Genomic DNA, 57,309 nt, shown 5'->3' with positions numbered 1-57,309 from the left:
GGAGAAAGCCACCCGTAGGCTTGAATTTCTCAAGCAAGTCAGCCACTTGCGCCACTCTCCACCGCTGGCCACGAAGTCCGTTGCCGGCAGCGGATGCGTACTTTACGGATCCGCCGTCGCGAACGCAAGAGGTTTTTGTACAGATGAAACGTGGCGTTTCGCCCTACCCCAGCGTCACCCGCGCGTAGCGTTTCTTACCCGCCTGGATGACATAGCTCTGGCCGGTGGCGAGCATATGATCGCGTGCCACGACATCGCCATCGACCTTGACGCGACCATTGCCCAGCATGTCCTTCGCCTGGGCACTATTGTTGACCAATCCCGAGCGATTGAGCACCGCAGCGATCGGCGCCTGTTCGCCTTCGAAGGCCACCTCGATCTCCGGGAGGTCCTCCGGCAGCTCGCCTTCCGCCAGTTGATTGCCTGCCGACTTATGCGCATTGGCGGCAGCTTCTTCGCCGTGATAACGCCCGATCAATTCGCGTGCCAGCTCCATCTTGATATCACGCGGATTGGCCCCGGCCTCGATCGACTGACGAATCGCTTCGATGTCCTCGTTGGACTTGAGCGACAGCAGCTCGAAGTAACGCCACATCAAGCTATCGGGCATCGACACCAGCTTGTTGAACATCACACCCGGCGTATCGTCGACCCCCACATAGTTGCCCAGCGACTTGGACATCTTCTGCACGCCATCCAGCCCTTCCAGCAGCGGCATGGTCATAACCACCTGCGGCGCCTGGCCGAAATGCTTCTGGATCTCGCGCCCCATCAAGAGGTTGAACTTCTGATCGGTGCCGCCCAGCTCGATGTCGGCCTCGAGTGCCACCGAGTCGTAGCCCTGCACCAGGGGATACAGGAATTCGTGAATCGAGATCGACTGGTTGGCCGTATAACGCTTCTCGAAATCGTCACGCTCCAGCATGCGTGCCACGGTGGACTGCGCCGCCAGCTCGATCATGTCGGCAGCGGAAAGCTGGCTCATCCACTCGGCATTGAAACGCACCTCGGTCAGCGCCGGATCGAGGATCTTGAATACCTGCTCTTTATAGGTCTCTGCATTGACCTTTACCTCTTCCTCGGTCAGCGGCTTGCGGGTGACATTCTTCCCCGTAGGATCACCGATACGCCCCGTGAAGTCGCCGATCAAGAACACGACCTGATGGCCCAGCTCCTGAAACTGACGCATCTTGGTGAGCAGTACGCTATGCCCCAGATGAAGGTCCGGTGCGGTAGGATCGAATCCCGCCTTGATACGCAGCTTACGCCCGGACTCGAGCTTCTTTACCAACTCGTCTTCCAGCAGAATTTCATGGGTGCCACGCTTGAGCAGCGCCAGCGCATCGGCGACGTCGGTCATCGTATCCTTTCTCCGCAAATAGGGTGACTTGGGCAATAACGGGGGATGTTAGCATGACTCATCGACGGCGGTTGAGCGCCCTGGCACATGGAGATGCACATGCCCCTTTATATCGGTTTGATGTCCGGCACCAGCCTGGACGGCATCGACGCCGCCCTGGTGCGTTGCGGCGAAGGCCGCCCCGAGTGGCTGGGCGCCACCGGCGTGGCCTTTCCCGCCGCGCTACGCGAGGATCTGCTGGCCCTGTGCCTCGCTCGCGAGACTACCTTCGCGGAGCTGGCCCGGCTCGAGACCGCGTTCTGCGAACGTCAGGCCGAGGCAGTCAACCGCCTGCTCACGGAGACCTGCACCTCGCCTAGCGACATCGCCGCCGTCGGCAGCCACGGGCAGACCATCGAACATGCCCCCGAAGGCGTACCCCCGCATACCTACCAGCTCGACAACCCCAGCCTGCTCGCTGAGCTGACCGGCTGCACGGTGGTCGGCGATTTTCGGCGCCGCGACATGGCCGCCGGCGGGCAAGCCGCGCCGCTCGCGCCGGCCTTTCATGCCGCACTGTTCACCGCCCCCGAGCATACGCGCTTGATCCTCAATCTCGGTGGCATCGCCAACCTCACGCGTCTTCCGCCGAGCGGCGACTCCGCGTCCGTGCTCGGCTTCGACACCGGTCCCGCCAACATGCTGATGGATGCCTGGTGTCAGCGACACCTGGGCCACGCCTACGACGCCGATGGCGCCTGGGCCGCTGGTGGCTACGTCGACGCGGTCTTGCTCTCGCGCCTCCTCGATGATCCTTACTTTCAGCGCCCGCCGCCCAAGAGTACCGGGCGCGAGCATTTTCACCTCGACTGGCTGGCGACTCATCTCACGGGTAACGAAGCGCCCCAAGACGTTCAGGCGACACTCGCCGAGCTGACCGCTACCAGTATCGCCATGGCCATCGCCCAAGGCAGCGAACATTCGGACACGTATTGCGATGCGCTCATCCCCTGCGGGGGCGGCGCCCACAACACGGACCTGTTGGCGCGTCTACGTCGGCACGTCCCGGATATTCCGCTGACACCCTGCGAACGTTTCGGCTGGTCAGCGGACTGGCTGGAAGCCGGCGCCTTCGCCTGGCTTGCTCATCAGCGCCTCGCAGGGCGCCCCGGCAATCTTCCCGAGGTCACCGGCGCCCGTGGCCCCCGTGTGCTGGGCGGTCTGTATGCGCCATGAAGGCTCATTCATCGTCGCCTTTCAGGGTGAAACGCTCGGCGGCATCGCTGGCCCGCGCCAATTGCGGGCTATCGGCATCGCCGTAATCGATACGTAACCGCAGGTCGTTGGCCGAGTCGGCATGCACCAAGGCCATCTTCTCGCTGATACGGCCTTGCCGATAAAGCGCGTATAGCGCCTGGTCGAAGGTCTGCATGCCCTGGTCATGGGAGCGCTGCATGACCTCCTTGAGGTCGTGAATCGCCCCCTTGCGGATCAGGTCGCTGACCAGCGGCGAACGTAGCATCACCTCGACCGCCGCACAGCGCCCTTCGCCATCCTCGCGCGGCAATAAACGCTGGGCGACGATGGCCTGCAAATTGAGCGAAAGGTCCATCCACACTTGTTCGTGGCGCTCGCTAGGGAAGAAATGCTGAATCCGTTCCAGCGCCTGGTTGGCGTTGTTGGCATGCAGCGTCGCCAGACACAGATGACCGGTCTCGGCAAACGTCAACGCATGCTCCATGATCTCGCGCGAGCGAACCTCGCCGATCATGATCACATCGGGCGCCTGACGCAGCGCATTCTTGAGCGCCACCTCGAAGGACTCGGTATCGATGCCCACCTCGCGCTGATTGATGATCGCCCGGCCATGCGGATGAATGTACTCGATGGGGTCTTCAATGCTGATCACATGTCCGCCGGTCGTCTGATTGCGGTGCTGAATCATCGACGCCAGCGTGGTCGATTTGCCGCTGCCCGTGCCACCGACGATGAACACCAGACCGCGCTTGCGATTGACCAGCTCGCTCAAGGCGTCCGGCAATGCCAAGCTCGCCAGGTCGGGAATGTCGAAGGCGATGCGGCGCACGACCATCGCCATCTGGCTACGCTGGTAGAAGGCACTCACGCGAAAGCGTCCCTTGCCTTGCAGGCTGAGCGCGAAATTGGCCTCGCGTTCGGCCTCGAAACGCTCACCGACGCCCTGCGGCAGCGCCGCCGAGACCAGCTCGCGCACCTGCGCCACCGACATCGCCTGCTCACCCAGCGTGACCAGCTCGCCGTCGATCTTGAGACTCGGCGGCGCCCCGGTGGAGATCAGCAGGTCGGAGGCCTGCTTGTCGAGCATGATATCCAGCAGTTGCGTCAGCCATTCGTATGGCGTCATCTCGCGTTCTCCTTCGCGACCGTCGATTGGTGCCCGGCTCACACGCCCAGCACGCGTCCATCCTTCGCCTTGGCCTGTGCCTCGGCACGCGAAACGACCCCCTGCGACACCAGACGCGAAAGCGCCGCATCCAGGGTCTGCATGCCCAGGCTGCCGCCGGTCTGGATCGAGGAATACATCTGCGCCAGCTTGTTCTCGCGGATCAGGTTACGCACTGCCGCACTGGCCACCAAGATCTCATGGGCCGCCACACGTCCGCCGCCTTCACGCTTGAGCAGCACCTGCGAGATGACCCCCTGCAGCGACTCGGACAACATCGAACGCACCATGCTTTTCTCATCGCCCGGGAACACATCGATGATGCGGTCCACGGTCTTGGCTGCCGAGGTGGTGTGCAAGGTACCGAACACCAGATGCCCGGTTTCGGCGGCAGTCAACGCCAGGCGGATGGTTTCCAGGTCGCGCAGCTCGCCGACCAGGATCACGTCGGGATCCTCACGCAACGCCGAGCGCAACGCCGTGGCGAAGCTGCGCGTATCGCGATGCAACTCGCGCTGATTGACGAGACTGCGCTTGCTGCGATGCACGAACTCCACCGGGTCCTCGATGGTCAGCACATGCTGATAGTAGTTTTCGTTGACGTAGTCGATCATCGCCGCCAAGGTCGTACTCTTGCCCGACCCGGTCGGCCCCGTCACCAGCACCAGCCCGCGCGGCAGCGAGGCTAGGCGACGAAACGCTTCGCCCAGGTCCAGGTCGTCGAGGGTAAGCACCTCGCTGGGAATGGTGCGAAAGACGGCGCCCGCGCCGCGCCCCTGATGGAAGACGTTGACGCGGAAGCGCGCCACGCCCGGCACCTCGAACGAGAAATCATGCTCGAGCGCCTCTTCGTAGTCGCGGCGCTGCTGATCGTTCATGATCGCATAGATCAATTTGCGAACATCACGGTCCTCGATCGGCTCCACGTTGAGCCGGCGAATGTCGCCGTCGACGCGAATCATCGGCGGCAAACCAGCGGACAGATGCAGATCGGACGCCTTCTGCTTTGCCGAGAACGCCAGCAATTCGATAATATCCATGCACTTCTCTCGCTCGCGGACAGGGTTTCCCAGTATGCCAGATGTCACCATCGCAGAATCCCTCGAACGCGCTCGCCAGCGTTTGGCCCACGCCCTGGCGCACGCGGGGCGTGACGGCGAGAGCGCCTGCCTGCTGGCCGTGAGCAAGACGCAACCCGCAGCGAGTGTGCGTCAGGCCTTCACAGCGGGGCAACGCGCCTTCGGCGAGAACTATCTTCAGGAAGCGCTCGACAAACAGGCCGCGCTGGACGATCTCGAGGGTATCGTCTGGCATTTCATCGGTCCTTTGCAATCCAACAAGACCCGCGCGGTGGCCGAGCACTTCCAGTGGGTGCATACCATCGACCGCGCGCGCATCGCCACACGCCTCGATGCACAGCGCCCGGCGGCGCTGGAACCGCTGGATGTCTGCCTGCAGGTCAACGTCAGCGGCGAAACCAGCAAATCCGGCGTTTCGCCCGAGGCCTTGCCGGCACTGGCCGACGCCGTGGTGGCGCTGCCACGTCTGCGACTACGCGGTTTGATGACGCTGCCCGCGCCGCGCGACGACCTAGCGGCCCAGCGGCGACCCTTCGCCGAGCTGCGCACCTTGCTCGAAATGCTCCGCCAGCGGCATCCCCAGGCGCCTCTGGATACCTTATCGATGGGCATGAGCGGCGATCTCGAGGCCGCCGTCCTCGAAGGTGCCACCCTGGTCCGTCTGGGCACGGCCATTTTCGGGCAGCGCGCGCCGCGCCCCTGATCGCCTTGCCCCTAACCCCATTGTGTCGCCGCGACACTTCAGGAGACCCCATGACAAGCCAAGTCACATTCATCGGCGCCGGGAACATGGCCAGCGCCATTTTCGGCGGCATGATCGAAGGCGGCTACCCCGCCGAGGCCATCACTGCCACCGCACGCGGCGCCCAGACACTCGACGCGCTCGCCTCACGCTATGGTGTCAACACCACATCCGACAACAACGCCGCCGTCGAACACGCGGATGTCGTGGTCCTGGCCGTCAAGCCGCAGGTCATGCGCGAGGTATGCGAGGAATTGCGCGATAGCGTGCAGCGCCAACGCCCCCTGATCGTCTCCGTGGCCGCCGGCCTGAGTGCCGAGACGCTGGATACTTGGCTGGGCGGTGACATGGCCGTGATCCGCTGCATGCCCAACACCCCCAGCCTGGTCGGCCAGGGCGCCGCGGGGCTTTACGCCAACGCCCGCGTCAGCGAGGAACAGAAACAGTTGGCCACCTCGCTGCTGGAAGCCGTGGGACTCGTCGAGTGGGTCGCCGACGAGACGCTTCTCGAGGCGGTTACGGCCGTGTCGGGTAGCGGGCCAGCGTATTTCTTCCTGATCATGGAAGCCCTCGAAGACGCCGGCAAGAAGCTCGGCCTGCCCGCCGACAGTGCCCGCCGCCTGGCGCTGCAAACCGCCTACGGCGCGGCCAGCATGGCCCGCGAAAGCGAATTCGAGCCCGCTGAATTGCGCCGCCGCGTGACCTCGCCCAACGGCACCACCGAACGCGCCATCAATAGCTTCGAGGACGACGGCCTGCGTCGGCTGTTCGAAAACGCCACGCAAGCCTGCGCGACACGCGCCCGTGAACTGGCCGACGAACTGAGCCGCGACTGAATCCCCTACACCCATCCGACACGGAGGAGCCCCATGGGCAGCCAAATGGGAAGCGCCGGCTTGATGCTGGTCAACACGCTAATCAATGTGTATCTGTTCGTCCTGATGCTGCGCTTTCTGCTGCAGTTTTCGCGCGCCGATTATTACAACCCCGTCAGCCAGGCGGTAATCACCGCCACACGGCCGGTAGTCGCGCCCTTGCAGCGTATCTTCCGCCCACGTGGACGCTTCGATCCCGCCTCGCTGGTCGCGGGCCTGCTACTCAAGGGCATCACCATCTTCGTGCTGCTCAAGCTCGCCGGCATCGGTATGCCGCCGATTCAGGGCGTACTGGTGGCGGCACTGGCCGGGGTGTTGAGCGCGATTCTCGACATCTATTTCTTCGCTCTGATCATCATGATCATTCTCAGTTGGGTCGCGCCACAGGCCAGCCATCCCGGCGCCATTCTCGTCCATCAACTAGTCGAGCCGATCATGGCCCCGGTGCGCAAGGTCATCCCTCCGCTGGGCATGATCGACTTGTCGCCCATCGTGGTGTTCATCGCCATCAGCCTGATCGACAGCCTCGTCGTCGGCGCCCTGGCCCGTGCGGCAGGATTACCCGGCATGCTGGTAGGCTTCTGAACATTCATCATCCTGGCGCCGTCACGCGCCTCACGCTGGACACGGAAACCGACACACACGATGCCCGATACGCTACCTCCCGACTCGGTCGGTCTGGTCACGCCGCAAACGGCGCACTTCGATACCCCGCTGGCATTGGCTGGCGGCAAGACGCTGTCCGACTACACGCTGGTCTACGAGACGTATGGCACGCTCAATGCCGAACGCAATAACGCGGTACTGATCTGCCATGCGCTTTCCGGCCATCATCACGCGGCGGGCTTCCACGGCATGGAAGATCGCAAGCCCGGCTGGTGGGATGCCTATATCGGTCCCGGCAAGGCGATCGATACCGAGCGCTACTTCGTCGTCTCGCTCAACAACCTCGGTGGCTGCCACGGCAGTACCGGCCCCGCCTCGACCAACCCCGAGACTCAGCGCGCCTGGGGTCCGGCATTTCCAGTCCTGACGGTGGCCGACTGGGTGCATAGTCAGGCACGTCTGGCCGATCGACTGGGCATCGAACGCTTCGCCGCCGTGGTCGGCGGCAGCCTCGGCGGCATGCAGGTGTTGCAATGGGCGATGGCGTATCCCGAGCGCATCGCCAATGCCGTGGTCATCGCCGCCACGCCACGCCTCTCGGCGCAGAATATCGCCTTCAACGAGGTCGCCCGCCAGGCGATCCGCTCGGATCCCGATTTTCATGACGGCTGGTATGAGGAGCACGGCACGGTGCCCAAGCGCGGGCTCAAGCTGGCCCGCATGATCGGCCATATTACCTATCTGTCCGAGCATTCGATGGGGGCCAAGTTCGGCCGCGATCTGCGTACCGATCAGCTCAACTTCGGCTATGACGTGGAATTCCAGGTCGAATCGTATCTGCGTCACCAGGGCGATACGTTTTCCACCAGCTTCGATGCCAACACTTACCTGCTGATGACCAAGGCGCTGGATTACTTCGACCCGGCCGCCTTGCACGGCGGCGATCTGGCCGCCGCGCTGGCGCCGGCGCAATGTCCGTTCTTGGTGGTCAGCTTTACCACCGACTGGCGTTTCGCGCCGCCGCGTTCGCGCGAGCTGGTCGACGCCCTGATGCGCGCCGACAAGACCGTCAGCTACGCCAGCATCGACTCGCCCCACGGCCACGATGCATTCCTGCTGCCGCATCCACGTTACGAAGCGGTGTTCGGTGGTTTCATGCGTCGCGTTGCCCGCGACCTGCAGCTCGAGGAGACGACCTGATGCGTGCCGATCTCAAATTGATCCACGACTGGGTGCCGCAAGGCGCGCGCGTGCTCGACCTGGGCTGCGGCGACGGCGAGTTGCTTGCCGCCCTGGCGCGTGACAAGCAGGTCGTCGGCTACGGCCTGGAGATCGATCCCGATGGCATCACTGCTTGCATCGAGCGTGGGGTCAGCGTCATCGAACAGGACATCGACGACGGCCTGAGCAACGTCGACGACGATGCCTATGACCTGGTGATCATGACCCAGGCGCTTCAGGCTTTGCAGCGCCCGGACCGCACCCTCGACGAAATGCTGCGCGTGGGCCGCGAATGCATCATCGCCTTTCCCAACTTCGCCTACTGGCGCCACCGCCTCTATCTCGGCTTTCAGGGCCGCATGCCGGTCTCCAAATCATTGCCCCATGCCTGGTACGACACGCCCAACATCCACCTATCGACGTTTCGCGACTTCGGGCAACTGTGCCGCGATAAAGGCCTGACCATCGTCGACCAACGCGTCGGTAACGGCGATCACGAACCGCACTGGAGCTCGCGGCTGTGGCCCAACCTGTGCGGGGAAACGGCGATCTTCCGTGTCACGCGCGCCTCACGCTGACTCAGACGCTCGGCGGCTGCCGCTCGAGATCTACCGGCAGCCGTCGGGTCAGCATCGCCTCGCAGGGCGCGCCGCCCGCATCCCGGGTGACGCTGACGCCATATGCCAGCACCTCGACCCCCTGGGCGGCGACACGACGTAGCGTCTCGGCATAGGCCGGATCGAGATGCGCGGCCGGCGCCACGGCGTCGATCCCGGTATGTGCCACGCAAAACAGGAGCACCGCGCGTTCGCCCAGCGCAACCCGCGCCGCCAGGCTCTCTAGGTGCCGGCGACCGCGCTCGCTGACCGAGTCAGGGAAATAGCCATGGCCGTCGTCTTCACGCAGCGTCACCTGCTTGACTTCGACATGGGTCGTTTGCCGCGCCTCGGTGAGACGGAAATCGAGCCGTGCGCCTTCGACCTTGGCCTCCCGCTTGAGCGTCGTATACCCCGCCAGTTCGGCGATACGTCCCGCCCGCAGCGCCTCCTCGACCCACGCATTGGCGCGCCCGGTGTGCACCGAGGCCAGCGCCGGTGCTGCGCCGGGCATGGGCAGTTCGATCCATTCCCAGGTCCACGCCAGCTTGCGCGCGGGATTACGACTCGGCGAGAGCCAGACGCGACACCCGGGGACGTTGACCGCGCGCATGGAGCCGGTATTGGGACAATGCGCGATCACCTCCTCGCCCGATGCCAATCGCACATCGGCCAGAAAACGCTTGTAGCGACGCATCAGAATACCGGGCGTCAATTGCGTGTATTCCATCTTCCCCTCTTGGATCACGAACACATCACACCGCAGGACAAAAAATCACATTTTCGCAAGAGCGGCGCCATGACCGCGAACGCGCGCGCTCCAGCGCCTTGACCGAGATCGGAAAGCGCTATTTTGTCGCCGAGAATGGTTGCAAAGCCTGCATTTTTCCGCTAAATAAGCAAGGCTTCGGGCGGGCGCCCAAGTCCTACCCTGGCCAGGCATCGGCCCAAGTCACTTGCGTAATGAGGCAGTCCCATGCCAGTAGCGGAAATCAAATCGGAAGCGCCGAAAAAATTCACCCCGTATGACCCGGCGCCGGGTGAAGAATACATGAACGAGCAGCAGCTCGCGCACTTCCGCCAAATCCTGCTCATCTGGAAACAGGAGCTCATGGAAGAGGTGGATCGCACGGTGCGCCACCTGCAGGAAGAAGCCAACAACTTCGCCGACCCGGCCGACCGTGCCACCCAGGAAGAAGGCTTCAACCTGGAATTGCGTACCCGCGACCGCGAGCGCAAGCTTCTCAAGAAGATCAACGAGACCATCGAAAATATCGATGAGGATGACTACGGCTTCTGTGAAGCCTGCGGCGTCGAGATCGGCATTCGCCGCCTCGAGGCTCGCCCTACCGCCACGCTCTGCGTCGACTGCAAGACGCTGTCGGAGCTCAAGGAAAAGCAACTCGGCGGCTGATGCCGTTTATGAATACTCTCTCGACGGGCACCTTCGGGTGCCCGTTTGTCATGGCGCAGGCTACGTAGCTCATGTCGTATATCGGTCGCTTCGCACCGACCCCCTCGGGACCTCTACACCTAGGGTCGCTGATCGCGGCCCTGGCGAGCTTTCTCGACGCACGCCACGCCAAGGGGCGCTGGCTCGTGCGCATCGAGGATATCGACCCGCCACGCTGCCCCGCAGGCACCGCCGATACCATTCTCCGCCAGTTGGACGCCTTCGGCCTTACCTGGGATGGCAGCGTGCGCTACCAGAGCGAGCGTCACGCGGACTACCAGGCAGCGCTCGAGCGCCTCGCCGAGCAAGGACTTGCCTATCCGTGCAGCTGTTCGCGGAAAGAGTGGCGCGAGCATGCGATCTACCCCGGCTGGTGCCGGTACGGGCCGCTGCACCCCGAGCGCCCCCTGGCTTGGCGGCTGCGCAGCGACCTTGGCCGGCGTCCCGTTGAATGGGAGGACCGGCGCCTGGGTCATCAGCGCTTCGATCCCGCCGAACTGGGCGACGTCATCCTCAAGCGCAAGGACGATCTTTGGGCGTATCAGCTCGCGGTGGTCGTCGATGATGCCGATCAAGAGGTCTCCGATGTGGTGCGCGGCGCCGACCTGCTCGACAACACCCCCTGGCAACGTCAGTTGCAAGATGCCCTGGGGTTCCCGGTGCCACGCTATCTACACCTTCCCTTGGTACTCGGTGACAACGGCCAGAAGCTCTCCAAGCAGAATCTTGCTCCGGCGCTACCGACCGACGCGGCCGGCATCCGCCACGCCCTGCACCACGCCTTGCAGCGACTCGGTCAGCAACCGCCACGCGAGATGGCACATGCCTGCGTGACCGATCAACTCGACGCGGCGATCGGCACCTGGTGCCCCGAACGCCTACGCCACCTGGCAACGACCGAGCACTGAAAAGCCACGCCTGCGTGGACATCCAACGCCCTGGCCAGCGACCTTGTCATGCCATGGTCGCACACCCTTTGGCTTGATTCGCCTGGCCGGCAGGCGTCAGGATACAAGCCTGCCGAGCGCCGCCAGCGCCGACGCTCGGCCACTCCCCATGCATTCACGCGACCATGAGGCCCATGAGCCGAATCCTGATCGTCGAAAACCAAGACACGCCGCGTCAGGCCCTGAAGGACCTGCTCGAGCGCCAGGCGTACCACGTGGCGGCCGCCGCATCGCTCAACGCCGCACAGGCGCTGGCGCCACAGACCTTCGACCTGGTGATCTGCGATCTGCGCCTGGCAGGAGAAGACGGCACGCAGATGCTCGCGCTGAGCGCCCCGACACCGGTCTTAGTCATGACCGACCACGCCAGCCTGCGAAAGGCCGTGGTCGCGCTCAAGGAAGGCGCCGTCGACTGTATCGCCAAGCCCGTCGATGACGATGACGTCCTGGCGATCGTGTCACGTGTGCTAGCACGCCCGGCGACCAACGACACCGCCTCTCCTAGTGATGCTCCTCGCGGCATGATCGGCGAGTGCGTCGCCATGCAGCGTGTCTACGAACGCATCCGCAAGACGGCACACGCCGACGTCACCGTGCTCGTGCAGGGTGAATCGGGTACCGGCAAGGAACTGGTTGCGCGCGCCCTGCATCGCCAGAGCCGCCGCGCCAAGGCGCCGCTGATCTGCGTCAACTGTGCTGCGATCCCCGAGACCCTGATCGAATCCGAACTCTTCGGCCACGAAAAGGGCGCCTTCACGGGAGCCAACAGTGCACGCACCGGCTTGGTCGAAGCCGCCGATGGCGGCACGCTCTTCCTCGACGAGATCGGCGAGCTGCCCATGGATGCTCAAGCCCGCCTGCTACGCGTGCTTCAGGAAGGCGAGATCCGGCGCATCGGCTCGGTGGAGACGCGTTACGTCGATGTACGCCTGATCGCGGCGACGCATCGTGACCTGCACTCGCTGTCGCGCAGCGGCGAATTCAGGCTCGACCTCTACTATCGCCTGAATGTCATGCAAATCGAGCTGCCTCCGCTTCGCGAGCGCGACGACGATATCATCACCATTGCCCAGGCCCTGCTCGAGCGGGCTTGCACCCGCCATGCGCGACCAGGATTGCGCTTATCGCGCGCCGCACGTCGCGACATCCTCGGTTACGCCTGGCCAGGCAATGTGCGTGAGCTGGAAAATGCCCTAGAACGCGGCGTCATTCTCGCCGAGGGCCACCTTATCCACCCCGGCGATCTCGGCCTCCCACTGGAACGCAGACAGGAGCCGATCGCTGCGCCTTCCGAATCGTCCGACGCCCCCGAGGAGGACGAGGTTCTCGACGACGACCTGTCTCTGGAAGACTACTTCCAGCATTTCGTCCTCGAGCATCAGGCGCAGATGAGTGAAACCGAGCTGGCCCAGAAGCTGGGCATCAGCCGCAAATGCCTGTGGGAGCGTCGTCAGCGTCTGGGCATTCCGCGCAAGAAAAATGCTCGCCGCCTGGCGTGACTCTCCCCTTAATCATGCCGTCGAGCACCTTTTCGATTCCTGCCGCGACTATGGTCTAAGCGCATCTCCCGGCCTTTTCAGAGACCCTATACGCCTTAGCGACGGGGCTGATGCACCAGTTGTTACCATCCCACACAAGAGATGCCCCGTTATGCGGCAATTGCGGTAACACCACGCTCTCTCGGAACGTAGGGAACTTTCATTAAAAACCATAAAACATTGATCCAAAAGAAAAAAACAAATGGTGGCACGACCACTGCAATGTATAGACTAAGAAAAACAACAGCCGGATACCCGGTGGCGCACGAACAACCACAATAACGTACGCCGCAGGTGCTCAGCCCGACATCGGCAACCACAAATACAAAAACGTCGAGCTGGAACATCGCAAGCGAATCGCCAACAACAACAAACGAGACGCAACGCGAGTCGACCGCCAACAACAACAAGACGGTCGAGATCCGGAACCGAACCAGGACGCGACGCTTCATGCGAGGCCCAACAAGAAAAATGCCCTCGCCCGAAGCATCCCGACGACAACAACAACATGTCGGGAGAAACGATGTCGTCGTGGTTGGATTATTGTTTTGAATACGAGGTGGTCACCACGCGGGAAGAGTCACAACAACAAGAATATTGCTTGCCTGCCGAAGTTCATTGGTGACTGTGGTGCGTATTCAAGGCGATGCGCCATCACGAAGAAGAAACAGCAGCAAGGACGTTGCACAGCATACTTAGGGGAGGCCCACCGGGTCTCCCCTTTTAATGCCAGTGTCAGGCACTCTACTTCCTCCGAGCGCCTGTTCTCGCCCCTCATCACGCCACATCCTTTGCAAGCCAAGGAGTGTCGGCTTACACTAGCCACTTCGCTCTCCGCAAGTCGTTAACGACGCATGTTCAAAGGATTTACCCGCTTTCTCCAACGCCCCGGTGAACGTTTGAAGACCCTGTTTGGCGCCCAAGAGTCCTCCGGCCACTCCACGCCCACGCTGCGTGTCATCCCACGTGACCAGCACGACGTATCACGGCGCCTGTTCAGCGAGAATGCTCTCAAGGTGTTGTATCGCCTGCACAATGCCGGCCATGAAGCCTACCTGGTCGGTGGCTGCGTGCGTGACTCACTGCTCGGAAAGGCCCCCAAAGACTTCGACGTCGCCACCGATGCCACGCCGGAAGAAATACGCACGCTGTTTCGCAACTCACGCATCATCGGGCGCCGCTTCCGTATCGTCCACGTGCGCTTCGGCCGCGAAGTCATTGAGGTCACAACCTTTCGGGGGCGGCCCGGCGACGATCAAGACACCGCGCATTCCCAGCAATCCGACGACGGCTTGCTGCTGCGTGACAACGTCTGGGGCACCATCGAGGAAGACGCGCTACGCCGCGATTTCACGGTCAATGCGCTTTACTACAACATCGCCGACTTCTCGATTCACGATTGGGCCGACGGCGTGAACGATCTCGAAGCCCGCACCCTGCGCTTGATCGGCGACCCCGAGGTGCGTTATCGCGAGGACCCGGTGCGCATGCTGCGTGCCGTACGTTTCGCTGCCAAGCTGGACTTCGATATCGAGCCGCGCACCGAGGCCCCGATTCTCGAATTGGCGCCCTTGCTGTTGCAGATTCCCCCAGCGCGCCTGTTCGAGGAGGTACTCAAGCTCTTTCTCTCCGGGCAAGCGCTACGCACCTTCGAGCTGCTCCGCGAGTATGGCTTGTTCGCCATACTATTCCCCGAGGCCGAAGAGGCCATCGCAGAACGCGCGTGGGCAAGGCCACTGATCGAGCAGGCCCTGATCAACACCGACCGGCGCATCCAGCAAGAACGTCCCGTCACTCCGGCGTTTCTGTACGGTGCCATGCTGTGGCCCGGCATGCGCCTACGCGCCGAGCGCCTCGAGAGCGATGGCATGCCGCCGATCCCCGCGCAGCAAACCGCCTCGCAGCAAAGCATTTCGCGGCAACTGCAACACACCACGATCCCCAAACGCTTCAGCATGCCGATGCGGGAAATCTGGGACCTTCAGCAACGCTTGCCCAAGCGTCGCGGCAAACGTGCCTTCCAGACCCTGGAGCATACTCGCTTCCGCGCTGCCTATGACTTCCTCCTGCTGCGAGAAAACGCCGGTGAAATCGATCCCGGGCTCGGTGCTTGGTGGACGGCCTTTCAGGAAGGCGACGACCACGAGCAAGCACGCCTGATCGCCAAAACCAGCGGCTCCCCGGCCGGCACGTCGGATCGCCCCAAGCGGCGTCGACGGCGGCGGCGCAATCCGTCATCCGAGCATGGCAATGACGGTCGCCAGGAGTGACCGCGTAGCGGCCTATATCGGCCTGGGCAGCAATTTGGATGGGCCGCGCGAGCATGTCTCGCGCGCCTTGAAAGAACTCGATGCCCTGCCACTGACCCACTTGGCGGGGCATTCCTCTCTGTATGCCTCGGCACCGGTAGGCCCCCAGGATCAACCCGACTTCATCAATGCCGTCGCTTGCGTATTCACGCGTCTGTCACCACTGGCGTTGCTCGACCAACTGCAGGCACTCGAACAACGCCACCGTCGGGTGCGCCAACGCCATTGGGGGCCGCGTACGCTAGATCTCGATCTCTTGCTCTATGCCAATCTCGAATGGCGAACACCGCGTTTGACGCTCCCGCATCCGGCCATGCACGAGCGGGCCTTCGTGCTCGTCCCCCTGGCGGAGCTCGCACCCGAGGTAACGCTTGCCGGCAAGAACACCACCACTCTGGCGAAACATTATAATGGTGCAGAGCTGCACCGCCTTCTTCCCTAAAAGTCGTGTTGCAGCCAATGTGTTACCGATCCACACTTTCGGCACCCTGAGGTAACGTTTGCGGTAACACCTCCCCCAGGCCCGCGCGGGCCACCACAGCATGGAATGTTTCATGAAAACCGTCACCTTGAGCCACCTCAATGCCTTCAAGCGTGCCAGCGAACCCTTCAGTTGCCTGACGGCCTACGATGCGTCGTTCGCACAGCACGCGGACGCCGCCGGTATCGATGTGTTGCTGGTGGGCGATTCACTGGGCATGGTACTGCAAGGTCATGCCAGCACGATTCCCGTGACGCTCGACGACATCCTTTACCACACGCGCTGCGTGGCGCGCGGCAAGCAGCGTAGTCTGTTGATGGTCGACCTGCCCTTCATGAGCAACGCCGATACGAGTCAGCTACTGCGCGATGCCGGCGCCCTGATGCGCGCCGGCGCCGAGCTCGTCAAGATCGAAGGCGCGGGCTGGATGCATGACGATGTGCGCGCCCTGGTGCGGCGCGGCGTGCCGGTATGCGCGCACCTGGGCCTGACGCCCCAGAGCGTGCACCAGTTCGGCGGCTACAAGGTGCAAGGACGCGAACAGGACGATGCCCAGCGCATCGTCGCCGATGCGCGCTTGCTGGTCGACGCCGGCGCGTCGGTGATTCTGCTCGAATGCGTGCCCGCCGCGCTGGGTCATGCCGTGCGCAACGCCGTGGAAGTCCCGGTCATCGGAATCGGCGCAGGCCCCGACGTGGATGGCCAGATATTGGTAATGCATGACATCCTCGGTGTGACGCACGGGCGGCCGCCACGTTTCGCCAAGAACTTCCTGACCGGACGCGATAACGTTCAGGCCGCGTTCGCGGCTTACCACGACGCCGTCAAGACACGCCAGTTTCCTGCCGAGGAGCATAGTTTTTGATGTTGACGCTGCACGACATCACCGAATTACGTGCCCACCTGACTCCCCTTCGCCGCGATGGCCAGCGTATCGCCCTGGTGCCGACCATGGGTAATTTGCACGCCGGGCATCTGGCCTTGATCGACGCCGCGCGCCGTGACGCGGATGTGGTAGTCGCCACCATCTTCGTCAACCCTCTACAATTCGGGGCCGGCGAGGATTTCGAGCACTATCCACGCACGCTCGATACCGATACTCAGGCACTGGCGAGCCATGGCTGCGATATCGTCTTCGCCCCCAGTGCCGAGACGCTCTATCCCCAAGGCCGCGATCACCTCACCCAGGTCAGTGTCCCCCAGATCTCGGAAGGCCTGTGCGGTGCCAACCGGCCCGGGCATTTCACCGGGGTGGCCACGGTCGTCAGCTTGCTTTTCCACCTCGTGCAGCCCGATATCGCGTATTTCGGGCGCAAGGATTACCAGCAGTTGACGGTGATTCGTAAGATGGTCGCGGACCTGCATTTCCCCATCGACATCGTCGGCGTGCCCACCCAACGCGCCGAGGACGGCCTAGCGCTGTCGTCGCGCAACGGCTATCTAAGTGCCGCAGAGCGTCAGCGCGCCCCGGCGCTATATCGCATCTTGTGCCAAGTGCGTGACGCACTGCAAGACGGCGATACCCCGGCGTCGGCGTTGCGCGAGGGCTTGGCGAACCTCGTCGCGGAGGGTTTCAAACCCGATTACCTGGAATTGCGTCGCGCCCAGGATCTGGGACCGGTCGCGCTGGATACCCGCGAAACGATCCTGCTCGCCGCTGCGCACCTCGGTACCACCCGCCTGATCGACAATCTCCCGGTCAGCTTGCCGCACTGATCAGCCGCATGATCTCCGTCACATTACGCCGGTATACCCGCTCATACCGGCGATCTACGCCCATTACCCGATTGTCGCGCGGCACTGGACTCGCCTATTCTAAATGTACCGCCCCTCTAGGCTGATAGGAGACTCTCATGGAAGACGTGGTGATCGTAGCGGCACGGCGTACCGCCATCGGCAGTTTCGGCGGCGCCCTCGCCAGCCTTCCCGCGACCCAGCTCGGCGCCACGGTGATCGCGGATTTGCTCGCGCATACCGGCGTGCCCCCCGAACAGGTCGACGAGGTTCTGCTCGGCCAGGTGCTGGCCGCCGGATGCGGTCAGAACCCTGCCCGCCAGGCGGCCATAAACGCGGGGCTGCCTTCCGCCGTACCGGCGATGACCATCAACAAGGTCTGCGGCTCCGGCCTCAAGGCGTTGCATCTGGCGACCCAGGCCATCCGTTGTGGCGACGCCGAGCTGATTATTGCCGGTGGTCAGGAGAACATGTCGCTGGCTCCGCATGTACTGCCGAACTCGCGTACCGGCCAGCGCATGGGTGACTGGACGGCGGTGGATACGATGATCCGCGACGGCTTGTGGGACGCCTTCAACGACATCCACATGGGGATTACCGCCGAGAATCTGGCTGCGAAGTACGACATCACCCGCGAGGAGATGGATGCCTTTGCCGCCGCTTCCCAGCAGAAGGCGGCTGCCGCCATCGAGGAGGGGCGTTTCGCCGGGCAGATCGTGCCGGTCGAGATCCCCCAGCGCAAAGGCGACCCGCTCCATGTCACCACCGACGAAGGGCCTCGCGCGGGCGTGACCGCCGAACAGCTCGCCGGTATGCGCCCGGCCTTCAAGCGCGATGGCACTGTCACCGCCGGCAATGCCTCCTCGCTCAACGACGGCGCCGCTGTGGCCATGCTCTGCTCGGCAAAGAAAGCAAAAGCGCTGGGGCTGGAGCCCCTCGCGGTGATCAAAGCCTACGCCAACGCCGGGGTCGATCCCGCGATCATGGGCATCGGCCCGGCCCCCGCCACGCGGCGGTGTCTGGAACGCGCAGGTTGGTCACTCGACGAACTGGACTTGATCGAAGCCAACGAGGCCTTCGCCGCCCAGGCGCTCGCCGTCAACAAGGAGCTCGGCTGGGACCCAGCCAAGATCAATGTCAACGGCGGCGCCATCGCGCTGGGGCACCCCATCGGCGCCTCGGGTTGCCGCATCCTGGTGACGCTGCTGCATGAAATGATCGCTCGCGACGCCAAGAAAGGGCTGGCGACGCTGTGCATCGGCGGAGGACAAGGCGTGGCGCTGGCCATCGAACGCCCGTGAGACGCTAACAAAAACGCTGTTTTGTAACTTCACGTCAAACCGGTGAACTTTTCGATTATCCTGCCTGCCCAACCGTTTACGACGCCCAAGCGGCGTCGTATTCGTCTTGGTTTCAACAGGAAATGTCATCGGTATGTTGATTTCGGTGCAGGCATTACGTGCGTTTGCGGCATGGGTGGTCGTCTTCCACCACTTCGTGCAGGTTTTTTTCGACTTCGATACCAATAATACCTTCGAGCACCTTCTCGCCACCCGAGGCCAAATGGGTGTGGATATCTTTTTCATCATCAGTGGCTTCGTCATCTATGCTGCCACCGCACGCCGCACCCCTTCCAGTGGCGAGTTTCTCCTGCAACGCGCCGCGCGTATCGTGCCTGCTTACTGGTTGTATACCGCCATCACGGCGGGTGTCGTCTATCTCTCGCAGGATGTTATGCCGGACTACGGACTGGATCTCAAAAGCCTGGTGATGTCGCTGCTCTTCCTGCCGACCGAGAATCCTGCCGGCTATGGGTACTATCCAACATTGCCCGTGGGATGGACGCTCAACTTCGAAATGCTGTTCTATCTGGTGTTTGCGGCCTCCTTACTGGTCAACAAGCACCTACGCCTGTGGCTACTCGCCCTGGTAATGATCGCGATCAGCGCCTGGCTCGCGGATCGTCCGCTACTAAGCGACTTCTACCACGACCCGATCATCTACAACTTCCTGCTCGGGCTGGGGGTCGGCATCGTCTATCGCCGCGGTTGGCTGCCCCAGGGGCGCTGGTTGCCGGCCGGTATCGCCCTGGTGGCATTCACGCTGCTCATGCAGTTCAACGACCCCCAGGGCATGACGCGCTTCTTAGCCTGGGGCTTGCCCAGCACGGTGCTGCTCTGCGCGTTCATCGCCATGGAGCCACTATTCGCCGGAAACCGAGTGATCAAGGCGCTCGGCGATTGGTCCTATTCGACCTACCTGCTGCATGTCATCGTGCTGTGGACGGCACAGTACACCTTGCGCGAACACGTCGGCATGCCGCCCTACGCTACCCTGGCGATTTGCCTGCCGCTCATCGCCGTGTTGTCGTGGGCCAGTTTCGAGTTCATCGAGAAGCGACTTTCACGCCGCTTGCGCCAGTGGATACCCAAGCGGCGCTCGCCTCCTGCCGCAAACACCGGCTCAGCTTGACGCGTCCCTAACGTAAAAAGCCCCGTACACCAACGTGTACGGGGCTTCATTAAGCGCTGGGAGTGGATCGCTTATTCAGTCTCGGCCGGCGTTGCTTCGAAAGCCGCTTTTTCTTCCGCGGTGATTTCCTTGATGGAAAGCTTCACGCGGTTGCGGTTATCGATATCGAGCACCTTGACGATGACTTCCTGGTCCTCGCTGAGATAGTCGCGCACGTCGTTGACGCGCTCGGGGACGATCTGCGAGATATGCACCAGGCCGTCGGTGCCCGGCATGAAGGTGACGAAGGCACCGAAGTCGGTGATACGTGCCACCTTGCCCTGATAGAGCTTGCCGATCTCGGGCTCGGCGGTAATCGCCAGCACGGTATCGATCGCTGCCTTGGCAGCTTTCTTGTCCTCGGCATAGATGCGCACGGTACCGTCATCATCGAGGTCAATGGAAGCGCCGGTATCATCGCAAATCTTGCGAATAGTCGCGCCACCCTTACCGATCACGTCACGAATCTTGTCCGGAGCGATCTTGACCGTGGCCATCGACGGCGCGTTGTCGGACACTTCGTTACGGCTCTGGCCAATGACGGTGCTCATCTGCTCCAGAATATGCAGGCGCGCTTCGTGAGCTTGCTGCAGTGCGGTCTCCATGATCTCTTCGTTGATGCCCTCGATCTTGATATCCATCTGCAGGGCCGTCACGCCGGCGGTGGAACCCGCCACCTTGAAATCCATATCGCCTAGGTGGTCTTCGTCACCGAGGATGTCGGTCAACACCGCGAAGCCGTCGTCGTCCTTGACCAAGCCCATGGCGATACCTGCCACTGGTGTCTTGAGCGGAACGCCGGCATCCATCAACGCCAGGGATGTACCGCACACCGAGGCCATGGAGCTGGAACCGTTGGATTCGGTGATTTCGGACACCACGCGAATGGTGTAGGGGAAATCTTCCTCGCTGGGCAGCACCGCCTGAACGCCGCGCCGTGCAAGACGTCCGTGGCCGATCTCGCGGCGCTTGGGGCCGCCCATGAAGCCAGCTTCACCCACGCAGTAGGGAGGGAAATTGTAGTGCAGCAGGAAGCGGTCCTTACGTTCGCCTTCCAGCGATTCGATCAGCTGCGCATCCCGCAGCGTGCCCAGGGTCGCGACCACAATCGCCTGGGTCTCGCCGCGCGTGAATACCGCCGAGCCATGCGTCTTGGGCAGGTTGCCGACCTCGATCGCCAACGGACGCACGGTCTTGAGATCGCGGCCATCGATGCGCGGCTCGCCCTTGATCACCCGTGAACGGACCACCCGCTTCTCGAGACCGGCAAAGCCACCCTTGACCTCGTCAGCATCGAACTGGCCTTGCTCTTCACCGGCCAGCTGCGCGATCGCCTCATCCTTCAGGGCGGACAAGGCATCCTGACGCTCCATCTTGTCGGTAATGCGATAGGCCTCGCCGATCTTGGTCTCGAAGCCGGCCGCCAGCGCCTCCTTGAGAGCCGTATTCTCGACGGCGGGCTGCCACTCCCAACGCGGCTTGCCGGCCTCGGCGGTAAGCTCATTGATAGCGGCGATCGCGACCTGCATTTCTTGATGGCCGAAAAGCACCGCGCCGAGCATTTCATCCTCGAGCAGTTCGTTGGCCTCGGATTCGACCATCAGCACGGCTTTCTCCGTGCCGGCCACAACCATGTTCAACTCGGAACTGCCGAGCTCCTCCACCGTCGGGTTGAGGAAATAGCCATTGTCTTCGGTGAAGCCAACGCGCGCGGCAGCAATCGGCCCATTGAAGGGGACCCCGGAGATAGCCAACGCTGCAGACGTGCCCAACATCGCCGCGATGTCCGGATCATGGTTGCGATCGGTGGAAAGCACCGTGCACACCACCTGAACCTCATTCATGAACCCTTTGGGGAACAACGGACGGATCGGACGATCAATCAAACGCGAGGTGAGGGTTTCCTTCTCGGTAGGGCGACCCTCACGCTTGAAGAAACCGCCAGGAATCTTGCCGACAGCGTAGGTCTTTTCCTGATAGAAAACGGCCAGCGGGAAGAATGGCTGGGCGGGGTTGACGTCCTTCTTGGCTACCACGGTACACAACACCACGGTGTCGTCCATGGTCACCATCACGGCACCGGTAGCCTGGCGGGCGATACGGCCCGTTTCCAGGGTGACGGTACTGCGACCGTATTGAAACGTTTTCTTGACCGGGTTCACGGCAATGTCCTTAACTTTTCATCTCATGTATTGGTCGTTTCGACTCGGCGACCATTTTAGGAGTTCACGCGCCACGGGGCCACTCATTACGACACCCGGGGCCGACGAAACAAAAAACGGGCAGCCCCGGAGGACTGCCCGTTTCAAACAACCATGCGTCGGCGCTCATGTGAAAGACCTTCGCGACCCTGGCATGCAGGTGCAACACCTTCATGGCACCCACACCTGCTCTGTCGCGAACGGAACTTTCCTTAGCGGCGCAGGCCGAGACGCTGGATCAACGACTGATAGCGCCCGATATCCTTGCGTTTCAGGTAATCCAGCAGCTTGCGACGCTGGTTGACCATGCGAATCAGACCACGACGAGAGTGGTGATCCTGCTTGTTACTCTTGAAGTGATCCTGCAAGCCATCGATGTTGGCGGATAGCAGGGCCACCTGTACTTCAGGCGAACCGGTATCGCTTTCGCCACGACCGTATTCGTCAACGATGGCGGCTTTCTGTTCAGCGGTCAGTGCCATTTCTCTCTCCAGTAAACAATATGCCTGAGCAATGAATGTCGGAGACCACGCATATTTGCAGTCTCCAGGTACTGCCCGCGAAATACGGGCGCCATGTAAAAGGCCTGGCCTTCATGCACACCGAGGGTATCGGTGTGCCCCGACGCACATGGCACGCGCCGGCATCACGCCTCACTCGCGAACGGGCGAGGCGGTATTCCGTAAGCGTCGCGGCGTGACCTCTCCAGGCCTCGTCACGCTCACGAGTCCCAGGAAAGCACCGCTGTGATATAGACGCGCCGTCTCGTCCGCGACCAGCGCCCCGGTGTCGACCCGGGCCCGCTGCCCATGCAGCAGCCGCCGCGACTCGATCGCTGCCACTTCAAGCGATGGCACATGGGGCAACATCGCATCGATGGGCAACAATCGCGCCTGACGCGAGGCCCCGTCCATTTGCTCGAGCGCCTCGAAGCCCTGCATGGCATCGGCGTCGAACGGTCCGCTTCGTAGCCGACGCAGGGACGTAATGTGCGCGCCACATCCTAGCGCCCGACCGATATCCTCAGCCAGGGTACGAATATAGGTACCCTTGCTGCAGCGGACCTCGAGCTCGAAGCCTTCGCTCTCGCACGACAACAGGCGCATATCATAAACCGTTACGCGGCGCGCCGCACGCTCGACTTGCTTGCCTTCGCGCGCCAGCTCGTACAACGGGCGCCCCTGGTGCTTGAGTGCCGAGTACATCGGAGGAACCTGCTCGATATCACCGCGAAACCGTGCTAGCGCAGCCTCGATATCATCCTCGACGAGGGCCGGCACCGAATGACGCTCGACCAACGTACCTTCGGCGTCACCGGTATCGGTAATTTCACCCAGCCTGACACGCGTGCGATACGTCTTGTCGGCATCGAGCAAATAGGCCGAAAATTTGGTCGCCTCACCAAAGCAAATCGGCAGCAAGCCAGTCGCCATTGGGTCCAGCGTACCGGTATGGCCAGCCTTCTGCGCCTCGTACAGACGACGCACCTGCTGCAAGGCATGGTTCGACGAAATGCCCTGTGCCTTATCGAGCAACAGCACGCCGTCCACCGGTATGCCACGACGACGTCGCGCCATCAACGTACCTCGTCTTCGTCATCGTCGTGACGGCGGCGATCATCGGCCACCGCCTCGTCGATCAAGGACGACAGACGCTGACCGCGCACGATGCTTTCATCGTAATGAAAGCGCAGTTCCGGCACGTGCCGGAGCTTGACGCGATTGGCTATCTGACTGCGCAGGAACCCCCGCGCATGCCGCAGCACCTTGAGGTTTTCGTCGATGCGCGTGGCATCGTTTTCACCCAGCAGCGTGATGTGGATGTCGGCATAACCCAGATCGCGACTGACCGTCACCGCACTCACCGTGACCATCCCCAGGCGAGGATCCTTAATCTCACGCTGGATGAGGACGGCCAACTCCTGCTGCAGTTGATCGGCCACACGATCGGTACGTTTGAATTCGCGCATCGTTATCTCCCGCGATTCGCCGCTCGGATGGCGGACGACACGTCGTCCGCCATACCTTACAGGCTACGCTCGACCTTGACCTGATCGAAGACTTCGATCTTGTCGCCGACCTGAACGTCGTTGTAGTTCTTGACGCCGATACCGCACTCCATACCACTGCGGACCTCGCCAAGGTCATCCTTGTAGCGACGCAGGGATTCCAGCTCGCCTTCGTAGATGACGACGTTCTCGCGCAGTACACGAATCCGCTTGTGACGGTGCACGGTGCCTTCGACGACCATGCAGCCTGCCACGGCACCAATCTTGGGCGCACGGAACACCTCGCGCACTTCGGCTACGCCGACGATCTCTTCCTTCCATTCCGGTGCCAGCATGCCACTCATGGCCTGCTTGACCTCGTCGATGAGGTGATAGATCACGCTGTAATAGCGCAGATCCAGGCCTTCCCGGTCGACGATTTCCCGTGCAGAGACATCGGCGCGCACGTTGAAACCGACCAGGATGGCGTCACTGGCCACCGCCAGGTTGGCATCGGTGCCGGTGATTCCGCCGACACCAGAGGACACGACTGCGACCTTGACCTCGTCGGTGGAGAGCTCTTCCAGGGCGCCGCGAATCGCTTCCAGGGAGCCTTGCACATCGACTTTGAGGACGACGTTGAGCTTGGCCACTTCGTCCTGGCCCATCTGGCTGAACATGTTCTCCAGCTTGGCCTTCTGCTGGCGAGCCAGGCGCACTTCGCGGTACTTGCCCTGACGGAAGTTGGCGACTTCGCGCGCCTTCTTCTCGTCGGCCACGACGATGAACTCGTCACCGGCTTCAGGCGTACCATCCAGCCCCTGAATCTCGACCGGCATGGCGGGGCCGACCTCTTCCACGCGTGTGCCGGTTTCGTTGACCAGCGCGCGAACACGACCATAGTGCAAGCCAGCCAGGACGATATCGCCCCGCTTGAGCGTGCCGTTCTGTACCAGCACGGTCGCCACCGGGCCACGGCCCTTGTCCAACTGCGATTCGACGACGACACCCTTGGCCGGCGCGTCCGGCACCGCCTTGAGCTCGAGCACTTCAGAGACCAGCAGTACCGCCTCGAGCAATGCATCGATGCCGTCACCGGTCTTGGCCGAGACGTGCACGAACTGCGTATCACCGCCCCATTCCTCGGAGATCACTCCGTGCTGGGACAACTCATTGCGTATACGGTCGAAATCCGCACCTTCCTTATCGACCTTATTGACCGCAACCACCATCGGGACGCCGGCCGCTTTGGAATGCTCGATCGCCTCGACGGTCTGCGGCATGACCCCATCGTCGGCAGCGACGACCAGTATGACCACGTCGGTCGCCTGGGCACCGCGCGCACGCATGGCGGTGAACGCCGCGTGGCCCGGTGTATCGAGGAAGGTCACACCGCCGTGCTGATCTTCGACGTGATAAGCGCCGATGTGCTGAGTGATGCCACCGGCCTCGCCCGTCGCAACCTTCGTGCGGCGGATGAAGTCGAGTAGTGAGGTTTTGCCGTGATCGACGTGCCCCATCACCGTGACGACCGGCGCACGCGTGATTTCATCGCCTTCGTAGGAGATGGCCTCGAGCACTTCCGTCTCCAGCGCATCGTCCTTGACCAGCTTGGGCTTGTGGCCCATCTCTTCGACGACAATGGCCGCCGTGTCTTGGTCGATGGTCTGGTTGATGGTCACCGCCGCACCCATGGTGAACATCGCCTTGATGACCTCATTGGCCTTGATCGACATCTTGTCGGCCAACTCGGCAACGCTGATCGACTCGGGAATGCCAACTTCGCGGACGATGGGCTGCGTCGGCTTCTGGAAGCCATGCTGATTATCACGACCACCGCCACGACGACCGCCACGGCGCTCGGAGCGCTTGGCTTTCTTGGCATTGCCGCGACGCCGCTCACGGCGATCATCGTCATCGTCACGTCCGCCTTTGCGGCCACGTTCTGACTCTTTCTTATGCGGAGTCTGACCACGACGGTTCGGTGTCCGCGGCTCTTTCGGCGGCGCTTCGACGTAGGGCTCGCTCGCAGGCGCCGGTGTGGCGATATCTTCGGGCACGGGGACGTCCGGTGTGCTCGGCGTCTCGCTTTCAGCCAGTTTGGCGGCTTCGGATGCCTGAGCTTCCTGTGCCGATTCTTGTGCCTTAACCCGCGCGGCCTCTTCCGCAGCAGCCTCTTCCGCCTTGGCGGTTTCGGCAGCTTGGGCGGCCTGAGCCTGCTTGGCATCGGCCATGTCACCGACCAACTGACGCGGACCGGCGTCCTCGGCCGGTGCTTCTTCGGTCGGCTCCGGCTCGCGTTTGACGTACGTACGCTTCTTGCGCACCTGCACGTCGATGGCCTTGCCACGGCCATCGCCACTACGGATCCGGCTCTTGGTATTACGCGTCAGCGTCACGCGGTTCTTCGCCGTGCCGCTGTCTCCACCATGGCTGCGCGTCAGGTGATCGAGAAGGCGCTGTTTGTCCTCCTCGGATACCGCATCGCCTTCGGCCTGATGGGGAAGTCCTGCTTCTTTCATCTGCTCCAGCAGACGGGACACGTCGCGTCCCACCTTGCTGGCAAAATCCTTAACGGTCATGTCTGACATTACGACCCTCCTGAGCCCGTGACCAGATTACTGTTCGCTCTCGAACCAAGGCGCACGAGCGGTCATTATCAGCGCCGCAGCGCGCTCTTCGTCCACATCGTCGATGTCCTTGAGATCATCGATGGACTGCTCGGCCAAATCCTCACGAGTGACGATCCCTAGGCTGGCGAGCGTGAATGCCAAGTGACGCTCCATGCCCTCCATTTCAAGGAGGTCGTCGTCAGGCTGCGCGCCGTCCAGCGCCTCTTCGGAGGCAATGGCCAGCGTCAGCAGCTCGTCCTTGGCTCGAGCGCGCAGCGTTTCGATCAGTGCTTCATCCAATTCCTCGATTTCGAGCAATTCCTCGAGCGGCACGTAGGCCAGCTCTTCGAGCGAGGTAAAGCCTTCCTCGACCAGCAGACGTGCCAGTTCATCGTCGACTTCGAGATGATTGATGAAGTACTCGATCAGGCTGTCGATTTCTTGCTCGCGCTTACCTTCGGCCTCTTCCTCGGTCATCACGTTGAGCGTCCAACCCGTTAGCTCGGAAGCCAGGCGAACGTTCTGGCCGCTGCGGCCGATGGCCTGCGCCAGGTTATCCTCGGCGACGGCGACATCCATGGAGTGGGCATCTTCGTCGACAAGAATGGAACCGACTTCCGCAGGCGCCATGGCGTTGATCACCAATTGCGCCGGGTTGTCGTCCCACGTAATGATGTCCACGCGCTCGTTACCCAGCTCGTTGGACACCGCTTGCACGCGCGAACCGCGCATGCCGACACACGCACCGACCGGGTCGATACGCTTGTCATTGGTCTTCACCGCGATCTTGGCGCGTGCACCCGGATCGCGTGCAGCCCCCTTGATCTCGATCAATTGCTCGGCAATTTCAGGCACTTCGATCTTGAAGAGCTCGACGATCACCTCGGGGCGCGTACGCGTCAGAATCAACTGCGAACCACGCGCCTCGGCATCGACCTTCCACAACAGGGCACGTACCCGCTCGTTCATGCGGTAACGTTCGCCGGGGATCATCTCACTACGCGGGAGGAAAGCCTCAGCATTCTCCCCCAGGTCGACCACCAGCCCTTCACGCGTGGTCTTCTTGACGATACCCGCCACCAGTTCGCCTTCACGCTCGGCGTATTGGCGCACGACCTCGGCTCGTTCGGCTTCGCGCACTTTTTGCACGATAACCTGCTTGGCGGTCTGGGCAGCGATACGTCCGAAAGCCACCGATTCGACCTGCTCTTCGACCACATCGCCGAGGGCCAGCGGCGGATCGCGACGCTCTGCCTCGGAGAGCGGAATCTCGCTGTCCGGATTCTCGAACGCGTCATCGTCGACGACGGTCCAGCGACGGAAGGTGTCATAGTCGCCTGTCACGCGGTCGATCTTGACGCGGGCGCTCACTTCCTGGCCGTCGAAACGCTTACGCGATGCACTCGCCAGCGCCGACTCCACGGCCTCGAAGATCACTTCTCGCGGCACCCCCTTTTCGTTCGAGATCGCATCCACGACTAGCAGAATCTCTTTACTCATGCCTATGCCTCGTAGAAAAGCTGTCCTTAATTATCGAACTGAGGCACCACCCGCGCCTGCTCGATGCTTTCGACCGGAAAGCAATATTCTTGTCCGTCGAGTTGCAGCAGAATCTCGTCGCCCTCGACACCCGCCAGTTGTCCTTGAAACTTACGACGCCCTTCGAAGGGAGCGCTCAACTTCACCTGGACATAGCTGCCCTTGAAACGCGCGAACTGATCGAGCGTAAACAGAGGACGATCCATTCCCGGCGATGAGACCTCCAAGCGATATTCTCCCGCGATGGGGTCTTCTACATCCAGTACGCCACTGACTTGACGGCTGACTGACGCGCAGTCGTCCACGGTCACGCCCTCGGCGCTTTCGATATAGATCACCAAACGGGAATGCTTACCCTGGGAAAGGTAGTCGACCCCCCAGAGATCGAAGCCCATGGCCGTCACGACCGGCTCGATGAGCGTATTCAGTGCAGCGTGCTTATTTGCCACAGGCGGAGGCTCCCACTAGCAGTTGCATCAGGCACCTGACCAGGAGTAAAGAGGAAAGCTAGGTGGCTGATTGGCGTTATCGTCGCAAGTGATAACAAAAAGCCCCTTCATAGGAAGGGGCTTTTCGTAAAAAACTTGGTAGCGGGGGCCGGATTTGAACCGACGACCTTCGGGTTATGAGCCCGACGAGCTACCAGACTGCTCCACCCCGCATCAATGGCTGACGATTATACTGACCACCTCTTGAAAGGTCAAGGTGTCGAACCATCGTCATATCGTGCCAATCTTCAATTGGGTCAACAGCTTACATTGACTCAATGTGGTGCCGAAGGCGGGACTTGAACCCGCACGACCATGAGGTCACTACCCCCTCAAGATAGCGTGTCTACCAATTCCACCACTTCGGCAACAGGGGCCAGGCTATCTCGACGCAAAACACTTAATACTTTTGGTCTGCATCGCTTCGCCTGCTACACCACTCATCATGAAGTCGGCCAATTTGGCTTTTCTACATTACTTGATGAGCTAACCCAATGACGGCATTGCATTTATTCGCCGCCGTCCTCGAGTACTGGCGCTGCATTCTGCTCGTTATCTTCCTCTTCGTCAATAGATGGCGAAGATTTTTGTTGCTCGACGACTTGTGCATCGGGCACACCTTCCTGTGGCGCATCCCCGGCCTGCGAGACCATGTACGCCAGGCCCAGCGAGGTCGCGAAAAAAACTGCCGCCAGCACGCCCGTCAACTTGGCCAGGAAATTACCGCTGCCTTGCGACCCGAAAACCGTTTGCGAAGCACCGCCCCCGAAGGACGCGCCAGCGTCGGCGCCCTTGCCTTGCTGTAGCAACACCAACACCACCAGGGCAATGGCGATCGCCACGTGAACCAACAACACCCCAATATACATCGCGCTACCTTGCTGAATGACAAATGGCTAGAAAATCGTCGACCTTGAGCGAAGCACCACCCACCAGGCCGCCGTCGATATCCGGCTGAGCCAGCAACTCGGCCGCGTTGGCCGCGCTCATACTGCCGCCGTAAAGCAACCGCATTGACTGCGCCAGGCCGGAATCGATACCGGCCAGGTACTCACGAATTGCGGCCATGACGTCCTGCGCTTGCTCGGGCGTCGCCGTACGTCCCGTGCCGATGGCCCAGACCGGCTCATAAGCGATCGTCACCCGAGCACGTTGCTCGGGCTCGAGGGAGGCCAGCGCATGACCGACCTGGCGCAGCACGACATCAAAGGTATGCCCTGCATCGCGCGCCTCGAGCGTCTCGCCAACGCATAAAATCGGCTGAATGCCGACATTCAATGCTGCCAGCAGGCGATCATAGACGTCGTCATCGGTTTCTCGATAAAGCTCGCGCCGCTCCGAGTGGCCGACCAACACATAGTCGACACCCACCTCTTTGAGCATGCGGCCACTGACCTCGCCAGTATGGGCACCGGCATGCGCGGGATTGAGCGTCTGCGCGCCGAGCTGCACGGAGACGTCAGCCAACGCACGGCGCGCCGCATCGAGATAAGTGAATGGCGGCAATACGACGACGTCCAGCGAATCGGGAAGCGCGACATCGGCGAAGGCACGACCGAACTCATCCACCAGGGCGTTCGAGCCGTTCATCTTCCAATTGCCCGCAATCAGCGGCGTGCGCATAGAATAGTCCTCCGAATGGAGCGCCATGGTATAGGAGGCGTATTGACAACACAATATGCGCGCCTTAGCGCGCCATTTGCCCCTCGATATCGTCCGCAATACGCTTGGCCAGCGCGTCGACATCGAAATGGGGGCGCCCTTCGACCATGACTCGGATCAAGGGCTCAGTGCCCGAAGGTCGTAACAATACTCTCCCTTCGTCGCCCAACTCCGCCTCGACTGAGACAACAGCATGACGCACCCGCTCATTGGCCAACAACGCTTCGTTGTCCACATCAGAGGTCAGGCGCACGTTGACCAACGCTTGCGGCGCCTTCTCGAACCCCTTGAGCAGACCCGATAGCGATGACGACTCGCGCACCATGATCGCCAGCACCTGAAGCGCCGACACGATGCCATCCCCGGTCGACTGCACATGGCCGCAGACAATATGACCGGAGGATTCGCCACCCAACTGCCAACCGTTGGCCGCCAGGCGCTCCATCACATAACGGTCGCCGACCTTGGCTCGCTCAAAGGGAATATCCAAGGCCTCCAGCGCGGCCGCAAGACCGAAGTTGGACATCAGCGTGCCGACCACGCCACCGCCCAGCATATCGCGCATCTTCCGGTCGCGGGCAATCAGATAAAGAATATCGTCGCCGTCGACCTCATGCCCCTCAGCATCGACGAGGATCACCCGGTCGCCATCACCATCCAATGCCATGCCGAGATCAGCGCCATGCTCGATCACCGTCGCGCGCAAGGCGTCGGGATGCGTGGACCCCACACCCTGGTTGATATTGAGCCCATCCGGATCGACGCCGATCAAGCTGACCTCGGCGCCCAGTTCGCGCAACACGCTGGGGGCGATGTGATAGGTCGCGCCATGCGCGCAGTCCAGCACCACCTTCAGGCCTTCCAGCGTCAGCCGGTCAGGCACCGTGGACTTGCAGAATTCGATGTAACGTCCTGCAGCATCGGAGATACGCAGCGCCTTACCCAAGGCCGCCGGCGCCACCGTGGTGAGCGGCTGCTCGAGCTCCGCCTCGATCTCTTCCTCGACGGCATCGGCAAGTTTTACGCCCTCGGCGGAGAAGAACTTGATGCCATTATCCTGGAACGGATTGTGTGACGCGGAGATGACGATCCCCGCATCGGCACGAAACGTCCGCGTCAGATATGCGATACCCGGCGTGGGCATCGGCCCCAGCAAGGATACGTCGACCCCTGCCGCTGACAGCCCCGCCTCCAGGGCAGACTCGAACATGTAGCCCGAAATCCGCGTGTCCTTGCCGATCAATACTTTGGCGCGCGACTTGCGACCCGTGTGGCGCGACAGCACACGGCCCATCGCCCAGCCCAGTTTCAATACGAAATCGGCAGTAATGGGAGGCTCTCCCACCGTGCCGCGAATACCATCGGTTCCAAAATAGCGTCGTGTCATGCGTCGGTGCCTTCCTGTAGCACTGCCCAAGTCATATTGACCGCATCCACCGTCGGTCCCACATCGTGAACGCGCACGATACGCGCCCCTCGCTCCACCGCCATCGTGGCAAGCGCCAGGCCGCCCGGCAGGCGCTCCTCGACGGGACGCGCCAGCACTTTACCAATCATACTCTTACGTGACATGCCAGCTAGTATGGGGAGCCCAAAATCAGTCAATGGTTGCATGCGATTCAGCAGCCGCAGGTTATGTTCGACACGCTTGCCAAAACCAAAGCCTGGGTCGAGCACCAACCTGTCGCGCCTGATGCCTGCCGCCTCGCATTCGGCGATACGCGTCTCGAGAAACCCGGCCACCGCTTCCTCGATCGGCACCTCATAATGCGGTGCCCGCTGCATATCGGTCGGCTCGCCAAGCATGTGCATCACACATACCGGCAAGCCGCTCATCGCTGCAGCCTCCAACGCGCCGGGCCAGCGCAGACTACGCACGTCATTGATCATTCCCGCGCCACGTGCCGACGCCTCACGCATCACTTCGCCGCGACTCGTATCCAACGACACCAATGCATCCAGCTCGTTGACCAAACGCTCTACCACCGGCAGCACGCGGTCCAGCTCTTGCTGAAGCGGCACTGGCGAGGCACCGGGACGGGTCGACTCGCCGCCGATATCGATGATCGCCGCCCCCTCGGCCAACATGGACTCGGCGTGACGTACCGCCTCGTCCAGGGCGTTATGACGGCCACCATCGGAAAACGAATCGGGGGTGACATTGAGGATCCCCATCACGCGGGGATACGAGAGATCGAGCTGATGGCGCCCACAGCGTAACTGCGCAGGCATGGTATATCGGTCTTGCATGATCATGGCCGTGGCAACGTCAAACATTCACTTTATCATGCAGGGCCTTGGGTGTAAGCACTCCCCCAAACGCCAACGGGCGCCGCATAGCGGCGCCCGTTGTAGCATGACACAGGGTGGGTAGCGCTTAGTGGCCGGCCGGCCCACCCAGCGGATCAGAAGGGCGACGCCGCGCATCGTCATCTTTGTCACTGCTGGTGTCGGACTCTTCGTCCGCCGACGTGCCCTCAGCGTGCCCCGACCCGGTGGTCGGGCCCTTGTCATCCCAATCTTCGGGAGGACGCGGCTTACGGCCTTCCATAATATCGCGAAGCTGATTGGCATCGATGGTTTCGTATTGCATCAACGACTCGGCCATCAGATCCAGCTTGTCACGATTATCCTCGAGAAGCTGGCGCGCCTTGGCATAGCACTCGTCGATGATCCGACGCACTTCTTTATCGAGCCGTGTCGTCGTCTCGCCAGACTTGAGCTTGCCGCCTTGACCAGGACCGCCCAAGAACTGGTGCGATTCGTCCTCGTCGTACATCAGCGGCCCCATCTCCTCAGAGAGACCCCACTTGGCGACCATGTTATGGGCCAGTTCGGTGGCGCGCTTGATGTCGTTGGAAGCACCGGTGGTGACACCATTCGGCCCCAGCGTCATCTCCTCGGCAAGACGACCGCCAAACAACGAGCAAATCTGACTGATGATCTGCTGCCGAGAGAGGCTATACCGGTCTTCTTCCGGCAGGAACATAGTCACACCCAGCGCCCGACCGCGCGGGATGATCGTCACCTTGTAGACAGGATCATGCTCAGGCATCAAGAGCCCAATGATGGCGTGGCCCGACTCATGATACGCGGTGTTGCTCTTTTCTTTCTCGGACATGACCATCGAGCGTTTCTCGGCGCCCATCAGGATCTTGTCCTTAGCCATTTCGAGCTCGTCCATGCCCACCAGACGCTTGTTGCGACGCGCCGCGAACAGTGCCGCCTCATTGACCAGGTTGGCCAGGTCGGCACCGGAGAAACCCGGCGTCCCGCGTGCGATGAGGCTCGAGTGAACATCATCCGCCAGTGGCACCTTGCGCAGGTGCACGCCGAGAATGTGCTCGCGACCGCGAATATCGGGAAGCGACACCACGACCTGACGGTCGAAACGGCCGGGACGCGTCAGCGCTGGATCGAGCACATCGGGGCGGTTGGTCGCGGCGATGACGATGATGCCTTCGTTGGCCTCGAAACCGTCCATCTCGACCAGCAACTGGTTGAGCGTCTGCTCGCGTTCGTCGTTACCGCCACCCATGCCGGCGCCACGTGAACGCCCGACCGCGTCGATCTCGTCGATAAAGATGATGCACGGGGCCTGCTTCTTGGCTTGCTCGAACATGTCACGAACACGCGATGCCCCGACGCCGACGAACATTTCCACGAAGTCGGAGCCCGAGATCGAGAAGAACGGCACATTGGCTTCGCCAGAGATCGATTTCGCCAGCAACGTCTTACCCGTGCCCGGCGGGCCTACCATCAAGACACCGCGAGGGATCTGTCCCCCCAAACGCTGGAACTTGCTGGGGTCCTTGAGGAAGTCGACGAGCTCCTCGACCTCTTCCTTGGCCTCGTCACAACCGGCCACATCGGCGAAGGTTGTCTTGATCTGGTCTTGGGTCAGCAGCTTGGCTTTGGATTTGCCAAAGCTCATGGGACCGCCCTTGCCGCCAGCACCCCCCTGCATTTGACGCATGAAGAAGATGAAGATCGCCAGGATGATCAGAATCGGGAAGCTGGCCACGAGCAGCCGCGTCCACAGGCTTTGCTCTTCCGGCTGCTTACCCACCACGCTGACATCGTGGGCCAGCAGATCATCCATCAGCTTGGGATCCTGCGCCGCAGGACGGATCGTCTGGAATTGCGTGCCATCATCACGCTCACCTGTGATCGTGTAACCCTCGATGGTTACATTGCTCACACGATCATTTTGCACCTGCTCGACGAATTGAGAGTAGCTCATCGCCTGAGGTGAGCTGTCGGAACTGAAGTTGTTGAACACCGTCAGCAACACTGCCGCGATGACCAACCAGAGAATCAGGTTCTTCGCCATATCGTTCAAGGGAATACCCTCATTGCATGCAACTGTCTGCCAAGCAGGACCATAGTTTGGACATTACACCACAAGAAGCGTTCCGCCTACCAAGTCATCATGACTATCGAGCCGATACGCCTGAGGGTAAGTCCTATGGACACAAGCTCAGCCGTGGAATCCTTCTGCAAACAGATAAACTTCGCGCGAACGGGCACGCGAGGCTTCCGGCTTGCGAGTCGTCACCTTGCGAAAGCTGCTGCGCAGCTCCTTCAAATATGCATCGAACCCTTCTCCCTGGAAGACCTTGGCCAGAAAACGCCCACCAGGCGACAAGGTTTGACGCGCCAGATCCAGCGCCAGCTCGACGAGATACATCGCCTGGGGCTGATCAATGGCCGCCATACCACTCATATTGGGGGCCATGTCGGACATCACAAGGTCCACACGGCGCCCTTCCAAGGCGGCGAGAATTCGCTCCAGCACCTCCATTTCGGTGAAGTCGCCCTGCACGAACGTCACCCCGGCCAGTGCATCTACCTCCAGGATATCCGACGCCACCACACAGCCCTTGGCCCCGACCCTATCGGCGGCAATCTGGCTCCATCCGCCTGGCGCGGCGCCAAGGTCGATGACGGTCATGCCCGGCTTGAGCAGCGCATCCTTGGTATCGAGTTCGAGCAGCTTGTAACTCGCCCGCGAGCGATAGCCATCTTGCCACGAACGCTGCACGTAGCGATCATCGAAGTGCTCCTTGAGCCAAGAGGCCGAGCTCTTGCTAGTATGCGAGGAACGTGCCACGGGTCACCTAAATCGATAGCGGTCAAAACTCATCCGGAAGGCAGGGCGGGCTAGCTGAGCGGGCGGCACGGCCTTTCCAAGACGCCGCTTTCCCCGTAACATGGCGCGTTCTATCTTTTTTCGGCGCTACATCGTGCTGACTACAAGGCCAGAACGGCCGACAGCAGTCGCGCCAGCTGCGGCTTGACCGCATTCAGATAACGCTCTCGGCAACACGCCGAGCATCCGCCAACCCGGAACAGTCACGATACCATGAGCTTGTCACAGGCACAAAAGAAAGCATTTCGCAGCATCGGCCACCACTTGAACCCCGTGGTGACGGTCTCGGAAAACGGGCTGAGCGAAGGCGTTTTGGCCGAGCTCGCTCGCGCCCTGGAAGATCACGAACTCATTAAGGTCAAGCTCGCCATCGGCGATCGCGACGCCCGTCAAGCCGTGATCGACGAGTTGACCGAGGCCAGCCACAGCGAACTCATCCAGACGATCGGCAAGGTTGCACTGCTTTATCGCCGCAACCCTCGGGTCAACCCCAAGCTATCCAACATCCAGCGCTTCGAGAACCATCACGGGCGGCGTTGAGCGGCCGGGCGGTGCCCGGAGCTTGAAGTTATAAGAACGGCGCTTCGCGCCTGGAAGTCGGAAGAAACAGCAAAACCCGCTTTGAGCTTCCAGAATCCGTATGCACCCCTTGGACGAAAAGATGCCAGCGACGAAATATCGTCGCTGGCATCTTTCATTAGGAGCTAGAAGCCAAGATCAAACCACCACAGTACTGTTTTGGGTTTGGCTTCCGCTTTTGATCTTTCTTCCAAGCACGTAGCGCCGCTCTTTCAGCTAATAACTTCCAACTTCCGGCGCAGCCGGGTTACAGGTGCTCGACACCGGCAATCTCGTATTCGACATCGCCGCCCGGCGTGCGCACCAGCACCGTATCGCCTTCTTGCTTGCCGATCAGCGCGCGCGCGATCGGCGAGGTCACGGAAATCCGCCCTTCCTTGATGTCCGCCTCGTCCTCGCCGACGATACGGTAGCGTACCTCCTCGTCGTTCTGAAGGTTGATCAACTCGACCGTCACGCCGAAGATCACCTTGCCGGTCTTGGGCAACTTGGTGACGTCGATCACCTGCGACGCGGATAGCTTGCCTTCGATTTCCTGGATACGCCCTTCGATGAACCCTTGCTGCTCGCGCGCAGCGTGGTATTCGGCGTTTTCCTTGAGATCGCCATGCTCGCGTGCTTCGGCAATGGCTTGGATCACCTGCGGGCGATCCACGCTCTTGAGGTGCTCGAGCTCCTCTCGCAGGCTTTTCTCACCTGCGACGGTCATCGGGACCTTGTTCATGTGCTTGCTCCTGCATGCAGTTCCTGCAGCCGCCGTACGGTAATTGCGTTTCCATACTCAAGCGCCATACACACCGCACGCGCCCCAGCCAGTGTCGTGGCATAAGGGACCTTGCGCGCGAGTGCGGTACGGCGGATCACGGAAGAATCACTGATCGCCTGGCGGCCTTCGGTCGTATTGACGATATAGGCCACCTCGTCGTTTTTGAGCATATCGACGATATGGGGGCGACCTTCATAGACCTTGTTGACGACCTTGACCGGGAGGCCAGCCGCTTCGAGAGCGATGGCGGTGCCACGGGTCGCGATCAGGCTGAAGCCCAATGCTAGCAGAGATTGCGCCACCTCGGTAATCTCGCTCTTGTCCGGATCACGCACCGAGAGGAACGCCTGACGCTCACCACTCAAGCGCGGAATCGCCTCACCGGCGCCAAGCTGCGCCTTGTAGAAGGCTTCGGCAAAGGTCGCACCGCTGCCCATCACCTCGCCGGTGGACTTCATTTCCGGCGACAGGATCGGATCGACGCCCGGGAACTTGTTGAACGGGAAGACGGCTTCCTTGACGCTGTAATAGCCTGGCACGCGTTCGCGGGTAAAACCCTGCTCGGCAAGGGTCTGGCCCGCCATGCAGCGCGCCGCGACCTGGGCCAGCGAGATGCCGATGCACTTGGACACGAACGGCACTGTGCGCGACGCACGCGGATTGACCTCGATGACGTAGATCTCACCATCCTGCCAGGCGAGCTGCACATTCATCAGCCCGACCACATTGAGCTCCAGCGCCATGCGCTTGACCTGGTCGCGCATCTCGTCCTGGACCTCTGGCGGCAGCGAGTACGGCGGCAGCGAGCACGCCGAGTCGCCGGAGTGCACACCGGCCTGCTCGATATGCTGCATGATGCCGCCGATCACCACCAGCTCACCGTCGCTGACCGCGTCGATATCGATCTCCACGGCCGCATTGAGGAAGTGATCCAGCAGCACCGGCGAATCGTTGGAGACCTTGACCGCGTGGGTCATGTAGCTTTCCAGCTCGGAGGCGTCATAGACGATCTCCATGGCGCGACCGCCCAGCACGTAACTGGGACGTACCACCAGCGGATAGCCGATTTTCTCGGCCTTGGAGAAAGCCTCCTCGAAGCTGCGTGCGGTGGCGTTGGGCGGCTGCTTGAGCCCCAGCTTGTCGATCATCGTCTGGAAGCGCTCGCGATCCTCGGCGCGATCGATGGCATCCGGCGTAGTGCCGATGATCGGCACACCGGCCGCCTCTAGCGCGCGCGCCAGCTTGAGCGGGGTCTGCCCACCGAACTGTACGATCACCCCGGCCGGCTTTTCCTTGTCGGCAATCTCCAGCACGTCCTCGAGCGTCACCGGCTCGAAGTAGAGACGATCACTGGTGTCGTAGTCGGTGGACACGGTCTCGGGATTGCAGTTGACCATGATGGTTTCAAAGCCGTCGGCGCGCATGGCGAGCGCTGCGTGCACGCAGCAGTAGTCGAATTCGATACCCTGGCCAATACGATTGGGGCCACCGCCCAGCACCATGATCTTCTGCCGATCGCTAACCTCGGACTCGCACTCTTCCTCATAAGTGGAGTACATGTAGGCGGTATCGGAGGCGAACTCGGCAGCACAGGTATCGACACGCTTGTAGACAGGACGAATGCCGTGTTTCTGGCGCGTCTTGCGGAACTCTTCCTCGGAAACCCCGAGCAGCGTGGCCAGGCGCGCATCGGCAAAGCCCTTGCGCTTGAGGTGGAACAGCGTCGCCGCCGACAGCTCGTTCAGCGAACGGCTGGCGACTTGCTGCTCGAGACGCACCAGCTCCTCTAGCTGGACCAGATACCAGCGATCGATGTTGGTCAGATCAAAGACCTCGTCGATACTCATGCCCGCGCGCATCGCATCGGCCACGTAGAAGATCCGATCGGCGCCGGCGGCCTGCAACTCGCCCTTGATAAGGGCCATGCCCGCGCCGTTGAAATCGGTGACCTTGGGATCCAGGCCATCGACGCCGATTTCCATGCCACGCAGCGCCTTCTGCAGCGACTCCTGGAAGGTCCGCCCGATGGCCATGGTTTCGCCCACCGACTTCATCTGCGTGGTCAGGCGGTCGTTCGCCTGGGGGAACTTCTCGAAGGTGAAGCGTGGGATCTTGGTGACCACGTAATCGATCGACGGCTCGAACGAAGCCGGTGTCTTGCCGCCGGTAATGTCGTTCTGCAGTTCATCGAGCGTGTAGCCCACCGCCAGCTTGGCGGCGATCTTGGCGATCGGAAAGCCGGTCGCCTTGGAGGCCAGCGCCGAGGAGCGACTGACGCGCGGATTCATCTCGATGACCACCACACGACCGGTGTCCGGATCGACCCCGAACTGCACGTTAGAGCCGCCGGTCTCGACACCGATCTCACGCAGCACCGCCAAGGAGGCGTCGCGCATGATCTGATATTCCTTGTCGGTCAGCGTCTGCGTCGGCGCCACGGTGATGGAATCCCCGGTATGCACACCCATCGGGTCGAAGTTCTCGATAGCGCAGACGATGATGCAGTTGTCGTGCTTGTCGCGCACGACCTCCATCTCGTATTCCTTCCAACCCAACAGCGACTCGTCGATCAGCAGCTCGTGGTTGTTGGAAAGCTCGAACCCTCGGGTGCAGATTTCCTCGAACTCTTCCTTGTTATAGGCCACCCCACCGCCGGAACCACCCATGGTATAGGACGGCCGGATGATCACCGGGAAGCCCAGCTCACCCTGGATCTCCCACGCCTCGCTCATGCGGTGGGCGACCTTGGCCTTGGGGCACTGCAGACCGATGTTCTTCATGGCCTTGTCGAACAGATCGCGGTCCTCGGCCTTGTTGATGGCATCGGCATTGGCGCCGATCATCTCCACGCCGTATTGCGTCAACACGCCTTGCTTGTCGAGCTCCAGCGCACAGTTGAGCGCCGTCTGACCGCCCATCGTCGGCAGGATGGCGTCGGGGCGTTCTTTGTCGATGATCTGGGCCACTGCCTGCCAGGTAATTGGCTCGATGTAGGTGGCATCCGCCATCACCGGGTCGGTCATGATAGTCGCCGGATTGGAGTTGACCAGGATGACCCGATACCCCTCCTCGCGCAGCGCCTTGCAGGCCTGGGCGCCGGAGTAATCGAATTCGCACGCTTGGCCAATGACGATGGGCCCGGCGCCGATGATCAGGATGCTTTGGATGTCGGTACGTTTCGGCATGACGATTCCCGCTAACTTGGTGACTGACGACGGCTCAACGTGAAAGCGCCTCCGCCGCGCGGAGGCGGGGCCTTAGCGACGCGCTTGCATCAAGGCGATGAAACGGTCGAATAGCGGCGCGACATCGCGCGGGCCGGGGCTGGCCTCGGGATGCCCCTGAAAGCTGAACGCCGAGCAATCGGTACGCTCGATGCCTTGCAGCGTGCCATCGAACAGCGAACGATGCGTAGCCCGCACGTTGGCCGGGAGACTCGCCTCGTCGACCGCGAAGCCGTGATTCTGGCTGGTGATCATTACCCGGCCGGTATCGATATCTTCGACCGGATGGTTGGCGCCATGATGGCCGTTGTTCATCTTCACCGTGCGCGCCCCGGAGGCCAAGCCTAGGAGTTGATGCCCCAGGCAGATGCCGAACAGCGGCAAATCGGCCTCGAGGATCTCGCGAATCGCCGCGATGGCGTAATCGCAAGGTTCCGGATCGCCCGGCCCATTGGCCAGGAAGACGCCATCGGGATTCATCGCCAGCACCTCGGCGGCCGGGGTCTGCGCCGGCACCACCGTCAGGCGGCATCCACGCGACGCCAGCATGCGCAGGATGTTGAACTTCGCCCCATAGTCATAGGCCACCACATGGAAGGGACGCTCAGCCTTTCCATCAGGGCCGGCCGCATCGGCGTAGCCGCTGCCCAGCGCCCATTCGCCTTCGCTCCATTCGTAAGTGTCGCGACAGCTCACTTCCTTGGCGAGATCCATGCCCTTGAGGCCGGGAAAGGCACGCGCTGCGGCCAAGGCCCGCTCGACGGCGTCCTCGCCCTCGGCCTCGCTACCCGCCAGGATCGCGCCGTTCTGCGCGCCCTTGTCGCGCAACAGCCGCGTCAGACGCCGCGTATCGATATCGGCAATGCCCAGCACGTTACCACGCTTGAGGTACGCGTCGAGGCTCGCCTCACTGCGGAAGTTGCTGGCCATGAGCGGCAAGTCACGGATCACCAGACCGGCCGCAGCAATGGCGGCGGACTCGATGTCTTCGGCATTGACGCCGGTGTTACCGATGTGAGGATAGGTGAGGGTAACGATTTGTCGCGTGTAGGAGGGGTCGGTAAGGATTTCCTGATAGCCAGTCATGGCCGTATTGAAAACCACTTCACCACTGGTTTGCCCATCGGCTCCGATGGCACTGCCATGAAATACACTGCCGTCTTCCAAGGCCAATATCGCGGGTCTGATCAACGCAACGTCCTCCCCTTGTCATGCGCGAGTCTGAGCCAGGGCCGACGTGTCGCCGACCCCTCGTATTCAAGGAGCACTGAGAGTATCGACAGCCGCTGCTCGCGGGTCGTAAAAAAGCGGGACGAAACCTGAAAGAAGTCCGGTTTCATCCCGCTTTATTGTCATTCGCTCGGATCCCTGTAGCCGTCTCTGGTATCGATAATCTTGCCCGGCCAAATTGATTCGATGATACGCGATTCAAAACTTGCAGACTACCCTTTGAGGCCCAGCACGTCCTGCATATCGTAGCGACCACTGTCCCGCGAGGCGACCCAGCGCGCCGCGCGCACCGCGCCCTTGGCGAAGGTCATGCGACTGGAGGCCTTGTGCGTGATCTCGATGCGTTCGCCCTCGGTGGCGAACATCACGGTATGCTCACCGACGATGTCGCCGGCACGCACGGTGGCGAAACCGATTTCCTTGTCGCCACGCGGGCCACACTGGCCGACCCGTTCGAAGACACCATCTTCCTTGAGGTCGCGATCCAGCGCCTTGGCCACGACCTCCCCCATCTTCAGCGCCGTGCCGGAAGGTGCATCGACCTTATGGCGATGGTGCGCCTCGCTCACTTCGATATCGTAGCCCTCGTCACCCAGCGCCCGAGCAGCAGTTTCCAACAGCTTGAGGGTAAGGTTGACGCCGACACTCATGTTGGGCGCAAACACCATGGGGACGCGGTCACGATACCCGTCGAGCTCGGCGAGCTCATCGTCAGAGAGCCCCGTGGTGCCGATCACGATGGCCTTGCCGTGCTCGGCGCAAAACGCCAGATTGGCTAGCGTGACCCGAGGCGTGGTGAAGTCGATCAGCACATCGAAGGCGTCGACGATGGCGGCCGGATCATCCGTGGCGTTCACCCCCAAGCGCCCGGCACCGGCGAGCTCGCCAAGATCGGCACCGACCAATGAGCTGCCGGGCTCGACGATGCCGCCCGCCAGGTGAGCGTCGAGATCCTGCTGTACGGCGTTGACCAGGGTGCGGCCCATGCGCCCGGCGACGCCGACGATGGCGATACGCGTCATGTGGACTCCTTACGATTACGTGTCGATGAATACCGGAGAGTATACCAAACCGCCCCGCATTCCCGTCACGCACATCGCCGATCAGGGATATGGCGTGATCATGGATGAAGCCACGTCGGCATCAAGACACAGCGGGCGTCCAGACAATATCGAGCGCTTCACGGCTGGCCATCCGCTCGAGATGCACCGCCACGACCTCTTCGAGGCGCTCGCGGGTCGCCGCATCTTCGGCCGTCAGTTGAAGATGCAAGGCATCTGCTTCGGCGCGCATGTGGCACACCCCGCCATCGAATGTGACGCGCCCTTGGTGCTCATCGTGGGCAACGCTCAGCTTGTGCTGCCAGTGCTTGCACAGGCGGTTGATATAACGCGAACCGGATGTCGTCGACACGACGGCGTGGGACTCGGGCATAAGGCCTCCACAGTCTGTTAGCATTCTAATGACATCCGCATTATGGCATGCGTCGCGACACCTTCCACGCAACGAAGCGTTCGAGGGCGCTGATGCTACGACCGCCCCCTCCTTAACGACAAAACCCCGCCATGTCTGCCATGACGGGGGCTGAGGAGAAAACGCCGAGGTTCGCTTACGGCTTCATATCCTCGAAGAACTTCTTCACACCGTCGAAGAAGCTCGATTTTTTCGGCGAGTGGTGGCTGTTGCTGCCGTCCAGGCTTTCCTGGAAGCGGCGCAGCAGGTCCTTCTGTTCCTCGCTCAAGTCGACCGGCGTTTCTACCACGACCTTGCACAGCAGGTCGCCGGGCGGGCCGCCGCGTACCGGTTTGACGCCCTTGCCCTTGAGTCGGAACATCTTGCCGGTCTGTGTCTCCGGCGGAATCTTCAGCTTGACCCGGCCATCCAGGGTCGGCACTTCCAGCTCTCCACCCAGCGTCGCGTCGATGAAGTTGATCGGCACGTCGCACTGCAGGTGGCGACCGTCACGCTCGAAGATCGGGTGCGGTTTGATCGCCGCCTGCACGTACAGATCGCCCGGCGGCCCGCCGTTGAGCCCCGATTCACCCTCGTTGTTGAGACGAATCCGGTCACCGGTATCGACCCCAGCGGGGATCTTCACCGACAAGGTCCGCGTTTCGCGCACGCGCCCTTCGCCATGGCACTTGCGGCATGGCACCTTGATGCTCTGACCGGCACCATGACAGGTCGGGCAGGTCTGCTGCACGGCGAAGAAGCCCTGCTGCATGCGTACCTGACCCTGACCGTGACAGGTCGGACAAGTCTCCTTGCTGGAGCCCGGCTCGGCGCCATCGCCATCGCAATGCTCACACGCGATGTGACGCGGCACGCGGATATCGACCGTGGTACCGGCCACGGCGTCCTCGAGATCGATCTCGAGGTTGTAGCGCAGGTCGGCGCCACGCTGAGGCGCGTTTGGATTGCGGCGACCACCGCCCCCGAAGATATCGCCGAACACATCGCCGAAGATATCGCTGAAACCGCCTGCACCGGCGCCACCGCCACCGAAGCCGCCGCCCCCCTGGCCGTCGACGCCGGCATGGCCAAATTGGTCATAGGCACCGCGTTTTTCTTCATCGGCGAGAACTTCATAAGCCTCGGACACCTCGCGGAACTTCTCCGCCGAGGTGTCATCATCCGGATTGCGATCCGGATGGTACTTCTGGGCGAGTCGACGGTAAGCCTTCTTGATCTCTTTCTGATCGGCTCCCCGGTCGATGCCCAATACTTCGTAATAGTCACGCTTGGACATGGATGGTCCGCCTCCGTGTCGGCGCTGCGCAAACAGCAGCGCGGGAGAACATCCCCCGCGCTGCCGTCATGCGAGCATCAGACGTCGTGGTTACTGCTTTTTCTGGTCGTCGTTGACTTCCTCGTACTCGGCGTCAACCACGTCGTCTTCTTTCTTCTGAGCACCATCGTCGGCTTGCTGCTCGCCACCCTCGGCGCTCGCATCGCCTTGTTCGGCGTACATCTTCTGCGCCAGATTGCCGGAGGCTTCGGTCAGCGCGTCGAGCTTGGCCTGGATATGCTCCTGGTCGTCGCCCTTGGTCGCTTCCTCGAGCTCGCTGATCGCGGTCTCGATCTGCTCTTTCTCGCTGGCCTCGACCTTGTCGCCGGCTTCTTCGAGGGTCTTGCGCGCGGCGTGGACCATACCGTCGGCCTGGTTACGCAGCTGCACCAGCTCTTCGAACTTCTTGTCCTCGGCCTCATGCGCCTCGGCATCTTCAACCATCTGGTCGATCTCTTCGTCGGAGAGACCGCCGGAGGCCTTGATGACGATGGACTGTTCTTTGCCGGTGGCCTTGTCCTTGGCGGAGACGTTGAGGATACCGTTGGCATCCAAGTCAAACGCCACTTCGATCTGCGGCACACCACGCGGCGCCGGCGGAATGTCGGCCAGGTCGAAACGACCCAGCGACTTGTTGCCGCCCGACTGCTTACGTTCACCCTGCAGCACGTGGATGGTCACGGCCGTCTGGTTGTCATCCGCGGTCGAGAAGGTTTGAGTCTTCTTCGTCGGGATGGTGGTGTTCTTCTCGATCAGCGGCGTCATGACGCCCCCCAGGGTTTCGATACCCAGGGTCAGCGGCGTGACGTCGAGCAGCAGCACGTCCTTGACGTCGCCGCCCAGCACGCCGCCCTGGATTGCCGCGCCAACGGCCACGGCTTCGTCCGGGTTGACGTCCTTGCGAGCGTCCTTGCCGAAGAATTCAGCCACCTTGGACTGCACCAGCGGCATGCGCGTCTGGCCACCGACCAGAATCACATCGTCGATCTCGGACGCGGACAGGCCGGCGTCGCTCAGCGCGGTCTTGCACGGACCCAGCGACTGCTTGACCAGCTCCTCGACCAGCGACTCGAGCTTGGCCCGGGTAATCTTGACGTTAAGGTGCTTGGGCCCGGTGTTGTCGGCGGTGATATACGGCAGATTGACTTCGGTCTGCTGAGCCGCGGACAGCTCGATCTTGGCCTTCTCGGCGGCTTCCTTGAGACGCTGCATGGCGAGGCTGTCGCCGGACAGGTCGATACCGGAATCGCTCTTGAACTGCTGCACGAGGTAGTCGATCAGCTTGAGATCGAAGTCTTCGCCACCCAGGAAGGTGTCACCGTTGGTGGCCAGCACTTCGAACTGGGTCTCGCCATCGACATCGGCCACTTCGATGATGGAGATATCGAAGGTACCGCCGCCCAGGTCATAGACCGCGATGGTCTTGTCGCCACGCGCCTTGTCCATGCCGTAGGCCAGCGCCGCCGCAGTCGGCTCATTGATGATGCGCTTGACTTCGAGACCGGCGATGCGACCGGCATCCTTGGTGGCCTGACGCTGACTGTCGTTGAAGTACGCCGGCACGGTGATCACCGCGTCGGTGACTTCTTCACCGAGATAGTCCTCGGCGGTCTTCTTCATCTTCTTCAGAACTTCCGCACTAACCTGCGGCGGAGCCAACTTGCTGCCCTTGACCTCGACCCAAGCGTCGCCGTTATCGGCCTCGGTGATGGTGTAGGGCACCATCTTGATGTCTTTCTGGACGACATCGTCCTTGAACTTGCGGCCGATCAGGCGCTTGATCGCGTACAGCGTGTTGCTGGGGTTGGTCACGGCCTGACGCTTGGCAGCCTGGCCGACCAGCGTCTCACCATCGTCGGTGTAGGCGATGATGGAGGGCGTGGTACGTGTGCCTTCCGCGTTTTCGATCACCTTCGCGTCGCCGCCGTCTAGGATGGCAACACAGGAGTTGGTGGTCCCCAAATCAATACCGATGATGCGTCCCATTGGAATACCTCAAAATCGTTGCTTGACTGTTTCGTGTTCGTCGGCGGCATCGCCGCCTCGTTGTTCGTCTATTTGGGGGGTGGGATCACGCCTTTCAAGGGCTCGGCGTCACATCCCTCCCCTGCCACATCAATTGGCGGCTTGGCTGACGACTACCATCGCCGGACGTACCAGGCGTCCATTCAACAGATACCCCTTCTGCATGACCTCGATCACGGTGTTGGGCTCAACCTCGGGGTTGGGCACCATGGTCATGGCTTCATGCACTTGCGGGTCGAACGGCTCGCCTTGCGGATCGACGGCTTCCACACCGAACTTGTTAAGCACATCGAGCTGCAGCTTCAGGGTCATCGAAACCCCTTCGCGATGCACCTCGCTAGCGCCTTCCTGCATCGACTCCAGTGCTTTTTCCAGGCTGTCGACCACCGGCAGCAGCTCTTTGACGAATTTCTCCAGGGCGAACTTGCGTGCCTTCTCGCTATCCTGCTCAGCGCGACGACGCACGTTCTGCGCCTCGGCGGCAGCGCGCGCTGCCTGGTCCTTGGACTCCGTCAAGGCTTGCTCCAATTCTTCGACACGCAAAGCAAGCGCGTCGGCTTCCGGGTTTTCGAGCGCCTCGGCATCAGCCTCGTTAGCCTCGATATCTTCGACGACACCTTCGAGCTCAGCATCGTCTCCGGTGGTGTCGTCCGGCTGGGGTTCGGCATCGCGCTCAGCGCGAGCCAACTCTTCCTCGGTCGGGGTCTGCGAGTCTTTGGCCATGAGTTTCTCCTGACAGCTGGCGCGGCCCGAAGCCGCATCTAATAAGCGATTGCCTCCTATATGGGGATGCGATGAACGATCTCAAGTCATCCCATATCGCCTACAGTGACTGGCAATTGAAGCCCTCACCCAACTACTGTATAAACACACAGAGATCAGCTTCGTTTCCGACGCCCGGAGGTTTTCATGCTGATACAGCTTGCCATTCGCGACTACGCCATCGTCGAGCGCCTCGATCTGGACCTTCACGACGGTATGACCGCCATCACCGGTGAGACCGGTGCCGGCAAATCGATCATGCTCGGTGCCCTGGGGCTATGCCTGGGAGAACGCGCCGATGTGGGCAGTGTGCGCCACGGCTGCGAACGCGCAGACATCAGTGCGCGCTTCGATATCGCCCGACTCACCGACGCCCGCGCCTGGCTCGCCGAGCGTGAACTACCGCAAGAAGAGGAGTGCTTGCTGCGGCGCGTCGTCACCGCCTCGGGGCGCTCCAAGGCCTGGATCAACGGCCAACCGGTTACGGTGAGCGACCTGAGAGCGCTCGGCGAACACCTCATCGAAGTTCACAGCCAACACGCCCATCAAGCGCTCTTGCGCGAAGAAACTCATCTACGCTTGCTCGACACCTATGCCGGCCAGACCGAGGCCGTGGTGACCCTCGGCGAACAGTTTCACCACTGGCGAGCATGCCGACGGCGACTGCGCGATCTGCAAGAAAGCGGCGATGAAGTCCAGGCACGGCGTCAGCTACTGCGCTACCAGGTCGAGGAGCTGGATCAACTGGCACTCGCTGAAGGTGAGCTGGAAACGCTGGAAGACGAACAGACTCAGTTGGCCAATCTCGAGGAAGTCCTGGGTGACGCCCAATTCGCCGCCGACTGTTGCGATCAGGACGAGCACGGCGCGCTGTCATTGCTGCATCACGCCAACACCCGCCTGGGAAACGCCCCCGAAAAGGCCCAACGCCAACTGGCAGATGCCCTGGCCATGCTGGGCGAAGCGCAGATCCAGATCGAAGAGGCGGCGCGCGAGCTGCATCGCTTCGTCGACACCACCGAGCTCGACCCTCAACGCTTGGCGGAAGTCGAGAACCGCCTCGGTGAAGTGCATCGCATCGCGCGCAAGCACCATGTCATGCCCGAGGAACTGCGCGGCCTGCATCAACGCCTGAGCAACGAACTGGCGAGCCTCGAAGGTGGCGAGCATGATCTGGAAGCGCTCAGCGAAGAAGTGGAGCAGGCCCGCGATGCCTATAGAGAGCAGGCACGGGCGATCAGCGAGGCACGCCTCGAAGCGGCGCGCGACTTCGGCGAGGCCGTGCAGGCGCAACTGGCTTTCCTGGGACTGGGCAAAGCGACCTTCGAGGTTGCCATTTCGCCGCGCGAGACACCTCAGGCCGAAGGGCTCGACCAGGTCCGTTTCATGATCAGCGCCAATCCCGGCCAGCCATCACGCCCGCTGAGCAAGGTGGCGTCGGGCGGCGAGCTGTCGCGCATCAGCCTGGCGATCCAGGTCGTCGCCGCGCAGCATAGCAGCGCTCCCAGCATGGTCTTCGATGAAGTCGATGTCGGCGTATCCGGCGCCATCGCGGAAATCGTCGGCCAGCTACTGCGGCGACTCGGCGCCCAGGGACAGATCCTGACCGTGACGCATCTGCCGCAAGTCGCGGCCCAGGCGCATCATCATCTGCATATCGAAAAGCGCGCCGAACACGATACGACCCTGACGCACATGGCACTGCTCGACGATGCCGGACGCGTACGCGAATTGGCCCGCATGCTCGGTGGCGTCAAACTATCTGATCGTACATTGGCGCACGCCCGCGAAATGCTCGATGCAAGCCAGCACGCCCAGCACTGAGCCAACCTGGCTCCAACTCTATAGCCGTGCTCGACGACGAGGGGCACGAAACGACGAAACCGGCCATGAAGGCCGGTTTCGTCATCGGTGCACGCTAGCTACTCAGGCTACTTCTTGCCGGGCCCCGAGCCTTCCTGGCGTGTCACGCTGGACCCCTTGGGGCGTACGTAGAGCACCAGAGCATGGTCGACGAGCTCGAAACCGTGCTCCTCGGCGATCTCACGTTGACGCCGCTCGATGGTGTCGTCGAAGAACTCGATAATTTCGCCGCTTTCCAGACACACCATATGATCATGGTGCTCTTCCTGCGACAATTCGAACACGGCATGCCCGCCATCGAAATTGTGACGAATCACCAGCCCCGCCGTCTCGAACTGAGTCAAGACACGATACACAGTTGCCAGACCGACATCGTCACCTGCGTCGAGCAGAGCCTTGTAGACATCCTCGGCGCTTAGATGGTGTTGGTCCTGCGTACTTTCGAGAATTTGCAGGATCTTGACACGCGGCAAGGTGACTTTTAGCCCCGCCTTGCGCAGTTCATGGTTCTGATCGGCCATGGTTGCGGTTGCTCTTCGCAGTATCGTGGTAGGTCAGGTATGATCAACCCAGGCAACGATAGTGAATGATAGGCGCAAATGCAAAACATGATTAAAACAGTCACCTTTTCCGTCGCCCTGGCGCTCGTCAGCGGGTGCAGCTACGTCGGCGTTTACAAACGCGACCTGGCGCAGGGCAATCTCATCACCCAGGACATGGTCTCGCAACTCGAGACAGGCATGACCAAGGAGCAGGTACGCTATGTAATGGGCAGCCCCTTACTGCAAGGCCCGTTCGACGAGAATCGCTGGGACTACGTCTTCTACCTCGACGAAGCCTATGGCGATGTGGAAGAAAAGCGCGTGACGCTGACCTTCCAGAACGACAAGCTGGCCGACATCGAGCGTGAAGGCGACATTGAGAATAATGTCGACCTCTCGACTCAGAGTGGCCCCGGCCCGGCGGTGGAAGGCTCCGGTCCAGGCGACAACGCCCCCGTTGCAGGCCCCAGCTACGCACCGGAAGAGTAACCGCGTCGCCTCTTGCTCAGTCGTCTCCCCGAGCCCGCGCCAAACGCGCTTGCTTGGGGTCGACCACCAAGGGACGATAGACCTCGACGCGATCTCCTTCCACTAGCGTATGCCGGTCCGGCTCACGCAGTGCCTGCCCATAGATTCCCAGTGGCGCATGACTGAAGAAGTCTGTCCCGCGCTCGGGAAACAGGGCCGGCAGGTCGGCCATTGCGACCACGTCGCGCGCCGACGTCCCCGATGGCACCGTGAGCGCAATGACATGCTGCCGATGAGGCTCCGCAAAGGCGACCTCGACGTTGACGCGCGTATGCGCATCGGTGTCACTGGCGACCATAAAGCGCATCCGCGCGACGCGTAAACGCGTCGACTAATTGGCCGGCCACTTGCTGAAAAAGCTTGCCAAACGCCATTCCCAACAGGCGGTTGGAAAATTCGAATTCCATTTCCAAGCTCACCCGGCAGGCCGACTCGCCCATCGGTGTGAACAGCCAGCGACCGTTGAGGCGCTTGAAAGGCCCCTCGGCCAAGGATAGCTCAATGCGCTCGTAGGGATAGAGATCGTTACGCGTGGCCAGCGTCTGTTCAACGCTTCCCTTGGCCAGAGTCATCTCACCTATCAGATAGCGCCCCTCTTCGTGCTCGATGACCCGTGCACGACGGCATCCCGGCAAGAATTCAGGGTAACTTTCGAAATCGTTGACCAGATCGAACATCGCCTTGCATGAATGTCTTACCAAGGCAGACCGGTTGACCGTAGGCATTCACCACTCCGCTGACTTTGTTGCGCCGTGCGCGTATGATGGAAGGTTAACGTCAAGGCCTTGAATGATATCACGCCTTACCCCATTTCATGGGGCAGCGGATTCGGCGCATCGTAATGTAGAGGTTCCATGGCCAAGAAAAAGGGCAATATAGGCTCGAGCACCATCGCGCAGAACAAGAAGGCTCGCTTCGAATACCATATCGACGAGACCTTCGAGGCTGGGTTGTCGCTGTCTGGATGGGAGGTCAAGAGCCTGCGTGCCGGCAAGGCACAGCTCACCGATACCTACATCCTGATCAAGAATGGCGAAGCTTGGCTGTTGGGCAGTCATATCACGCCGCTCACTACCGTGAGCACGCATGTGGTGGCGGACCCTTCGCGTACACGCAAATTACTGCTGCATCGCAAGGAGATCGCCAGGATCTTCTCGCGCACCCAGGACAAGGGGCATACGTGCGTGCCGCTGAAACTGTACTGGAAGAAGAACCTGGTCAAATGCGAGCTCGCTCTGGTGCGCGGCAAGAAGATGCACGACAAGCGCGCCACGGAAAAGGCCCGCGACTGGAATCGTGAAAAGGCCCGCATCATGCGCGCCCACTGAACGCGGCAAGGGCGCATTGAGAAAGGCGCATCGAGAAACAGACGCCTAGGCACGAAAAGCCGTGGCGATGGGGTTGAACTAGCCTCAAGGCATCCCAACCTGTTAGACTGTAAGCTGAACGGGGGCGACATGGCTTCGACGCCGGTGACAATCCCTGAGGTGCATGCCGAGAGCGTAACGTATCTCGTAAATCAAACGTTACGACTAAATAGTCGCAAACGACGACAACTATGCTCAGGGCGCGCTGGCAGCGTAACAACTGCTAGCTTCTAGTCCGGCCCGGAGGTGATGTGCCCATTCATCACCGATGGGATACGAGCTCAGACTGATGGGATCGCGGCTGGCTTTGTCCTCGCGTCAGCCGCTAAAACTTAGAGGAATCGCGTCGCTGGATCCTGCCCGTCGGAGCCAGAGGCGCTAAACTAAAAGACGGACCTAAGCATGTAGAGCCGATGGGTGAGTACCGGCGGACGGGGGTTCAATTCCCCCCGCCTCCACCAAACAAGGGTTTCAGGGCATATCAGAAAGTGTCACGAGACCAGCAAACAAGGGCCTTCGGGCCCTTTTTTGTTGTCAGGACATATCATCCCATACCTTGTAATATCACTATCTTTGGGGACATATCGTCATAGCGCCCCATCAGATCGGCAGGAAAACCGCCACACGGGCAATGGCAGAGAGTGAGGGACGCAAGCAGAGGAGATATTGCCGCAGAGTTTGGGGCACATGGCTACTATCACGCCACGAGGTGCCGCTGCGGAAAGCTGGCAGGCAGGCCGTGTGTGAATGTACAGCTGCCTTTCCTGCATCACCACACGCGACGTGAGGTACTGAATGACTTCTGCGTGGAACGATTCATCGATGGAGCGTCCCATCCCCACGCCGCACCCGTATTCGCCAGCCAGGCTGACATGCCGAATGCGCCCATTCCCTTTTGTAGCTTTTAGGCTACAATAATGGCAATGATTGAGCTGACGCATTACCTCACCGCTGACGGCCATGATCCCTTCCAAACCTGGCTGGATGCTACCAAGAGCAAGGATCGTCAGGCTGCCATGCGCGTACTGACACGCCTCAACCGCTTGGTTGCTGGCAATGCTGGCGATACCAAAGCCGTGGGTGATGGCGTGCTGGAGCTGCGAGTCGACTACGGCCCTGGCTACCGCGTGTATTACGCCAAGGTGGGCAGACGCCTGGTGATGCTGTTAATCGGTGGGACCAAGAAGCGCCAGCAGGCCGACATCGAACAGGCCAAGGCGTTTCTGGCCGACCACCGGAGGAGAGTGCGAAGATGAAAAGCCACGACGATGCCGTGATCGAGATGCTGCGAGAAGACCCGGCCATGGCCACAGAGTACCTGCGGACCGCCTTCGATGAGCTGGACGAGGACGGCGGGGAGACCGCTTTTCTGATTGCCCTGCGCCATGTGGTCGAATCCCAAGGCGGCATGGCTGCGGTCGCGGAGAAAGCCAAGGTATCGCGGGAAAGCCTGTACCGGGCGCTGTCTCCCAAGGGAAATCCGACCCTGAGAACCATGACCGCCGTTATCAAAGCGACAGGGGTGCATTTCCATGACCTGACCTCTTCGCGTCAAGCCGGGTAGCATGCTTTGTATGGGGGCGTATCTGGGGGCATATTTTCGCAAGCCCACAGAATAACCCTTCCATATCGGCGATATATACACACTTTCAATTGGACCCCGCCTCCACCAAACACCGAAAAAGCCAACCCTGAGGGGTTGGCTTTTTTCGTTTCAGGACCAAGTGGCCTTGGGCTTAGCCGAGGTGGCTTACGCGTCTGGCAGCCACTCCTGGACCATGTCCTGATTGTCCTCGACCCACTGCTTGGCGTTTTCGTAGGGATCGGAGTCTTCTTCCTGGTTCATCAACATGACTTCGCCCATGTCTTCGGCGGTCCACTCGAAGGCATCCAGAATGGCATAAGCCTCCGGCATGTCCTCCTTGAGATCCTGGCGCACGATGGTATGGATCTGCTCGGCGCCGCCATAGACATTCTTGGGGTCATCCAGGTACTTGAGATCCCAGCGCGCGAACATCCAGTGCGGCGTCCAACCGGTCACCGCGATCTCTTCATCGTTAGCGATGGCGCTTTTCAGCGCTGCCGTCATGGTGGCACCGCTTCCGCTTTGCAGACTCAGGTCAAGGTCGTATTCATCGATGACCTTGTCGGTAAGACGCATGATCCCAGCGCCCGGGTCGATACCAGTGAGCTTGTTGTCGAAGTCCTCGGCGTGCTCATTGAGATCCGCAATCGAATCGACCTCACTATAGGCCGGAACCACCAGCCCCAACTTGGTGCCATCCAGGTTGACACCCGTATCGACCAGTTGGTCCTGAAGTTTAGCGTAGTAATCCTCATGCGTGGTGGGAAGCCACCCGGCCAAAAAAGCGTCGGTATCACCCGTCGCCACGGACTGCCACATGGCGGCGGCGGACAGCGAGGACATTTCAACCTCGTAACCGGCTTGTTCGAGCACGGCCCGCATCACGTTGGTAGAGGCAACCGTAGAAGACCACTCGACATACGATAGATTAACGGTGCCCTTGTCCTGAGCCTGCGCAGTGGAGGCCGCCAGACCAGCACCGGCAATCAAGGCCAGTCCGGCGAGACGCATCGATGGCTGAATCATGAGAGTTCCCTTTATTGGAAGTGTATCTTCAAGCATGCCGAGAAGCGGGAGTCGATGCAAATCGAGGCGCTGCCGTGCATGAGGCAACGCCATCAAGCCGATTCCTTCCATGTATGACTAAAGTTCACGACAATACTGACTCGTACAATTATGGTACAAAAAAGCATGCAACCGTTATCATCATGCTAACGGTGGCCCATGACTCATGCGCGACACTTGGCCGGCGAAACGCTGCATGCATCGCTCGACGCTCGGCAACGAGCCACCTAGTGTTAGTATTGATAGCAAATTCATCATGAACGATGTGGCTGCGTGCCACTCATTTCTTACAAGGAGGTTCCCGCGTGCCGACTCTACGTCTCGATACGTGGCTCAGCCGTTGGTTGTTGCTGTGTCTGCTATTCGTGATGGCGCCGGCCCTGGCTCAACAGGACGCGACGCCCACGGACGGCGACTCCCCCGCCTATTCGACACTGGCCGACATGCTCGAGAACGAGCAGACCCGACAGACGATCATCGATCAACTACGTGCCCAGGCAGCTCAGGAAAACGCCCTGGATGTCGAAGGCGCATCTTCTCCCGAGGAAATCGCCGACGCGGCACCCAGCAGCCAGACGGCTGAGGAGGTCTCCTTCCCTCGCCGCCTGGCCGACTCCACCAGTCATATCGCGGGTAATCTGGGCGGTCAGTTCAAGAGCCTAGGCGCAGCCCTGGTCGGCTTGTTCACCAGTAGCGATGCCAGCGCCAGCGGGCCCGGCTTCGATACAGGCGCGTTCCTGATCGCCGCGCTCAACTTCGCACTGGTAGTCATCGGCGCCTTCGTAGCGTTGTTCGTCCTGCGACGTCTTGCATCGCCGCTGTTTGGCAAGCTCAGCCAATGGTCATCGCAGCGCACCGAAAAAAGCGCCTTGCTGCGTACCATCGTCGCAGTGGTGTTGGCCGCCATCGTGGATGTCGTCGTCGTCATATTGGCTTATCTCGTTGGCAATTTGGTGGCGACTTTCGCTATTGGCGAGGCGGGCAGCATGGAAACGCGCTTCTCGCTGTTCCTGAATGCCTTCTTGATGATCGAGCTGTTCAAGGCCGCGCTGCGCATGCTGTTCTCGTCGCATTACGATGGCCTGCGCCTGATGCCCATCGCCTCGCCACAAGCCTCGTATTGCAACGCTTTTCTCGCACGCCTGGCGGGCTTCATCGGTTATGGCATGTTGGTGGCCGTTCCCATCATCAACTACAACCTCTCGCCGGCGCTCGGTCAGGGACTCGGCACGCTGATCATGCTACTCGCGCTGATCTACGCTGCCACGGTGATCCTCAAACACCGCATACCGCTACGCGATGCCCTAATGCAACGCGCCGACAACGCGGATATGAGCGCCACACGCTTCGCGCTACGCCTACTGGGACGCATCTGGCACCTCCTGGCCCTGGCCTATGCATTGGTGGTCTTCGCCGTCACCGTACTGCACCCGGAGACCGCCCTACCCTTCGTACTGCTGGCCACGCTCAAGACCGTCATCATCGTCGGCATCGGCATGCTGGTCTCGGGGGTACTCACCCAGTTGATCGGTCGCCGCATTAGCCTTTCCGGAGACATCCAGCGTCGCCTGCCGCTGCTGGAAAAGCGTCTCAACGCCTATGTGCCGACCACCCTCAAGGTGATTCGCGCGGTCATTCTGATCATCGTGGCAATGTGCGTTCTCAGCGCCTGGCAGGTCTTCGACCTCGCCGCCTGGTACGCCTCCGAGGCCGGCGCTCATACCGTGGGCACTACGCTGAACGTGATCATCATCCTGCTGGTGGCCATCGCCGCCTGGATCGGACTTGCCAGCCTGATCGAGCATCGCTTGAACGCCGATGCCGGCGCCGGAGAACCTTCGGCCCGCGCCAAGACACTGCTGTCCCTGTTCCGCAACGCCCTGGCGATCGCCCTGATCACCATGACGGCGATGATCATATTGGCCGAAATTGGTATCAACATCGGCCCGTTGATCGCCGGTGCCGGGGTCCTCGGCCTGGCCATCGGTTTCGGCTCACAGAAGCTGGTACAGGATGTCATCACCGGGGTATTCATCCAGCTTGAGAACGCCATGAATACCGGCGATGTCGTCACCGTAGGCGGCACCACCGGGACGGCGGAACGCATCAGCATCCGTTCGGTGGGTATTCGCGATCTCTCGGGCACCTACCACATCGTGCCGTTCTCTTCGGTGGATACCGTCTCCAACTACATGCGCGAATTCGGTAACCACGTCGGCGAATACGGTATCGCCTATCGCGAGAACATCGACGATGCCATCGAGCAGTTGCAGGCCGCCTTCGACGCGCTCAAGGAAAGCGAGCACGGCTACAAACTGCTTGAGCCGCTCAGCGTGGCAGGTGTGATCGCGCTGGCCGATAGCTCGGTCAACATTCGTGTGATCATCAAGACCACGCCGGGCGATCAGTGGGGCGTGGGGCGTGCCTACAACCGCTTGGTCAAGATGTACTTCGACGCTGCCGGCATCGAGATTCCGTTCCCGCACACCACGCTCTATTTCGGGCAGGAAAAGGACGGCAACGCACCGCCCGCCAACCTGCGCCTCATGCAGCAGGCCTTCAATATCGACGGCAGCCCTGCCGGTCAACCCAAGACCCAGGACATTACGCCCGACGCTGCGAAGGCGTCCGAAGCGACCACCCAGAAATATTCTCAGCCGGACCGTGACAACGATCCCGACCCGGATGAGGGTCGCTGATCTTCTTCTCAACCTCGACGCAAAAGGGCCGCCCCGAATGGGGCGGCCCTTTTTTTCGACGGCCGGTTTGTCGACGGCCGGAAGCCACCAGGCTACATCACTGCATCGTCACCAGCATGATCGCGCAGAGTACCGCCGTCACCCACATGGCAGGCTTGATCTCGGCCAGACGCCCCGTGCACAGCTTGATCGCCACGAAGCTCAAGAACGCGAAGGCGATGCCCAGCGTGATCGAGTACGTCAGCGGCATGACGATGATCGCCAGAAACGCGGGGAAGGCCTGATCCATCTTCTGCCACTCGATACGCCCCACCGGTGCCAGCATGAAGACCCCTACCATGACCAATGCCGGCGCGGTGGCAATCGCCGGCACCAGCGACAACAGCGGCGACAGGAACAGGAACGGCAGAAACAGCAGACCACAGACGACGCCGACGATCCCCGTGCGTCCGCCTTGGGCAACGCCCACCCCGGACTCGATGAAAGTCTGCGCAGCACTGGTGCCCAACGGGGCGGCGATCATCGAAGCGAAGGCATCCACGGTCATTGAGCGCTTGAGATTGCGCGGCTGGCCGTTGTCATCCTTGAGATCGGCGGCTTCCGAGAGCGCCAAGAAGCATGACAGCGCATCGAAGAAGTTAGTGAATAGCATCACGAAGATGAACGGCCAATAGGCGACCTTGAGTGCGCCCCATAGATCCACCTGCCACATGACGCTGAAATCCGGCCATGCCGCCAAACCACTCCACGCCACGATCACATCCGTGCCCCACAGGCGTCCCATGGGTATCG

At 61.3% G+C, this 57,309-nt stretch carries 53 protein-coding genes, 2 tRNA genes and 1 other RNA gene (1 of these 56 running past the window's edge); 23 read left to right on the top strand and 33 right to left on the bottom strand.

Going from position 1 to position 57,309, the window contains the following annotated elements; all coding sequences use genetic code 11:
• Positions 1–163: 163 nt before the first annotated feature.
• Complete coding sequence (gene tyrS, locus L1071_RS09105) at positions 164–1,360, bottom strand: tyrosine--tRNA ligase (RefSeq protein WP_246973081.1); 1,197 nt, start codon at positions 1,358–1,360, stop codon at positions 164–166.
• 99 nt (positions 1,361–1,459) lie between these two features.
• Here tyrS and L1071_RS09100 point away from each other — a divergent pair, with 99 nt between their 5' ends.
• Positions 1,460–2,575 (top strand): anhydro-N-acetylmuramic acid kinase, encoded by a 1,116-nt coding sequence (locus tag L1071_RS09100; protein WP_246973074.1) that lies wholly within the window; start codon positions 1,460–1,462, stop codon positions 2,573–2,575.
• 4 nt (positions 2,576–2,579) lie between these two features.
• Here L1071_RS09100 and L1071_RS09095 read toward each other — a convergent pair whose 3' ends face one another.
• Both L1071_RS09095 and L1071_RS09090 read right to left on the bottom strand, forming a co-directional pair.
• Positions 2,580–3,722: a PilT/PilU family type 4a pilus ATPase gene (locus L1071_RS09095; RefSeq protein WP_246973069.1), complete on the bottom strand. Its 1,143-nt coding sequence runs from the start codon at positions 3,720–3,722 to the stop codon at positions 2,580–2,582.
• Positions 3,723–3,760: 38 nt separating this feature from the next.
• Positions 3,761–4,801 carry a type IV pilus twitching motility protein PilT gene (locus L1071_RS09090; RefSeq protein WP_246973067.1) on the bottom strand — a complete coding sequence of 347 codons (1,041 nt, stop codon included), beginning with the start codon at positions 4,799–4,801 and terminating at the stop codon, positions 3,761–3,763.
• A 34-nt stretch (positions 4,802–4,835) separates the two neighbouring features.
• Here L1071_RS09090 and L1071_RS09085 point away from each other — a divergent pair, with 34 nt between their 5' ends.
• The 5 genes from L1071_RS09085 to metW are packed head-to-tail and all read left to right on the top strand — an operon-like array spanning position 4,836 to position 8,862.
• Positions 4,836–5,543, top strand: a complete 708-nt coding sequence (locus L1071_RS09085; protein WP_246973065.1) for a YggS family pyridoxal phosphate-dependent enzyme — start codon at positions 4,836–4,838, stop codon at positions 5,541–5,543.
• A gap of 50 nt (positions 5,544–5,593) precedes the next feature.
• Complete coding sequence (gene proC, locus L1071_RS09080; RefSeq protein WP_246973059.1) at positions 5,594–6,418, top strand: pyrroline-5-carboxylate reductase; 825 nt, start codon at positions 5,594–5,596, stop codon at positions 6,416–6,418.
• A 33-nt stretch (positions 6,419–6,451) separates the two neighbouring features.
• On the top strand, positions 6,452–7,042 hold the full coding sequence (locus L1071_RS09075) for a YggT family protein (RefSeq protein ID WP_246973047.1): 591 nt from the start codon (positions 6,452–6,454) through the stop codon (positions 7,040–7,042).
• 60 nt (positions 7,043–7,102) lie between these two features.
• Positions 7,103–8,263 (top strand): homoserine O-succinyltransferase MetX, encoded by a 1,161-nt coding sequence (gene metX / locus L1071_RS09070; RefSeq protein WP_246973044.1) that lies wholly within the window; start codon positions 7,103–7,105, stop codon positions 8,261–8,263.
• Entirely contained in the window at positions 8,263–8,862 is a 600-nt protein-coding gene (gene metW / locus L1071_RS09065; protein WP_246973038.1) for a methionine biosynthesis protein MetW, read from the top strand. Before metX ends, metW begins: the two co-directional genes overlap by 1 nt.
• Before the next feature lies 1 nt (position 8,863).
• Here the strand turns inward: metW and sfsA are convergent, their stop codons facing one another.
• A complete protein-coding gene (gene sfsA / locus L1071_RS09060; protein ID WP_246973035.1) occupies positions 8,864–9,610 on the bottom strand; it encodes a DNA/RNA nuclease SfsA in 747 nt (248 codons plus the stop codon).
• 246 nt (positions 9,611–9,856) lie between these two features.
• On the opposite strand from sfsA, the gene dksA reads away from it, so the two are divergent.
• From dksA to L1071_RS09045, 3 genes are all read left to right on the top strand, one after another.
• Positions 9,857–10,294: an RNA polymerase-binding protein DksA gene (gene dksA, locus L1071_RS09055; protein ID WP_246897392.1), complete on the top strand. Its 438-nt coding sequence runs from the start codon at positions 9,857–9,859 to the stop codon at positions 10,292–10,294.
• A 71-nt stretch (positions 10,295–10,365) separates the two neighbouring features.
• A complete protein-coding gene (gene gluQRS / locus L1071_RS09050) occupies positions 10,366–11,241 on the top strand; it encodes a tRNA glutamyl-Q(34) synthetase GluQRS (protein ID WP_246973032.1) in 876 nt (291 codons plus the stop codon).
• Between the two features lie 173 nt (positions 11,242–11,414).
• Positions 11,415–12,779 (top strand): sigma-54-dependent transcriptional regulator, encoded by a 1,365-nt coding sequence (locus tag L1071_RS09045; protein WP_246973021.1) that lies wholly within the window; start codon positions 11,415–11,417, stop codon positions 12,777–12,779.
• Positions 12,780–12,928: 149 nt separating this feature from the next.
• Here the strand turns inward: L1071_RS09045 and L1071_RS09040 are convergent, their stop codons facing one another.
• Positions 12,929–13,270, bottom strand: a complete 342-nt coding sequence (locus tag L1071_RS09040; RefSeq protein ID WP_246973019.1) for a hypothetical protein — start codon at positions 13,268–13,270, stop codon at positions 12,929–12,931.
• A gap of 402 nt (positions 13,271–13,672) precedes the next feature.
• Between L1071_RS09040 and pcnB the strand changes: the two genes are divergently transcribed.
• The 6 genes from pcnB to L1071_RS09010 all read left to right on the top strand — a co-directional run bounded on the left by pcnB (position 13,673) and on the right by L1071_RS09010 (position 19,814).
• The gene (gene pcnB, locus L1071_RS09035; RefSeq protein ID WP_246973017.1) at positions 13,673–15,088 is read left to right on the top strand and encodes a polynucleotide adenylyltransferase PcnB; all 1,416 of its coding nucleotides are present in this window, start codon (positions 13,673–13,675) and stop codon (positions 15,086–15,088) included.
• Positions 15,069–15,569 (top strand): 2-amino-4-hydroxy-6-hydroxymethyldihydropteridine diphosphokinase, encoded by a 501-nt coding sequence (folK, locus tag L1071_RS09030; RefSeq protein ID WP_246973001.1) that lies wholly within the window; start codon positions 15,069–15,071, stop codon positions 15,567–15,569. Before pcnB ends, folK begins: the two co-directional genes overlap by 20 nt.
• 112 nt (positions 15,570–15,681) lie before the next feature.
• A complete protein-coding gene (panB, locus tag L1071_RS09025) occupies positions 15,682–16,473 on the top strand; it encodes a 3-methyl-2-oxobutanoate hydroxymethyltransferase (protein WP_246972995.1) in 792 nt (263 codons plus the stop codon).
• Positions 16,473–17,324 (top strand): pantoate--beta-alanine ligase, encoded by an 852-nt coding sequence (gene panC, locus L1071_RS09020; RefSeq protein ID WP_246972980.1) that lies wholly within the window; start codon positions 16,473–16,475, stop codon positions 17,322–17,324. Before panB ends, panC begins: the two co-directional genes overlap by 1 nt.
• A gap of 137 nt (positions 17,325–17,461) precedes the next feature.
• Positions 17,462–18,643: an acetyl-CoA C-acetyltransferase gene (locus tag L1071_RS09015; protein ID WP_246972976.1), complete on the top strand. Its 1,182-nt coding sequence runs from the start codon at positions 17,462–17,464 to the stop codon at positions 18,641–18,643.
• Positions 18,644–18,776: 133 nt separating this feature from the next.
• Positions 18,777–19,814, top strand: coding sequence for an acyltransferase family protein (locus L1071_RS09010; RefSeq protein WP_246972973.1), 1,038 nt, complete (start codon positions 18,777–18,779; stop codon positions 19,812–19,814).
• A 71-nt stretch (positions 19,815–19,885) separates the two neighbouring features.
• Here the strand turns inward: L1071_RS09010 and pnp are convergent, their stop codons facing one another.
• The 15 genes from pnp to rlmE form a co-directional block, all read right to left on the bottom strand.
• The gene (gene pnp, locus L1071_RS09005) at positions 19,886–22,015 is read right to left on the bottom strand and encodes a polyribonucleotide nucleotidyltransferase (RefSeq protein WP_246972970.1); all 2,130 of its coding nucleotides are present in this window, start codon (positions 22,013–22,015) and stop codon (positions 19,886–19,888) included.
• A gap of 251 nt (positions 22,016–22,266) precedes the next feature.
• Entirely contained in the window at positions 22,267–22,536 is a 270-nt protein-coding gene (gene rpsO / locus L1071_RS09000; protein ID WP_246972952.1) for a 30S ribosomal protein S15, read from the bottom strand.
• 171 nt (positions 22,537–22,707) lie between these two features.
• Positions 22,708–23,631 carry a tRNA pseudouridine(55) synthase TruB gene (gene truB, locus L1071_RS08995; RefSeq protein ID WP_246972940.1) on the bottom strand — a complete coding sequence of 308 codons (924 nt, stop codon included), beginning with the start codon at positions 23,629–23,631 and terminating at the stop codon, positions 22,708–22,710.
• Positions 23,631–24,023, bottom strand: a complete 393-nt coding sequence (rbfA, locus tag L1071_RS08990) for a 30S ribosome-binding factor RbfA (protein WP_246972932.1) — start codon at positions 24,021–24,023, stop codon at positions 23,631–23,633. Before rbfA ends, truB begins: the two co-directional genes overlap by 1 nt.
• 56 nt (positions 24,024–24,079) lie before the next feature.
• Positions 24,080–26,632: a translation initiation factor IF-2 gene (infB, locus tag L1071_RS08985; protein ID WP_246972927.1), complete on the bottom strand. Its 2,553-nt coding sequence runs from the start codon at positions 26,630–26,632 to the stop codon at positions 24,080–24,082.
• Between the two features lie 27 nt (positions 26,633–26,659).
• Complete coding sequence (gene nusA, locus L1071_RS08980; protein ID WP_246972920.1) at positions 26,660–28,153, bottom strand: transcription termination factor NusA; 1,494 nt, start codon at positions 28,151–28,153, stop codon at positions 26,660–26,662.
• A 26-nt stretch (positions 28,154–28,179) separates the two neighbouring features.
• Positions 28,180–28,641, bottom strand: coding sequence for a ribosome maturation factor RimP (gene rimP, locus L1071_RS08975; RefSeq protein WP_246972918.1), 462 nt, complete (start codon positions 28,639–28,641; stop codon positions 28,180–28,182).
• Positions 28,642–28,777: 136 nt separating this feature from the next.
• Positions 28,778–28,854: transfer RNA gene (locus L1071_RS08970), tRNA-Met, on the bottom strand.
• A gap of 107 nt (positions 28,855–28,961) precedes the next feature.
• Positions 28,962–29,048 (bottom strand) — tRNA-Leu (locus tag L1071_RS08965).
• 141 nt (positions 29,049–29,189) lie between these two features.
• A complete protein-coding gene (secG, locus tag L1071_RS08960) occupies positions 29,190–29,549 on the bottom strand; it encodes a preprotein translocase subunit SecG (protein WP_246972914.1) in 360 nt (119 codons plus the stop codon).
• 4 nt (positions 29,550–29,553) lie between these two features.
• Complete coding sequence (tpiA, locus tag L1071_RS08955; RefSeq protein WP_246972908.1) at positions 29,554–30,303, bottom strand: triose-phosphate isomerase; 750 nt, start codon at positions 30,301–30,303, stop codon at positions 29,554–29,556.
• A 64-nt stretch (positions 30,304–30,367) separates the two neighbouring features.
• Complete coding sequence (glmM, locus tag L1071_RS08950) at positions 30,368–31,729, bottom strand: phosphoglucosamine mutase (protein WP_246972907.1); 1,362 nt, start codon at positions 31,727–31,729, stop codon at positions 30,368–30,370.
• Positions 31,726–32,598 (bottom strand): dihydropteroate synthase, encoded by an 873-nt coding sequence (gene folP, locus L1071_RS08945; protein ID WP_378109806.1) that lies wholly within the window; start codon positions 32,596–32,598, stop codon positions 31,726–31,728. Before folP ends, glmM begins: the two co-directional genes overlap by 4 nt.
• Before the next feature lie 121 nt (positions 32,599–32,719).
• Positions 32,720–34,684 (bottom strand): ATP-dependent zinc metalloprotease FtsH, encoded by a 1,965-nt coding sequence (gene ftsH / locus L1071_RS08940; protein WP_246972900.1) that lies wholly within the window; start codon positions 34,682–34,684, stop codon positions 32,720–32,722.
• Between the two features lie 138 nt (positions 34,685–34,822).
• A complete protein-coding gene (gene rlmE, locus L1071_RS08935; RefSeq protein ID WP_246972895.1) occupies positions 34,823–35,455 on the bottom strand; it encodes a 23S rRNA (uridine(2552)-2'-O)-methyltransferase RlmE in 633 nt (210 codons plus the stop codon).
• Positions 35,456–35,707: 252 nt separating this feature from the next.
• On the opposite strand from rlmE, the gene yhbY reads away from it, so the two are divergent.
• Positions 35,708–36,034 carry a ribosome assembly RNA-binding protein YhbY gene (gene yhbY / locus L1071_RS08930; protein WP_246972892.1) on the top strand — a complete coding sequence of 109 codons (327 nt, stop codon included), beginning with the start codon at positions 35,708–35,710 and terminating at the stop codon, positions 36,032–36,034.
• A 286-nt stretch (positions 36,035–36,320) separates the two neighbouring features.
• Here yhbY and greA read toward each other — a convergent pair whose 3' ends face one another.
• From greA to grpE, 8 genes are all read right to left on the bottom strand, one after another.
• Complete coding sequence (gene greA, locus L1071_RS08925; protein WP_246972888.1) at positions 36,321–36,797, bottom strand: transcription elongation factor GreA; 477 nt, start codon at positions 36,795–36,797, stop codon at positions 36,321–36,323.
• On the bottom strand, positions 36,794–40,024 hold the full coding sequence (gene carB, locus L1071_RS08920) for a carbamoyl-phosphate synthase large subunit (RefSeq protein ID WP_246972886.1): 3,231 nt from the start codon (positions 40,022–40,024) through the stop codon (positions 36,794–36,796). Before carB ends, greA begins: the two co-directional genes overlap by 4 nt.
• A gap of 72 nt (positions 40,025–40,096) precedes the next feature.
• Entirely contained in the window at positions 40,097–41,254 is a 1,158-nt protein-coding gene (carA, locus tag L1071_RS08915; protein ID WP_246972879.1) for a glutamine-hydrolyzing carbamoyl-phosphate synthase small subunit, read from the bottom strand.
• Positions 41,255–41,505: 251 nt separating this feature from the next.
• Positions 41,506–42,315 carry a 4-hydroxy-tetrahydrodipicolinate reductase gene (gene dapB / locus L1071_RS08910; RefSeq protein ID WP_246972873.1) on the bottom strand — a complete coding sequence of 270 codons (810 nt, stop codon included), beginning with the start codon at positions 42,313–42,315 and terminating at the stop codon, positions 41,506–41,508.
• 121 nt (positions 42,316–42,436) lie between these two features.
• Entirely contained in the window at positions 42,437–42,727 is a 291-nt protein-coding gene (locus L1071_RS08905) for a DUF2218 domain-containing protein (protein ID WP_246972868.1), read from the bottom strand.
• 175 nt (positions 42,728–42,902) lie between these two features.
• A complete protein-coding gene (dnaJ, locus tag L1071_RS08900) occupies positions 42,903–44,042 on the bottom strand; it encodes a molecular chaperone DnaJ (protein WP_246972865.1) in 1,140 nt (379 codons plus the stop codon).
• 90 nt (positions 44,043–44,132) lie between these two features.
• Positions 44,133–46,067, bottom strand: a complete 1,935-nt coding sequence (gene dnaK, locus L1071_RS08895; protein ID WP_246972859.1) for a molecular chaperone DnaK — start codon at positions 46,065–46,067, stop codon at positions 44,133–44,135.
• A gap of 129 nt (positions 46,068–46,196) precedes the next feature.
• Positions 46,197–46,829: a nucleotide exchange factor GrpE gene (gene grpE / locus L1071_RS08890; RefSeq protein ID WP_246972853.1), complete on the bottom strand. Its 633-nt coding sequence runs from the start codon at positions 46,827–46,829 to the stop codon at positions 46,197–46,199.
• Between the two features lie 186 nt (positions 46,830–47,015).
• Between grpE and recN the strand changes: the two genes are divergently transcribed.
• Complete coding sequence (gene recN / locus L1071_RS08885) at positions 47,016–48,692, top strand: DNA repair protein RecN (protein WP_246972846.1); 1,677 nt, start codon at positions 47,016–47,018, stop codon at positions 48,690–48,692.
• A 107-nt stretch (positions 48,693–48,799) separates the two neighbouring features.
• Here the strand turns inward: recN and fur are convergent, their stop codons facing one another.
• The gene (gene fur, locus L1071_RS08880) at positions 48,800–49,252 is read right to left on the bottom strand and encodes a ferric iron uptake transcriptional regulator (RefSeq protein ID WP_040239960.1); all 453 of its coding nucleotides are present in this window, start codon (positions 49,250–49,252) and stop codon (positions 48,800–48,802) included.
• An 87-nt stretch (positions 49,253–49,339) separates the two neighbouring features.
• On the opposite strand from fur, the gene L1071_RS08875 reads away from it, so the two are divergent.
• Complete coding sequence (locus L1071_RS08875; RefSeq protein WP_425531235.1) at positions 49,340–49,762, top strand: outer membrane protein assembly factor BamE; 423 nt, start codon at positions 49,340–49,342, stop codon at positions 49,760–49,762.
• A gap of 16 nt (positions 49,763–49,778) precedes the next feature.
• Here L1071_RS08875 and L1071_RS08870 read toward each other — a convergent pair whose 3' ends face one another.
• The gene (locus L1071_RS08870; protein ID WP_246972822.1) at positions 49,779–50,099 is read right to left on the bottom strand and encodes an RnfH family protein; all 321 of its coding nucleotides are present in this window, start codon (positions 50,097–50,099) and stop codon (positions 49,779–49,781) included.
• Positions 50,086–50,526 (bottom strand): type II toxin-antitoxin system RatA family toxin, encoded by a 441-nt coding sequence (locus L1071_RS08865; protein ID WP_246972819.1) that lies wholly within the window; start codon positions 50,524–50,526, stop codon positions 50,086–50,088. Before L1071_RS08865 ends, L1071_RS08870 begins: the two co-directional genes overlap by 14 nt.
• Before the next feature lie 129 nt (positions 50,527–50,655).
• On the opposite strand from L1071_RS08865, the gene smpB reads away from it, so the two are divergent.
• The 4 genes from smpB to L1071_RS08845 all read left to right on the top strand — a co-directional run bounded on the left by smpB (position 50,656) and on the right by L1071_RS08845 (position 52,732).
• Positions 50,656–51,129, top strand: a complete 474-nt coding sequence (gene smpB, locus L1071_RS08860) for an SsrA-binding protein SmpB (RefSeq protein ID WP_246972817.1) — start codon at positions 50,656–50,658, stop codon at positions 51,127–51,129.
• A 120-nt stretch (positions 51,130–51,249) separates the two neighbouring features.
• Positions 51,250–51,629: a transfer-messenger RNA gene (gene ssrA, locus L1071_RS08855) on the top strand.
• A 456-nt stretch (positions 51,630–52,085) separates the two neighbouring features.
• Positions 52,086–52,424, top strand: coding sequence for a type II toxin-antitoxin system RelE/ParE family toxin (locus L1071_RS08850; protein ID WP_246972814.1), 339 nt, complete (start codon positions 52,086–52,088; stop codon positions 52,422–52,424).
• Complete coding sequence (locus L1071_RS08845; RefSeq protein ID WP_246972804.1) at positions 52,421–52,732, top strand: addiction module antidote protein; 312 nt, start codon at positions 52,421–52,423, stop codon at positions 52,730–52,732. The genes L1071_RS08850 and L1071_RS08845 overlap by 4 nt, the downstream gene beginning before the upstream one ends.
• A 186-nt stretch (positions 52,733–52,918) precedes the next feature.
• On the opposite strand, the gene L1071_RS08840 is transcribed toward L1071_RS08845, so the two are convergent.
• Positions 52,919–53,779: a glycine betaine ABC transporter substrate-binding protein gene (locus L1071_RS08840; RefSeq protein ID WP_246972801.1), complete on the bottom strand. Its 861-nt coding sequence runs from the start codon at positions 53,777–53,779 to the stop codon at positions 52,919–52,921.
• Between the two features lie 344 nt (positions 53,780–54,123).
• On the opposite strand from L1071_RS08840, the gene ybiO reads away from it, so the two are divergent.
• Positions 54,124–56,517 (top strand): mechanosensitive channel protein, encoded by a 2,394-nt coding sequence (ybiO, locus tag L1071_RS08835; protein WP_246972799.1) that lies wholly within the window; start codon positions 54,124–54,126, stop codon positions 56,515–56,517.
• A gap of 97 nt (positions 56,518–56,614) precedes the next feature.
• Here ybiO and L1071_RS08830 read toward each other — a convergent pair whose 3' ends face one another.
• Positions 56,615–57,309, bottom strand: the 3' portion of a protein-coding gene (locus tag L1071_RS08830) for an NCS2 family permease (protein WP_246972794.1). Its footprint extends 667 nt past the window's final position; 695 of the gene's 1,362 nt are visible here — the last part of the coding sequence; its start codon lies off the right edge, out of view; the stop codon is at positions 56,615–56,617.

It is taken from the genome of Chromohalobacter sarecensis (assembly GCF_023061135.1).
GTDB classification, from domain to species: domain Bacteria; phylum Pseudomonadota; class Gammaproteobacteria; order Pseudomonadales; family Halomonadaceae; genus Chromohalobacter; species Chromohalobacter sarecensis.
This window is presented reverse-complemented; position numbering and strand designations above follow the sequence as displayed.

Excerpts from the sequence above, each read along its gene's own strand:
- dnaJ (WP_246972865.1), bottom strand. The coding sequence starts at position 44,042 with ATGTCCAAGCGTGACTATTACGAAGTATTGGGCATCGACCGGGGAGCC.
- truB (WP_246972940.1), bottom strand. The coding sequence starts at position 23,631 with ATGGCGCGACGTCGTCGTGGCATACCGGTGGACGGCGTGCTGTTGCTC.
- L1071_RS09090 (WP_246973067.1), bottom strand. The coding sequence starts at position 4,801 with ATGGATATTATCGAATTGCTGGCGTTCTCGGCAAAGCAGAAGGCGTCC.
- yhbY (WP_246972892.1), top strand. The coding sequence starts at position 35,708 with ATGAGCTTGTCACAGGCACAAAAGAAAGCATTTCGCAGCATCGGCCAC.
- L1071_RS08905 (WP_246972868.1), bottom strand. The coding sequence starts at position 42,727 with ATGCCCGAGTCCCACGCCGTCGTGTCGACGACATCCGGTTCGCGTTAT.
- L1071_RS09015 (WP_246972976.1), top strand. The coding sequence starts at position 17,462 with ATGGAAGACGTGGTGATCGTAGCGGCACGGCGTACCGCCATCGGCAGT.
- rpsO (WP_246972952.1), bottom strand. The coding sequence starts at position 22,536 with ATGGCACTGACCGCTGAACAGAAAGCCGCCATCGTTGACGAATACGGT.
- grpE (WP_246972853.1), bottom strand. The coding sequence starts at position 46,829 with ATGGCCAAAGACTCGCAGACCCCGACCGAGGAAGAGTTGGCTCGCGCT.
- recN (WP_246972846.1), top strand. The coding sequence starts at position 47,016 with ATGCTGATACAGCTTGCCATTCGCGACTACGCCATCGTCGAGCGCCTC.
- panB (WP_246972995.1), top strand. The coding sequence starts at position 15,682 with ATGAAAACCGTCACCTTGAGCCACCTCAATGCCTTCAAGCGTGCCAGC.
- folP (WP_378109806.1), bottom strand. The coding sequence starts at position 32,598 with ATGATCATGCAAGACCGATATACCATGCCTGCGCAGTTACGCTGTGGG.
- gluQRS (WP_246973032.1), top strand. The coding sequence starts at position 10,366 with ATGTCGTATATCGGTCGCTTCGCACCGACCCCCTCGGGACCTCTACAC.
- folK (WP_246973001.1), top strand. The coding sequence starts at position 15,069 with ATGACGGTCGCCAGGAGTGACCGCGTAGCGGCCTATATCGGCCTGGGC.
- tpiA (WP_246972908.1), bottom strand. The coding sequence starts at position 30,303 with ATGCGCACGCCGCTGATTGCGGGCAATTGGAAGATGAACGGCTCGAAC.
- glmM (WP_246972907.1), bottom strand. The coding sequence starts at position 31,729 with ATGACACGACGCTATTTTGGAACCGATGGTATTCGCGGCACGGTGGGA.
- metW (WP_246973038.1), top strand. The coding sequence starts at position 8,263 with ATGCGTGCCGATCTCAAATTGATCCACGACTGGGTGCCGCAAGGCGCG.
- L1071_RS08865 (WP_246972819.1), bottom strand. The coding sequence starts at position 50,526 with ATGCCTACGGTCAACCGGTCTGCCTTGGTAAGACATTCATGCAAGGCG.
- L1071_RS09100 (WP_246973074.1), top strand. The coding sequence starts at position 1,460 with ATGCCCCTTTATATCGGTTTGATGTCCGGCACCAGCCTGGACGGCATC.
- L1071_RS09040 (WP_246973019.1), bottom strand. The coding sequence starts at position 13,270 with ATGAAGCGTCGCGTCCTGGTTCGGTTCCGGATCTCGACCGTCTTGTTG.
- carB (WP_246972886.1), bottom strand. The coding sequence starts at position 40,024 with ATGCCGAAACGTACCGACATCCAAAGCATCCTGATCATCGGCGCCGGG.
- sfsA (WP_246973035.1), bottom strand. The coding sequence starts at position 9,610 with ATGGAATACACGCAATTGACGCCCGGTATTCTGATGCGTCGCTACAAG.
- L1071_RS08870 (WP_246972822.1), bottom strand. The coding sequence starts at position 50,099 with ATGGTCGCCAGTGACACCGATGCGCATACGCGCGTCAACGTCGAGGTC.
- L1071_RS09075 (WP_246973047.1), top strand. The coding sequence starts at position 6,452 with ATGGGCAGCCAAATGGGAAGCGCCGGCTTGATGCTGGTCAACACGCTA.
- L1071_RS09085 (WP_246973065.1), top strand. The coding sequence starts at position 4,836 with ATGCCAGATGTCACCATCGCAGAATCCCTCGAACGCGCTCGCCAGCGT.
- secG (WP_246972914.1), bottom strand. The coding sequence starts at position 29,549 with ATGTATATTGGGGTGTTGTTGGTTCACGTGGCGATCGCCATTGCCCTG.
- fur (WP_040239960.1), bottom strand. The coding sequence starts at position 49,252 with ATGGCCGATCAGAACCATGAACTGCGCAAGGCGGGGCTAAAAGTCACC.
- infB (WP_246972927.1), bottom strand. The coding sequence starts at position 26,632 with ATGTCAGACATGACCGTTAAGGATTTTGCCAGCAAGGTGGGACGCGAC.
- dksA (WP_246897392.1), top strand. The coding sequence starts at position 9,857 with ATGCCAGTAGCGGAAATCAAATCGGAAGCGCCGAAAAAATTCACCCCG.
- nusA (WP_246972920.1), bottom strand. The coding sequence starts at position 28,153 with ATGAGTAAAGAGATTCTGCTAGTCGTGGATGCGATCTCGAACGAAAAG.
- metX (WP_246973044.1), top strand. The coding sequence starts at position 7,103 with ATGCCCGATACGCTACCTCCCGACTCGGTCGGTCTGGTCACGCCGCAA.
- smpB (WP_246972817.1), top strand. The coding sequence starts at position 50,656 with ATGGCCAAGAAAAAGGGCAATATAGGCTCGAGCACCATCGCGCAGAAC.
- L1071_RS09095 (WP_246973069.1), bottom strand. The coding sequence starts at position 3,722 with ATGACGCCATACGAATGGCTGACGCAACTGCTGGATATCATGCTCGAC.
- L1071_RS08850 (WP_246972814.1), top strand. The coding sequence starts at position 52,086 with ATGGCAATGATTGAGCTGACGCATTACCTCACCGCTGACGGCCATGAT.
- dapB (WP_246972873.1), bottom strand. The coding sequence starts at position 42,315 with ATGACGCGTATCGCCATCGTCGGCGTCGCCGGGCGCATGGGCCGCACC.
- L1071_RS08845 (WP_246972804.1), top strand. The coding sequence starts at position 52,421 with ATGAAAAGCCACGACGATGCCGTGATCGAGATGCTGCGAGAAGACCCG.
- pcnB (WP_246973017.1), top strand. The coding sequence starts at position 13,673 with ATGTTCAAAGGATTTACCCGCTTTCTCCAACGCCCCGGTGAACGTTTG.
- L1071_RS08875 (WP_425531235.1), top strand. The coding sequence starts at position 49,340 with ATGATTAAAACAGTCACCTTTTCCGTCGCCCTGGCGCTCGTCAGCGGG.
- rbfA (WP_246972932.1), bottom strand. The coding sequence starts at position 24,023 with ATGCGCGAATTCAAACGTACCGATCGTGTGGCCGATCAACTGCAGCAG.
- tyrS (WP_246973081.1), bottom strand. The coding sequence starts at position 1,360 with ATGACCGACGTCGCCGATGCGCTGGCGCTGCTCAAGCGTGGCACCCAT.
- L1071_RS08840 (WP_246972801.1), bottom strand. The coding sequence starts at position 53,779 with ATGATTCAGCCATCGATGCGTCTCGCCGGACTGGCCTTGATTGCCGGT.
- proC (WP_246973059.1), top strand. The coding sequence starts at position 5,594 with ATGACAAGCCAAGTCACATTCATCGGCGCCGGGAACATGGCCAGCGCC.
- greA (WP_246972888.1), bottom strand. The coding sequence starts at position 36,797 with ATGAACAAGGTCCCGATGACCGTCGCAGGTGAGAAAAGCCTGCGAGAG.
- panC (WP_246972980.1), top strand. The coding sequence starts at position 16,473 with ATGTTGACGCTGCACGACATCACCGAATTACGTGCCCACCTGACTCCC.
- L1071_RS09045 (WP_246973021.1), top strand. The coding sequence starts at position 11,415 with ATGAGCCGAATCCTGATCGTCGAAAACCAAGACACGCCGCGTCAGGCC.
- L1071_RS09010 (WP_246972973.1), top strand. The coding sequence starts at position 18,777 with ATGTTGATTTCGGTGCAGGCATTACGTGCGTTTGCGGCATGGGTGGTC.
- dnaK (WP_246972859.1), bottom strand. The coding sequence starts at position 46,067 with ATGGGACGCATCATCGGTATTGATTTGGGGACCACCAACTCCTGTGTT.